Genomic DNA, 44,245 nt, shown 5'->3' with positions numbered 1-44,245 from the left:
ACCGACCCGCAACAGCAAGCCCACACCCTCGCTTACATCGCCGGGACTATCGCAACCACCGACCCCGACCGGGCCGAAGCCATCGCTCACGGCATTGCCGACCCTCAACAACAAACCCACGGCCTGGGCCAGATCGCGAGCGCTATCGCAACCACCGACCCCGACCGCGCCGAAAAGATCGCCCGGAGCATTGAGGACCCGCAGCCGCAAGCTCGCGCCCTAGCCGACATCGCGGACTCGATCGCGACCACCGACCCCATTCGGGCCGGTCAACTCCTCAACCAGGCCGAAACCATCACCCACAATCTCATCGATCCGTGGCAACAAGACAGGGCCCTCGCTCAGATCGCGAGCGCGATCGCAACCACAAACCCCGACTGCGCCGAAACGATCACCCACAGCATCACCAACCCCCAACAACAAGCCCACACCCTCGCCGACATCGCGGACTCGATCGCAACCACCGACCCCATTCGGGCTGGTCAACTCGTCAACCAAGCTGAAACCATCGCCCACGATCTCATCGATCCGTGGCAACAAGGCAACGCTTTCGGCCGGATCGCGAGCGCGATCGCAACCACCGACCCTGACCGCGCCGAAACCATTACCCACAGCATCACCCAACCGTGGCACCGAGCACACGCCCTCGCTGAGATCGCAGGTGCGATCGCAACCACCGACCCCCTGCGGGCCGGTCAACTCACCGACCAGGCCGAAAACATCACCCACAGCATCACCGACCCCTGGCAGCAAACCCATGCCTTCGCTTGGATTGCGGGTGCGATCGCAACCACCGACCCCCTGCGGGCCGGTCAACTCACCGACCAGGCCGAAAACATCACCCACAACCGCATCGCCATAGAGCAGCAACCCGAAGCTCTCACCCACATCGCTACCGCGATCGCAACCACCGACCCCGACCGGGCCGAAACCATCGCCCTCAATCTCACTGATCCGTGGCGGCGAGCCAACGCTTTCGCTCGGATCGCGAGCGCGATCGCAACCACCAGCGCCGATCGAGCCGAATCCATCGCTTGCAGCATCACCCAACCGTGGCACCAAGCGCAGGCCCTCGCTGAGATCGCAGGTGCGATCGCAACCACCGACCCTGACAGGGCCGTTCGACTCATCGACCAGGCTGAAAACATCACCCACCAGCTCACAGACCCGCAACAGCAAGCCCACGTCCTCACCGTGATCGCGAGGGCGATTGCACTCACCAATTCTGACCCCGCCCGAACCACGTGTGGACGAGGCAAACGCCTACTCGCCCTTGCTTGGCTGCGCTCCGGGTGGGTTCTACCCATATCGGCTTTGTCCACCGTCGACCGGCGTACTCTCGCGGCCCTCGCCGCTGCTGCCCAGGACGATGCTGTACGCGAGACTCGTGGCAATCGGTGGCCGCAGGACAGCATTGGCGGTCCTATCGCTCCGAACACCTTCGCCCACCCCAATGCGGTCACACAACGCAGCGATAGAACCGAAGATGCACCAACCCCCTAGACGCCGTTACCCTAATTGTCAAGTCCACTGCCAGCCAGTGTCGACCACAACGGACCATCCGACGCGGTGCGGGCCGCCGGACAAATCCCGGCGGCCCCTAATGCGTCCAGATAACCCAACCGCCCGCCTAGAGCGGTTAAGCCGCGTCGATCACCATCCACCCTAGAAGAAAAGCGCTGGCCGTCCCCGTTCCCATCCTCGGAGTGCCCTGGCCAGGGCTACCCGGACAAGGGACCGACGTACGGCCGACGCAACCGCCCACCAGTAGTTAGATAGAGTAACTACCCCAGATGACCAGGCGCTTCCCTGTTGCCCATGTTTTGTGTATCCTGCCGAGGGCACCAAAATAGTGGCTTTCAAACCTACGCCGTAAGGCGTAGGTTTTTCGTTTTCTACGTCGCTGAGCTGCGCGAATGCATCGCCAGCAGGCGCGTGTCGGATGAGATCCATCAGCTCTACGCCGTCTACGGCTGGTCGGTGGTCGCCCTCCTCGACGTATGTGGTGACCTCCGGGGTCGTTGCCTCACCTTCGGTGCCCGTCGCAGCAGTGACCAACCCGCCACCGAGCAGCGTCTTGAACGGTTCGGCCAGGTCAGCACGGACGTAGTCCTGTTCGATGTAGACCTTCTCGAAGAAGGCTTGGTTGAACAGTCGCCGGGTTTGGGGGCTGGCGGCGAGGTAGGCCGCGTAGCAGTTGCTAGCGTAGCTGAGTGCGGTTCGGAGGTTCTTCTCGACTACTTCCAGGTCGGCCCGGTCGCTGCCCCGGTGCGGCATGTCCTGGGTAGCGGGGTCCGCAAGAGACCACCGACCCGCTTTTCGCTACGTATAGGCGTTTATGGTCTCGAATTCTTCCTGGCAACCAGACAGCAATAGGAAATTCGGTGATGTATTACGTTCATCTTCAGGACGAATCGTACATCCGAAACTGGACGGTTGACTCAAACTAGGACGAGCAAAAATACCCGATGAGAGCATGCTTTGCCTTACTAACGACAACTCCCATGCCGGAAATTTGCGCATCACAACAGTGAATGTGATCGACGAGACGGAAAACGAACTTTCCATGATCAGCAATACCGATGTAGGCTCCCTCCTCGGTACACAGCAAACCCCAGGACCAGATGCCTGTGGGGCTCTGGTCCTGGGGTTTCGCGTCTACTTGGCGGTAGGGCGCTGAAACTACCAGGGAGACGCGCGGTTGTCAGTTACGACGGACACATCCGTGACCAGAGCTTTACCGCTGATACCACCGGGCCCCGACGGATGTCGCGGTCCATCAGTGGAAGGTGGCTCGTCATGAGTCAGGTTGGAACGATCGCTCACACGGGACCGGTGTGTCCGGAAAGCGGTATCTGGCAGATTGTCGGCACTCCGTCAACCACCGCGCCCATCGCCCAGGGCAACATCATGCCGCCGTATGACGGCAAGGGTGCCGGCTGGAAGTTGATCCAGCTCGCGTAGTTGACAGAAGCCTAACGGGGCCGCTGTCCGCAATCGGCGCCGTTCGGCTCATCCACACCAATCCGCTGGGTGCACGGTTCCCTGCCCGCCGGCTTGGGTTCGAAATCTCGCTTTGTTCCCCCTGGCGATCGCGAGACTCCACTCTCCATGATGATGCGGTCACCAGCTCTTCAACGCGACTGGAGCGCACGCCAAACATGGCCTGCGGGAACGTCGCGGTAGTTCACCCGCGAGTAGCCGCTTGCGCATGTTGCCAAGGGCTGCCGCGCAAAGCTCAGCAAGGCCAAATTCGCCGAATATGAGATAATGGACTCATTGGAGAAGCCCTCAGGTGTATATCAGACGAATCAATATAAAGAACTACCGAAGTATACAAGACTTGGATATCAGTCTTGACGACTATACGGCGTTGATAGGTCCCAATGGATCCGGCAAGTCCTCGGTGGTGTATGCGCTCGACTGGTTTTTCAAGGGCGGCGGTCTAGGCATTGCGGACGTATATCGGGATGGAAGCTCGCCCGAGCCGGAGCCGGTCGTGGAAGACGATCAGCGCTACATATCTGTCATGGTGACCTTCGATTCCCTTACCCCGGCCGACCGGCAACGGCTCGGAAGATACGGGTTGGGCGAGCAGGCGACATTTAGGCGTACCTGGACAGCGGTCGACGGCAAAGAGAAGATCGTCGGCAATGCCATGCAAGGACCAGGTTTCGCGGAGGCACGCGACGGAACGAGAGTGGGCGAGTACCGCCCCGCATACACCGCGTTGCGAGAAAAATTTCCAGAGCTTCCCGACCTCGGCAGTAAAGCAGCGAAGGCAGCCATACTCACCGCGCTTGAGGATTGGGAGGCAGATCTGTCGAATGCGGACAAACTAGAGCAGACTTCCGATGTCGATGCTTCTCATCTCTTCGGCGCTATTGGGACGGCAGTCATCAACCAATGCTGCCGCATGGTCTTTGTGCCGGCCGCGTTGAACATCGCGGGCGAAGTAGGAGCGATTGGAAAGAAGACCGCTCTCAACGAACTGGTCGGAGCGCTGATGGCTGCAGCCGGTGAAAAGGCCCATGCAGACTGGCGGGTGAAACATAGCGACGCGATCGACGAGTTGCAGAAGTCTGTTCGGGAAGGAGTCGCCAAGTCGACTGATGTCCAAGCAGCACGGATCAACGCGCGGCTTGACCAGTTCATTCCTGGAACGTCGATCAAGTTCACCCCCGATATTCCGGAATGGCAACCCAGGTCGACGGTGTCGGTGAGGACCGATGTGATCGTCAACGGCATCGCAAATGATGTTGCAAGGCAAGGCCATGGGACACAGCGTGCGATCATGATGACGATGTTGCAGGCGATGGTTCCAGACGCCACAAGCGCCGCAGACAGCCATGTCATCCAGGACGGCGAGGAAGTCGAAGATGCCGATGCTCGACTGGCCGCAGAGTTGGAACAACTTCCTTCGCTGATTATCTGCATCGAGGAGCCCGAAATTTACCAGCACCCAGTGAGAGCGCGAACGTTTGCTCGGGTGCTGACGAATCTGGCACAGGAACCGAATGTCCAGGTGATTGTTGCCACCCACAGCCCGTACTTCGTGCGCCCAGAGCAATTCTCGGCCTTGCGACGGTTCGGGATCGTCGGCAACCAATCGACAATTAAGAGCACTTCGATTGCTGAGATCGCGGCAGATATCGGCAAGAATGAAGAGAATGTCAATGTGGTGGTGGCCAAGCAGCTGCCTACCTCCTTCTCGGAGGGATTCTTCTCCGATCGAGTTGTACTCGTCGAGGGTGATACTGACAAGGTTGTGATCGAAGCTCTAGCAGAACGCTGCAGTATGCCACTTGACGCGGCTGGTGTATCGGTTCTGTGTATGGGAGGCAAGGGGAACCTTCGCGTGCCCAGTGCAATCTTGCAGGCGCTCGCGGTACCGATATATGTGGTTGTCGATGGAGACGCTTTGTGCTCGTTGCGTAGCGAAAAGCATCAGCCGGGATCGACGGGACAACTCGACGCGTTAGAAAGCAATCGGAAACAGACAGGGGAAGTCATTGGTTGGCTTCCTGGCGGTGTTGCGTCGGGTGCCAAGTTCGAGGGCGATTCGCTGTCGACGCCAGACTTTACACTTTGGCATGACGATATTGAGTCAGAGCTTGAGAAGTGGCCCGACTTCGTCGGTCAGCTGACAGCTGTCGGCGGCCAGCTGCGAACGAAAAAGATGGCTCACTATCGAGCTGCAGCCTATGCGGTAAACCTGGAAACTATGCCTGCGGCGCTAAAAACATGCTTAGAAAAGATAGCAGGATTTGCGTCGAAATACTGACGTATCCCAAAATCGTAGATAGGCAATGACCGATCGGGCATCGACTTCTGGAAGACATCGCATAGGGATTGCGACCGAGTAACCCCGGCTGAGCAGCAAGGGATCGCTACTGCTCAGCCGGGGCCTAGTCGATCAGCTATTCTTTTTCTTTAAGGTTCCTGCTGGGATTGTGCAGTATCGGGCTCCCTAGCAATTTCTATCGTCCGTCAGCCATAGGCATAAAGAAGTACAAGCAAATCAGGAATCGGAGGAAGAAAGCATCGGCGCCTAATCAGGAAGCTTCCGTTCCTGATCCCCCCGCTCCGCCACCGCCGGTCGCATCCTCACCCCCGCCCGCTTCAACGCCTTCGCTACCGTGCTCGCATCAACCCCCAGCTCCTTGCCGATCCGCGCCGTCGTCCACAACTCCTCGACGTACAACCTCGTCGCTCGTTCCACCAACCGCTCCGTCATCTTCACCATCGGTCGTTTCGCCACACCCGCTCGCCGTAGGTGAGCCTCGACCGTGTTCCGATGTAGTCCATACTCAGCAGCCAGCTCCATCATCGAAGCCCCGCGCTGACACTGCTCCACCAATAGCACAACCTCGTCTGGCTGCAACTTCCGGTTCGGCCGATACGCCACTTCATCGCCAGACTTCTCGCAAACTTTCGCCTCGGCGCCTTCGACTCCAACTTCCAGCTCCTCCCCCAACTCCCGAACCAACCGCGCCAACGGTGCGGGAAAACTTGAAAGGGATTCACGGAGGCGCACCAGAATCCACCTGGCGCGAGGAGGAACGACAAATGTCGAACCCGTCGACAGAGGTCCCCCCGTTGCCCGATCGCATGACCTGGGATGAGTTGAGCTCCCTACCCCCCGACCAGTCAGAACGCATCGAATTGATCAAAGGTCGCCCGGTGTGGGTTCGTACCGGTCCGCCGGAACACCAGCGCTTCGCCACTCGCCTGCGCAACGCACTGGAGACCGCGGCGCGACGCAGCATGAAAGCCCGTCCCGGTGAATGCTGGCAGGTGGATACCAAGACCAATGTTTTCCTGAGTCGCGCCAAGGATGATTTCCTCACCCCGGATTTCATGGTCTATCACTGCCCAGACGAGCCGTGGACGCCGATCTTCGCCGAGGACGTCATCATCGTCGGCGAAGTGCTCTCCCCGTCCAACCACATCGGCCAAATGCTGACGAAACAGGCGCGCTACGCCGAGGCCGAGATCGACGAGTACTGGGAGGTGCTGCTCGATCGCGAAGGCCGCCGGATCGACACCATCTTCACCTACGTGCTGGCGACTCCAACAAACCTTCCGTCCGGCGTGACCCCATTGCGCCCGCGGCAGTACGCACTGGTCAGTGAGTGGTCCCCGACCGTCCACCCCGAAATCGAGCTGAACCACCCCTTCCCACTCACCATCGGCTGGGCCGACCTCGAATACTGAGAACCTGGCGGTACTGCTTCCTGGACTTCACGGCAACGTCCGAGATCGCCGTATTTCCGGGGGATTGCCAGTGAACTCCCGCCCGGAACGCTAGAGGTCATCGGGTAGCAAGCGAAAAGCGGCGTGGCCCGTGAGCGGCGTGATCGCACGGAAGTCGCGGCGGTCGAGGGTCAAAATTTCCGTCGTTTCGTATCGTTCGGCCAAGGCGACGTTGGTCGCGTCGGTTAGATCCAAGCGCAGGGCGAGGTAGCGATTCTGTACTCGGCGCGCGATCCGCAGCAGATCCGCGGAAACCGTGGGCACTTCGATCCGGCCGGTGCGCTCTTGGCCCAAGAGCCAGTCATTGACCGCGTAGGCCGCCGGACGGTTCAGATTGCGGGTAGTGACATGTTCGACTTCGAGGAGGACGAGCGGAGAGACCACGGTAAGAGCCGCCTGTTGCAATGCTGCGCGCGCGTTGATGTGTTCGGGATCCGCGGAGTTGAAGGCGGCAACCAGTCCCGATGTATCACCGACGACGATCATTCCGCGTCGGGTTCGGCGACGGCGATACCCTGTCGCAAAGCGCTGTCGATCTCATCAGCCGTCACCGCATGGCCGTAATCGAGTACCGGAATGTCCCATTCCTCTTCCCAGCGACGAGTACGAATCGCCGCGAGGTGAAACGCTTCGCGAAAATACTCGGACTCCGGGCGGCCTTCGCGCGCCGCCGCCTGTTTCACCAGCTCGAGATCCTCCTCGTCGACCATCACGGTCGTCTTTTTCAAGGCCATATGGTTATGGTACCCGCACCATAACCTTGCGGCCAGGCCGAGCCGATGGCAGGCGTGAAGGGCGGGCGACACCGAAGTCCGGTTTCGGCGAAGCCCGCGCCACCGCCATCGACAACCGACGCCGGGCTTCCTCGATCCAGCCAAGAGGGCTTCTTCGGCAAATCGACACCGGCGACCTATAGACATCCCTCGACGAATATTCGGTGGCGGTGGACCGCCCCGGCACGGGATCATTGCTCACCTGCATCGCTCGGGTTCGAGACGAGAAGGGGGAGCATGAGTTCGGGGACGAGTGCGGTGAAGTTGGTGGTGCGGCTCTATGGTCGGGAGTTGGCCACGCGGAAGATGATGGCGGTGCCGGCGTTGCTGGCGCCGGCGTTGGGCAATGTGTGCAATCTGTATGTCGCGCCGTTGATCGTGGCGATGGTGGTCGGGAAGGTGGCAACGACCGGGGATGCGGGTTTCGGGGTGTTGGCTCCGTATGTGCTCGCGTTCGGTGGCAGCCTGTTGTTGGCGGAAGTGTTGTGGCGCATCGGGTTCCACTGCATGAACCGGGTGGACGCGTATGGGATCGAGCAGCTGTATGTGCTCGCGATGGATGAGTTGTTGGCGAAGGATGCGGCGTTCTTCCACAACAACTTCGCGGGGTCGCTGACGAAACGGTCGTTGAGTTTCGCGACGCGGTTCGAGCAGTTCGTGGACACCATCGCGTTCGAGGTCGTGGCGTCGCTGGTGCCGTTGGTGTTCGCTTCGGCGGTGTTGTGGCGCTACGACCCGTGGCTGGTCGTGGTGCTGGTGGGGATGATCGTGGTGACCGGCGTTGTCATCTTGCCGTTGATTCGGAAGCGGCAGGAACTCGTCGACGATCGGGAGGCCGCGGTCGCGCGGGTTTCCGGGCATGTGGCCGACAGTCTGGCGAATATGCAGGTGGTGCGGGCCTTCGCCGCGGAAGCGCAGGAGGCGGCCGAGCATCGGCGGCGGGTTGCCTCGTCGCGGCGGAAGTCGCTGCGCAGCTGGGATTACGCGAATCTGCGGATCGATACGTTGGTGGCGCCGCTGTTGGTGATCACGAATGTGTTGGGGTTGGTGGTCGCGCTCGGCCTCGCGGGCAGGGGTATCGGGGTGGAGGCCATCGTGGTGGTGTTCACCTATTACTTCAACGCCACCACGATCATGTTCCGGTTCAACCAGATCTACCGGCGGTTGGAGACGGTGCTGACCGAGGCCGCGCAGTTCACCGAACTGCTGTTGGACGAACCGACGGTGCTCGATATCGAGAAGCCGGAACCATTGCGGCCGAACGGTTTCGATGTGCGGTTCGAAGCAGTGGAGTTCACGCACGGTGGTGCGCGGCAACTGTTCCACGGGTTCGATCTGGAGGTGGCAGGCGGCGCGAAGGTCGGGCTGGTCGGGCGGTCCGGCGGCGGCAAGACGACCATCACGCAACTGCTGCTGCGGTTGATGGACATCCAGTCCGGCACGATCCGGATCGGCGGACAGGACATCTCCCGGCTGCGGCAGGCGGATCTGCGCAGTCTGATCGCCTACGTGCCGCAGGACCCGGCCATGTTCCATCGGACGCTCGGCGAGAACATCCGGTTCGCGCGGCCCGACGCCACCGACGAGGAAGTGCTGCGGGCCGCCGCGGCCGCGCACGTCACCGAATTCGTGGACGCGCTGCCGCAAGGCATGGACACGCTCATCGGTGAGCGCGGCGTGAAGCTGTCCGGCGGGCAGCGGCAGCGGGTCGCGCTGGCGCGGGCGATCCTGCGGGACGCGCCCATCCTGCTCCTGGACGAGGCGACCAGCGCGCTCGACTCCGAAAGTGAAGTGCTCGTGCAGCAGGCCCTGTGGGAGTTGATGGAGGGACGGACGGCGCTGGTCGTCGCGCATCGGCTCAGCACCGTGGCCGGGATGGACAAGCTGGTGGTACTGGATCACGGGCGGATAGTCGAGCAAGGAACCCACGAGGAACTGTTGGGCGCGCAGGGGCCATATTCGCAGCTGTGGCGGCATCAGTCGGGTGGATTCCTCGGGGAGGACATGGCCGTTCACTGACCACTCCTCGAATGTCGCCACCTGGCCGCAGCCGGATCCGGATGTTCGACAATCCTGGCGCATCGGGATGAGCTGGGAGCAGCGCCGACGACCTCGACCAGGGACTAGCGGGAACCGCTCACCGCCGCGATCTGGTCTTTATCGAGTGCCTGCATACCGCGACCATGACACAGCGGTACGACAGACTCGGCCCCCGCCGCGAATGGCGCACCACCACGGGGTCGTGGGCCGATTCGGTCCGGACGGGACCGCCGAGGCGCTGTGCGACGCGATAGCGACGGATCAGCAGGACAAGAATCATCCGTTCGACCGACACCCACGGCAATGGGTCCGGAGTTAGCGTCGACGGAGCCCTGTTCCGCGACCGGGAGGCTCCATGCGCGGTATTCGTTTCGGCTCTCCGATGATCGTTCTCGTGCTCGCTTGTGTGCTGCCGGGATGTGCTGGTTCGCAGGGAGACTCCGGGAATGGTGGGCCGCCGCCGGCCGGGCCGCCGATCAAGGAGCAGGTGGTGGCGTTGTCATCGAGCGCGGACACGGAAGTCGCGGTGTCCGAGGCGTGGACGGTGAAGGTCCCGTCAGCGCCGGGAGGTGCCACCTTCACCGTGCGGGCCGCGCCGGAACGGGACGAGAATCCGGCGCTGAGTCGCGCCGACCTCACGATGTCAACGGGTCAACCGTCGACGCCGTTGGAGTTCACGTACCGACTGTCGGAACCGGTGCCGAACGGTGTCGAGGTCTACTTCGTCGGCACACCCGGGGTCGCGGATACGGCCGAAGCGGCGACGGTGGTCGCGGCGCAACTCGACGGGGATAGGCGGATCGCTACCGCGCGGATTCCGCATCTCACCTGGTGGTAGGTGTTCGCCGCCGAGGCGAACCACTTCCTCACCTCCGCGGTCGGACTGCGGACCAATGCGCCGTCCTGCGACACCCAACCGCGGCCGGACTGGATCGAAGATCCCGTCTTCCTGGAGGGCAAGGATGCTCCGATGCTGGTCTGCACCGGAGCCGACCCCGCCGATCGGGACACCGCGGTGGTGAAGATCCGGAACAATCGCGGCGTGGCGATGATCGTCACCGCGCCGGTGACGCCGACATGGGCCCACCTGGATGCCTACTCCGGGTTGCCGAGCAACGTCATCTCCGAATTCCTCACCGCCACGACCGAATTCTTCGGCGTTCCCGCGCCGGAACGTCCCCGCACGTGGGTACTACCGCCGGGGGCCGGGGTGGATATCGGATTCACCGAACAATCGCTGACGGGGCAACCGGTCGCGAAGATCACGACGAAAGTGTCGACCTCGGCGGTCGCCTACGGGCTGATCTGGACCGCGCTCGCCGAACACTTCGACGACGTCACCGCACTCACCGCCATCGAGATGGGCATCATGGGCGTGTGTTTCGGTGAGGGCGCGAATGCCGCGGTGACCGCCTCGGACGCGACAGCGGTGGCGGCGGGTGTCGCGCGGATCGTGGGATGCGCCATTCAGAGCGCACCCGACATCCTGGGGGAGATCAGCGGACATATTTCCGAGCAAGCGTGGAGCGAATTACAGCGCACGCATGCGATCACGGACAAGCTCCGCTCGATCCGATTCCTGCTGCTTCGGGTCCTGGGAGTGGCGCAAGCGACCGTCGTCATCGGTGACACGCTGTCCACTCTCGCGCTCGGATCGGGCGCCTACGAGATCGCGCTGTTCACGAGAATCGGAGCCCAGAGCGGGCTTTCCTCGCTGTGCGGAAGAATCGATGAGCAGCGCAAGATCGAGCATCCGACGCTGGGCCAGGTCACGGTCGGGCTGAGTCGGCCGACTCGCGCGAGTTTGTCCGGCGAGGGATGCGTCGCGGTGGTCGACAAACGGGGATCGAAGCTGTTGGTCCAGAAAATCAGCGTCTACGGCGAAGAACTCGAGTTCGCCGAACCGGTGACGGATTCGACCAACAATGTCTTTCTCACCTACAACCCCGGACGCTACAACGGGGTACTCACTCTCGTTCCCACCGACCGCGGGTACGCGAACATCGGCTGGACCGACGAGGACGGACCGAACTATCAATCCACCACCCACGCCTACTATTACGCCGAACTCGTCCCGCCGGGTGGTGACGGCCGCTACGCCATCGAGCAGTCCAGCAACGACTGCCGACCCGACTGCGCGGGCGGAACGATCACCAAGAAAGTCTTGCGCTGGAACGGGGCGAGATACGAGTAGTCACACAACCTCGTTCTCCGGCAACCGAAGACGGCTACCGGAGAACGAGGACCGTTCAATTCCCGACGATCAGGGCAGGACCTGCGGGATGAGCTGCGGGGCGATCGCGCCGACGATCAGGCCGACAACAGCGCCGTTCAGCGCCGGGCCGAGAGCACACAGCGGGATGAGCACGATGCCGACGAGGGTCGCTGCGCAGATGACCGCACCCAGCGCACCACCGACGACAGCACCCGCCGCGGCGCCATTGGCCATCGGATCGTGGTTGGCCGCATTCGGATCCGTCGCGATGTCCTCGACATTCGCGATCGGCTGCGCGATCTCCGGAGCCACGACGGGCTCCTCCTGGACCTCGTCGATCTGCACGATGGAGGCCGACTGCGGCGCGATGATTCCGGCGTCGGCGGAAGCCGCGCCCGCGCCGGCGAAAGTCACCGCGGCCGCCAGCGGCAGAGCCACGACGAGTGCCTTACGACAGAAAGTACCGACAGTTCTACGCATGATTTTTCCTATCCTCCCGACCCCGCTGTGCGCGACCGAGTCCAGCGCACAGGATGTTTCCGAGTTGCGAATTGCAACGGAACAGTTCTATCCGATTTTTGCGGTCGAATCAAATCCTCAGCAACACAGCACTTATCGCCGATTGTGTTCAGATGCGAAGTGATCGTCCGCATTTCGAGGATTGCACGGCGCGATGAGGTGCACGTGACGAAACGCGTTCCTGCTCAGCACCTCTCCGAATTGACTGTCGGTGCGACAGCGCGATAGGAATGAGCGGCCAACGCGTCATCTTCTCACCCATCTGAGCACGGGTGACGAAGCAGCGGTGTCCGAGCTGATTTGCAGCGTGCGAATTCTGGCATGGGTTCGCGTGGGTTCCGGCGGGAATCGCGGAGGGCGAGAATACCTACCGCCAGGTAGGCGTGGACGATCGCCGATGTCGGTCCGGCACACGACGGGCAAAACCGCTGCGGCGCGCAGCATGACCGCCGGGCCGATGATTCCGCACATCGAGGCGCAGATCATCCGTGAACGAACACGGGCTCGCATCGCGGAATACCGCCGGGAGCAGGTCCCGAATCACCGCAAATTCCGCCGGCGATCCACACGGATCATCGAACAAAACGGCCCGGCTCCCCTCCGATGGTTGCCGGGCCGCTCGGTTCATTCACTCAGGGCGCGAGGGAATCTCCGCTGAGACTCGACGATCCGATGCTCAGCAGTTGCAGGATGTTCTGGACGAAGTCGCAGCCACCCGGCGCTCCGATGGGGTATTCGACACAGGCCGCGACCGGCGCGGCGGATTCGGTCGCGGCTTGCGCGGTAGCCAAGGGGGCCGACAGCAGTGCGGCGGCCAGTACCGCGGCGGCGAATGGTTTCTTCATCGAGTTCCTTCTGTCCGATTCCTTCGCGAACCTCCACTCCACCCCCGCGAGCGTTAGGGCTCAGGCTATTCAAGACATCGCCCCAGGTCACAGACCCCGATTTCGTGGCCACGGATGCGGGGGTCACCGACGGCGGATCGCCGACTCCCCCGCGACGTCACCGGAATTTCGCGCTTCGTACGCCGAATGGATCACAGGACGACAGATGCCCCTTATTCTATGGGCAGGCGAACTGAACGCCCGTCCAGTTCGGCCACCCGCGTTGGTCCGTCGCAGCACCAACGATCGACCGACCGACGGAGTTGTTCCATGCGAATTCCGCGTCTGCTCGCGCCCCTCGTCGGCGCCCTCGCCCTGACCAGCGTGCTCACCGTGGTCGTTCCCGCCGCCGCACGCGCCGACACCGACTCGCTCGCCGCGACGGCGGTCACGGACGCGCCGTGCGGCGGTGGCGCGCCGACCTTCGACGACATCGTCGGCGCGGCGGCCACGGCCTTGCGCACCGCCGTTCCGGCCGACCAAGCCGAGGTCTTCGACCAGCGAGTCGCGGAGTTCCGCGGCACGCTGGCGGCAGTCCGCGTGCATCGCGACGGGCTGCCGGTGCATCCGGACACCGTCAACGAGCGGACCGAATTCCTGGACGATCCGATCGTCACCTACCTCGTCAACGGCCTGGACGCCGTGCGGACCGGGCGGATCGACCACACGGTGTCGGTCTCCCGACTGACCGTCAACGACGCGATCGAGACGTTCATCCTCGCCACCCGGATCGTCAAGATCCCCGCGCAGTTGGCCGCCAGCCTGGTGCCGACGGTCGGGATCCTGCTCAAGCCACTGGTGGGCGCCGCCTTCAACGGGGTCAAGACATTGGCGCGCGGTGTGCAGGATCACCTCGCGGCGACCTGCGCCGCACCGAACGTGTACCCGAAGCTCGTGTTGGAAGAAGCGGTCACCGAGCAGGTGGCGCTGCCCGCGCAGATCACCGACCTCGCCAACTCGCTGACGCGAGCCGACGGCAATTGCACCCCGGTTGCCGAACTGACCATGTCGGCCGTGGTCGAGCGCACCCGCGCCTATCTGCTGGCGAACTCCGCGCTGCCGCTCGACCACCTCGCGCTGAACGGCGCGGCCGACTCCGTGCAGACGTTCCTGCGGGACAACCGCATCGCACAGATCGCGCTGATGCGGCGCACCGAAGAACTCGGGCCGCTGGTCGACGCCATCGATCACGGGCTGCTCACCTTCCTCACCAATTTCGGCTTCGACCTCTACGAAGGCAGGGCGCTGGACACCGTCGCCCTGGCCGACGTGCGGGTCGAGCACGTCTTCGACCTGGCGACCCTCAGCCTCGACCTGACCAGCGTGCTGCTCTCCGTCGGCAACGCCGCGCTCGGATGGACCGGGGTGGCGTCGTCGGTCACCACGCCGCTGGCCCTGGCGCAGACGCTCGCCTTCGCGCCGACGACCTACGGGACGCCGATTGTGAAGGGTGTCATGCAATCCATGTGCGCGGTCCAGTGATCGGACGCAGGGATCAGCTCACCTCGCAGCCCTGTCGAGATCGGCCCGCGTGAGACGACAGCCGGAGGTCGCCCTGAGTACTGCTGTCTCGAAAGTGCCGAAACGCAGGAGGTTTCCGTCCTCGCCGGTGAACGAGACGTCGTGATTGCCGAACGCGTCGGCAACCATCTCGACTCGGTCCATGCCGAAGTTCGCGGCGATGTCCGTAGCCGTCCGCAGCAGGCGGTTCCAGTGCGCATCGGCGATCGGGATGTCCGAGACGAAGGAGCGCGTGGTGACGAATCGGCCGGCGGTGTTCTCGTAGGGTCCGGGGCACGTTCCGCCGACGTCGCGGCTGCGTCGCCACTGCCATCGGACAGCGGCGTCGAGCGCGGTCGCGGTGCCGGCGATTTCCCGGATCGCCGTGAGGAGGCGCTGTTCCGTGGTTTCCAGGGAAGGCCGGGTGCGTAAGCGATCCCAAGCGCGGCGGGTTTCGTCGGGACTGTGGGTTTCGGGACCGTCGAACATAGTTCCCCCTGGTCGGTGCGGTGTCGGGTTCGGCAGTCGGGTCATCGGTGCAGGAGTTCCGCGGGGAGACCGCCGACGATGACGGCCATGTTGTAGCCGGACGTGCGGAGTTCGCCTTCGTAAGGGCCTGTTCCGCTGGGGCGGGGATATTCGCTGTGACCGGACGCGGCTTCGCGGGGTATGCCGTCGGCGGTGGTTCCGCCCGCCACGGAAAGTTGCTCGAGCCGGGTGGTGACAGGGTCGGGGCCGAAGGTTCGCAAGGTGTCGGCGAGGGTGATGGGATCGTCGGCGGCGCGCAGGACGTAGCCGTGGCCTTGGCGGAGACCGAGGTCGGGTTCGTCGGAGGCGTTGATGCCCGGGGAACCGTAGAAGACGGCGTCATCGACGGGTTGGCCGTGGGCGGGGTCTTGGAGAGCTCGGGCGAGGGTGTAGGAGCCGTAGGAATGGCCGAGGGCGGTCAGGTGCGGGTCCGGGCTGTTCGAGGCCACGTCGATGCCGTCCAGGAATCTGGCCAGGCGTGGCGCGCCCGCTTCCGCGCGGTCCGTGCGGGCGGCGTCGAGCCAACCGGCGGCGAAATCGTCGGGGCCGCCCTTGCTCACGGGCGGCTCGTAGCCCAGCCACGCTATCGTGGCGACCTTCTCGTCGCCGCGGCCGAGACGGTCCAGTTGGTATTCGGTCTCGGTCCGCAGTGCTTTGCCCTCCGCGACCATGCCGCCGAGCGAAGTGATCGTGGTGTCCTTGCCGGGGACGGTGACCGAGACGTGGTCGGCGTTGTCGGGGTCGCCGATGGCCAGGGCGGCCATGCCGCGTTCGCCGGATGTCATGTCCAACAACAGCAGTCGTACGCCGTGGTCGTTCTCGTCGCCGGGGACCATCGGGTTCTCGGCCACCAACTGTTCGATCTTGTCGAGGTCGGTCAGCTTCGATTCCACGAGTTCCAGTTCGGCGTCCTCGTCGGTGAACACGCCGCCGAACGGATGGTTCGCGAGATTCGTTCGGAGGGTGTCCCGGCGGTCGGCCAACCGACGTCGTTCGACCTCGATTCGATTCGTGTTCGCCTCGTGGCGGGCGAGGGACGGGATTCCGTCGCGATCGCCGATCCACTCGGGGTGCCGGGCGATCACCTCTCGCCGTTGCGATTCGGGCAGCGCTTCCCAATAGGCGCGCGCCGCGGCCGGGCTCGTATCGGTCGGCGGGGCAGGCGCGGTCAGGTGGCCGGGTTTTTCGGTATCGGCCGTGCCGTGGTCACGAGCCGCGCCTTCGGACACCTTGGAGAGAACCGCCGCGGCGTCGGACGCGATATCGACAGCCTGGGCGATCAGTGCTCGAGCGCGAGCCTGCGATTCGACGCGACGTTGCTCGCGTAGGGCGAGAACCTCGGGTGCGCGCGGCGTCGAGTCGACGGTGCCGTCGTCACGCAACTCGAAGCCGTCGGTCGCGGCGGTTGTTTCGATGTCGGCGAGTTGGGCTTTCAGGTGGGCCACGGTCACGCGCGTCTCCCCGGTCACGGTCCGTACCGCTTCCAGCACGGTGAGTTCATCGGTCAACTCGTTCGAGGTGACGGCGAACCGTTGCCGGGCGGCCTCCGCTGCTTGCCCGGCCCAGCCGGACAGCCCACCCGCCTCCGACACCTGCGCGCGTACGTCCTCGATCATTCGAATGCGCTGCGCCAGCGCTGTTTCCACCTGTTCCAGAGCTCCGACATCCCAGTGCCGGATAGTCCGCAGATCCACATGTCCCCCTAGGAGCGATCATCGGCACCGGTAGGCTATCGGCAAACTCGGACCAGGGGGACCAATGACCGATTTGACCGTCGATCCCGCGCGCCTGCGCGCCACCGCCGCACTGCTGGACCAGCTGTTCACGAGCACCTCCCGAGCGTTATCCGACCTGGACACCACGATCGACGGCAGCGGCGCGGGGTGGGCTGGGCCCGCCGAATCCGCGTTCGCCACCTTCACCGGCTACCTCGCAGCACGCCGGATCGCGTTACAGCGGCACCTCGCGACAGCTTCCGAGTCGCTCACCACCGCCGCCAACAGCTTCCACGAACTCGACACCGCGCACGCCGCCGCTTTGACGGATTTGTCCCTATAGATCCACAGGCCGAAAGTTATCCACAGCCCTATTGGTCCACTCGGGATGACTGTGCACGGATAAGCCGGACGCGGAAATCGACAGATCGCTCGGCTGCGATTTGTCGCTCGAACAATTTCTCGCCGAATTGCCGCTCCGAAAACGGGAGCAAGCACGCCGCGGCGGAACCCCGAATCGCGACTGAGGATATTTCGAGGCGATCCGCCGCTCGGCGAACCGATCCACACTCGTGCACAGGCGGGCGGGGTTAGGGTGGGGAGTCGGGACTCGATCGGGGGTTCGTATGGCGCATGATCCGCACGCGTTTCCCGTCGTGGTGAGCAATGCGTGTGCTGACGCGGCGGTGGAGTTGTTCGGGTTGGGGAGTCGGGGGGCGGCTCGGGAATGGGTGTTGGAGGTGATCGCCGACCGGGGGGAGGTGGTCGAGAGACTGCCGGAGGAGTTCGGGCGGCGGCGGAGTCCGTCCGGGTATTTCCTGGTGGCGGAGTCGTTGTTGGCGTTGCCGTTGGCGGCCGGCAAGGACCGGGACGGCGGGCCGGTGTGGGTGGCCACGCAGTGTCTGGGGGTGCCGCAGTCGGATGTGGTGGACCCGTTCGCACTGGTGGGGAACCAGTTGTTGGAGCAAGTGAGTTTCACCGTGCACGCGATCCAGCGTTTCCAGGAGCGCGGCGGCGGGGTGCCCGACGCGGTCGTCGCGCGGCGGCAGTTGGTGGATCTGCTGGTGCAGGACGTGTACGCGAGTCGGTCCGCGCCCCGGTGGTGGCGGTCGGCCTCACCCGCGCTGTTCTATTTGGTGGCGGGGAGCGGGGACGAGATCTGCCTGCCATGTCGCGGCGGTGACGGGGTGCGGCCGTTCACGGCGACGACGTTCATGCACCGGGCGGCGGACCTGTTCGCAGTACCCGAACAGGATCTGTGGTTGCGGTGCCGGGTCGATCCGGAGCGGTTTCCCTCCGGCGGATCGGCGGAGCGACGGTTGCTGCGACTGTTGGGGAAAGGGGCGCGGCTGTCCTGGCACAAGCCGAAATATGTGCCGTTCGAGGTGCGCGCGAAATGGTGGCTGCTGTTGTCGCCGGGATTGGCGGCGCCGGTGGCGTGGGAACCGGAAGATCCGGCGCGGCCGCTGGTGGTGCTGGGACTGTGCGATGACCGGGCCTGGTGGCGGCGGATTTTCGGGCGCTAGTCCGCCGCGGCGACCCTCGCGGCCCGGCAGTGGCTCGACGCCGCAACCCTCGCACCACCGCAGTACCTCGGCCCCTCGCGGCCCCGCAGTACCCCGTCCTCACAGCCGCGCAGTGCCCCGCCCCTCACGGCCCGGCGGTGGCGGCCGCCGGGCCGGTCTGGTTAGCCGCACAATGACCTCGGCGGTTCGCCCGTGAAGCGTGCCGGCGGAGCGTCCCGGCGGAGCGGACGTCGGTTCGCCCGGCAGAGCGTCCCGGCGGTGCGTCCCGGCGGTACGGATGACTGGTCGACCGGGCGCGTGCCACGGCCCGTGCCGTGCGATCCGCGCCGACCGGCGCGGTGCCATGCCGGTCCGAGGAGCCGGGCGATCCAGCGTCCGGGACAAAGAGGGCGAACGCCCGAAACGCGCTCAGTACCGGCGCGCCCCCGCGTAGGGCATGGAATCCAGGGGAGATTCGACCACCCCGGTCCCGTCGGTGGCCGCGTGGATGACCTTGCCGTCGCCGGCGTAGAGCGCGGAGTGGCCGCCGCCGTAGTAGGAGACGAGGTCGCCGGGCGCGAGATCGTCTCGGGCGACGGGGGTTCCGGCGGAGAGTTGTTCGTAGCTGGTGCGCGGGAGGTCGACTCCGGCTTGTTCGTAGGACCATTGGACCAGGCCCGAGCAGTCGAAGGAGTCGGGGCCGGTGGAGCCCGCGCCGTAGTGTGACCCGATCTTGCGGCGCGCGGCGTCGACGGCGAGTTCGCCGGAGCTCCGCGCGGGGGCCGCGGGGGTCGAGAACTGGGGTAGGCCGGGCAGATTCACCGTGATCGGCGGAATCAGGACGGCGGAGAAGTCCAGGGGCGCGGGGAACAGGAACGAGGAGGCGATGGGGGTGGCGAGGTGACCGGGTGGTGCGGCGCTGTCGGGGGCCTTCCCCGCCTCCGGCGCGACCGCTTCCAATTTCTCCACCGGACCGCTCGGCGGCGTCGTTTCCGGGGTGCCGCCGGGTTCGGGTCGATCGGATTCGGGCGGATTCTCGGGGTTCGCCACCAGGTCGTGATCAGCGGACTTCGAAGGATGTCCGAGAGCGATTTCCGGTCCGAACCGCATTTCTCCGAGTACGCCGCCCGGCGTGGGTATTCGTGGGAACGGTGCGACCAAATGGCCGGGGGCCGTCCGGTAGAGGGCGGGGGCGTGGATCGCGTCGGGAATCTCGAAAGCGCCGACGCCGGGTAGTTCGACGGTTTGCGCGCCTGCCGTGCCCGCCCCCAGCGTGAGGGCGGTGGCCGCGATGCCGATCGCCTGCACGATCGTGCGACGCGGCCCGCGGGATTGTCGGACGTCTTCGGGTACTGCCATTGTTCGGTCCTCCGATGCTCATATCGTCGGCCGAGGTCGGACACTCACTGTTCACCACGGCCTTCGAATGGATTCGAAAAACATCACGGTGCGTCCTGTGGATCCGAGGACCGATCTTTCGGCATATCACGGTCCGGACAAAGTCGAACACACCCGGAGGAGATAACGAACAAATAAAGAATCGTCGGAATATTCAGCGCGCGAGATGGGCGCGCAGGATGCGCGCGACTTCGTGGGGCCGCTCCACATTGGGGGAATGCCCCGCGCCGGTCACGATTTCGACGGTGGCGCCCGCGGCGCGGTAGCGGGCGACGGTGCGGTCGACGTCGTACATGCGATCGCGGTCGCCGTGAATCACCAGGCAGGGCTTGCCGAGTGCGCGGACCTGCGCGTCGAGCGGGTCGGCGGCCAACCGTTTCCGCCGCTGCGCCAGCACGATCCCGTACATGGCGGGGCTCATCGCGCGGTGGTCGCGCACGGGGGTCATCGGGTCGGCGAAGGCGTTGTCGACGGGGAATCCCGGTGCGACGCCGGTGCGCAACCCTTGCCGGACCGCGAAAGTCGGTGCGAGGCGGTGCAGTAGGCCGCCGAGGACGGGCAGTGCCATGATCTCGCCGCCGGGCGGGAGGGTGGCGTAGCTGTAGTCCGGTGCCTGACCGAGGATTCCGACCTCGCGCACGCGGTCGGTACGGCGCGCCAGGGCGAGGACGACGTCGGCGCCGAAGGAGTGGCCGAGAGCGAAGACCTCACGCGCGTTCAGGACGTCGAGGACGGAAACCAGGGCACGGGATTGGGATTCGGGATCGAGTCCGGTGTGACCGCCGGTGCGGCCGTGGCCGCGCAGGTCGACGCGCAGCACGCGGAAATCGGGGACGAGCAGTGCGGTGAGGTCGTCGAACCAGTGGATCGAGCCGCTGAAACCGTGCACGAACAGGAGCGCGGGCGCGTCGTCGGGCCCGTCGACGCGCACGTGCACGGGGCCGCCGTCGGCGTCGACCATCCGATCGACGGCCCCGTCACCGAGATCCGAACTCATCGCTCCATCATGCCGGTCAGCGCACCCGCGCGGGGCGGCGGTCCTCCTCGAAACGCAACTCCATGCTGACCGGGATGACCTCGACCTCGAGCGCTTCGCGCAGGCGCGCCACGGCGTGGGCGAGGATGCGGCGGCGCAGTTCGGCGACGTCGGCGGCGGGTTCCGCGGTGACGATCAGGTGCAGTTCCGGGGCGGAGCGTTCGCCGCCGAGCCAGGCCGTGGCCGAGCGGACGCCGTCGTAGGTCTCGATATCGGCGGCGACCGGGGCGGCGGCGGTCGCGGAGGCGAGCACGGTGGTGCCCGCGGATTCGGCCGGTCGGGTCCGCCAGGTGACCGGCCGTGGCAGCCGGAACAGTTGGGCCGCCAGCCAGCGCAGGCTGAGCAGTCCGAGGATCACCGCGCCGGCGAGGACCGCCCAGAACACCCAGGTCGGCGGGGCCGCGGTGCCCGGGACCAGCGGTGCGCCCGCGTCGATGTCGCGCAGTCTCCCGTAGTGGGCGGCCACCAGGAATCCGCCGGCCGCGAGCAGCAGGACGCCGAGCAGGCCGAGCAGGGTCCGGTTGAGCGCGGCGGGCCGGTTGACGCCGTTCACGATTCGCCTCCCAGTCGCGGTGCGCGCAGGCGGGCGCGGACGCGGCGCACGGGCGAGCCGATCTCTTGGACGCGCCGGTTCACCGCCGAGCACACCTGGTCGGCGACGCCGTCGGTGTCGCTGCGCCAGGCGTCGCCGCGCACGGTGACGACCTTGCGGCGCACCCCGACGCGGGGCGACTCGACGCCGTCGACGGTGCTCGCCGCGTTGCGCAGCGCGGTGCGCAGTCCGCCGCGCGAGACGCCGGCGCGCAAATCGTCACCGTCGGCCAGCGGCAGGACCGCGGGCCGCCCCGGCCACAGCGCCGCCACCAGCAGCGCCGCGCCCAGCACGGCGACGACGATGCCGACGATCAGCACGAGCGGATCGCTCCAGGTGCGCGCGTGCAGTTCCGTGGCGACGGTGTCGTAGGACAGATATTGCGAGGTGTCGAGCAGGCGCTGGGCGAGCGAGACGCCCACCGCCACACTGAGTCCCAGCAGCGCCAGGGCCACCAGAACCGCCGGGGTGACGCGGCGAGGTCGCCGGATCATCGCACTCTCCGTCCGTCGGTGTTCGCGGAACTCAATTCGGTGACCACGATGTCGACCGCGGCCACGGTGAGCCCGGTCAGTTCGCCGGTCCGCCGGACCAGGTGGGCGCGGCACGCCTCGGTCACCGCCGTGACCGGGCGCGGATAGGTCACGCCCAGGCGCACGGCCAACGAGGTTCGGTCGCCGCTGATCTCGGCGTCGGCGTCGACCGCGCCCGCCACACCGTCGACCTCGCGGGCCGCCTGTTCGGCGATGCGCCGCACCACCCGGGGCGCGAGGGTGGTGCGGCCGGGCAGCGCCGCCTCCGCGATCGCGGTCATCGACGGTCCCGGCGCTGCGCGGACCTGATCAGCCCGGCCAGATCGAGTTCACCGTCGAGCCAGCGGCCGATCAGCAGGCCGACCAGGCCGAACAGCAGCACGATCGTCAACGCGCCGAATCCGCCGAAGGCCGCGGCGAATCCGAGCGCGAGCCCGACCAGCAGACACAGCGTGGTCGCGCTCATCACTGCACCCGGCTGGGGCGCGCGGTGTCCTCGTCGTCGTCGCCGGGGATGAACACGTCGTTGACGTTGATGTTGACCTCGACGACGCTCAGGCCGGTCATCTGTTCGATCGCGTTGATGACATTGCGGCGCACCGCGCGCGCCAATTCGGCGATGGCGACGCCGTATTCGACGACGAGTTCGAGGTCGACGGCGGCCTGGGTCTCCCCCACCTCGACCGAGACGCCTTGGCCGATGCTGGCGGACGCGCCGGGGATGCGGTCGCGGATCGCGCCGAAGGCCCGTGCCGCGCCCGCGCCGAGGTCGTGCACGCCGCGCACTTCGCGGGCGGCGAGTCCGGCGACCTTCTGCACGACGATGTCGGCGATGGTCGTGGTGCCCTGTTCGCTGGTGAGCGCGCTGACTTTGGTGACACTCGTGGACGGACGTTCGGCGGCCGCGGCAGGGGTGTCGTTCTTGGTGTCGGTGGTGGTCGCGCTCATGGTTCCTCCTGATCGACTCGAATTCTGTTGTGGTGCTTATTCGGTAGGACACCGGTCGCGCCGATTCGGCACGGGGCGATCGGTGTGAGCTAGGTAACGTCCTTTCGGGGCTCGGGTCGTTCTCGGGCGTCCTCAGCGCGGCCCCCGTTCTCCGAATCATCAACGGGCGCGGTCAAATCGACCTCGACATCGGCCTGCGCGGCGTGATCGGCGGTGTCGACAGCTGTCGGCAGCGGTGCGGTGGAACCCGCTGCGACGGCGGCGGATTCCTCGGAGCGGAAGGCGCTCGCGTCGAGTTCGGTGACGATCAACCGCACCGGCGCCCGCGACCATTCGGTCTCGGCGAGCGCGGCACGCACCGCGGCGGCGGCCCGTTCGAGCAGCGGCGGCAGCGGCAGCGCGGTGGCCACCACGCGCACCTCGACCCGGGCCGCGGTCACGTCGACGGCGGCGCCGCGCGCGTCGGCCCGCCACCAGCGCGGAATGTCGGCCACGGGGGCAGCGGGACGCAGACCGGGTACCGAGTCGATCGCGTCGAGGATCGCGGCGGTCACCGCGCTCACGACCACTCCGGTTCGATGTCGGTCACCGCGACCGTCACCGCGGTCACCTGCTGACCGGTCTGTTCCGCCACCACCCGGGACACCTCCTGTTGCACGGCCGCGCCGACCGTCGCGACTCGACGTCCGGCGGTGAGGACGACGTCCACGTGGACGGACAGCGCTGCGCCGTCGCGCCGGACCCGCACGCCTTCGGCGGGGGCGGGCTCGGCGCCCGTCCAGCGCTGCTTACCCACCCGGACCAGGCTCGACACCAGTCCGCGCATTCCGGGTTCGAGTCGTGACACTCCCGGGGTGGCCAGCGCGGCGCGCGCGGCGACGGCGGCCAGCACCCGGTCCTCGACGACGATCTGCGCGGTCGCGTCGGTCATCGCGCACCGTCCGAATCGGGCAGGACGTCGGCGACCACGATGTCGAGCCTGCCCAGGACCAACCCGATGCGGGTGTCCAGCGCGGTGGCGACGCGTTCGCGGATCAGCGGCAGCGCCTGGTCGACGGTGGTGCGGCCGAGGGTGATCGCCACCGACATCTCCACCTCGACGCGGTGCGCGCCGTCGGCGACCCGGATGCGGCAGTGTCGCGCGCGCACGCCGGGCACGGTGTCCACGGCGTAGCGCAGGACGGCGGCCACCGCCTGTTCGCTGACCTCGACCGCGCCGGGGTGCGGGGTGGGCAGCGCGATTCCGCGACCGCGGCGGGCTTCGGCGCGGACGGCCGACATGATGCGACCGACCAGGTCGGGCGGGGTCGGTTCGGGTTCGGCGACCAGTTCGGCGGTGGCCGCGCGCAGGGCGAGCAGGCTCTCGCGCGCCGCCGCGCAGTGCGGGCAGGTCAGGTCGTGTTCGTCGCCGAAGCCGGCCCGTACGGCGTCGAGTCGGTCCCAGACCTGGTCGACCTCGCGCCCGCAGGGCAGTCGGTACTCCTGTTCCTCGGTCGTGCTGTTCATCGCCACGGCTTCATCACCTCCGCCAGTTGCGCTCGTGCCCGCGCGATGCGACCGCGCACGGCGGTGGTGTTCGCACCGACGATGTCCGCGATCTCCGCGTAGGACAGTCCGTCCAGTTCGCGCAGCAGCCAGCAGGCCCGCTGCTCGGGGGTCAGCGTCCCCAGCGCCTCGTTGAGCGCGCGCAGTTGTCCGCTGACCTGTGCCGCGTGCTCGGGTCGTGCGTCCGAGCGCGGCGATTCGGTGTCGTCGGGGTCGAGGTCGACGGCGGGTCGCCGCGCCCGGATGACGTTGAGGCACCGGTTGGTCGTCATGCGATACAGCCAGCTCACGAAGGCGCCGTCGGCTTCCAGTTGCGGAAGTCGCCGCCAGGCGTCGAGGTACACCTCCTGCACGACGTCCTCGGCGTCGGAGCGATTGGCCAGCATTTTGGTCGCGAGCCGGAACATCCGGCCCTGGGTCCGCACGACGAGCTGTTCGTAGGCCCGCACATCGCCGTCGCGCGCCCTGCTGACCAGGGTCGCGTCGTCGGTCACCGCGTCGATCGTGGTCACGCCACCTCCTGCACCACTCGTCCTCTGGGACACCGGGGCCGCGGATTCGTCACGTCCATTATGACGTGACGCTCGTCTCACCGTTTGCCGCGTGATTGCCGAGGCTCGGGCGGTGTCCTCTGTTCGTGCGCCGCAGGAATTGGGGGCACGACGTCAGGGATATTCCCGATGCGCCGGACGTCTCGTTCGTGCCACGATGTGCGGTCGACCCTGTTCGACCGAAAACGTTGGGGCGCAGTCGCATCGACCCGTCCGTACACGTCGTGCACCGACCGGTTCCCGGTTGTCACGGTTTCGTAACGACCACGAACGGGTATTCAGCGAGGTATGACAGTGACGGACAACCGACCAACCCGAATCGCCGGTGTCGAGGTGGGGACCGCCGTCCTGGCCACCATCGCCTGCGTCGCCTTCACGGTCGCGGTCGCGGTGCTCACCGCCTCCGCGGTGCTCACCCTGCTCGCGGGCGCGAGCCTGATGCTCGGCCTGGCCGTCGTGCTGGCCATCCTTCCCAGCGCGGAATGACCGCCCGACGGTCGCCGAATATCACAGCCGGCGGGGCGGTGGCGGCACGTAAGGTACGAGCATGGCGGACCCCGATATCTCCAAGCTCGTCCAGTCCGTCGTCGAGGAATACCTGATCGACGGCGAACGCAGGTACAACCGGGGCGAGGTGGCCCAGCGATCGGGCGTCTCCCCCAACGTCTCCCGCAAACTGTGGACGGCCCTGGGCTTTCCCGCCAATCCCGACGACGCCGTCGACTACACCGATTCCGACGTCGAGGCCGTGCGGTCCTTCCGCGGCCTCAACGTCGTCGCCGCCTCCGATATGCGCCAGCAGGCGTCCGCGGCCCGCGCGCTCGGCCTGAGCATGGCCCGCCTCGCGGAATGGCAGGCCGATCTGGTGTTCGCCGAGATCTCCGACCGGGTCGCCACCGCCGTGGCCGAGAACGACATCACCGACCCCGAGGAGATCGCCGCGCTGACCCTGGCGGCGGCCGAGGAGACCACCTCGGTGGTGGCGCGCATCCAGACCTATGTGTGGCGACGGCATCTGGCCGCGGCGATGTCGCGGTCCTTCGACGGCCACATCACCGAGGATTCGACCAGGGAACTGGCCGTCGGCTTCGCGGACATGGTCGGCTACACCCGGCTGACCAGGCATCTACACCCCGACGAACTGTCGATGCTGCTCGAGGCGTTCGAGTCGACCACCACCGCGGCGATCACCGACAACGGCGGTTGGGTGGTCAAGAACGTCGGCGACGAGGTCATGTTCGCGGCGGAGACGGCGGGCGACGCCGCGCGCATCGCGCTGGCCATCCAGGAGTCGACCATGATGGTCGGCGGCACCCCCGAGCTGCGGGTGGCCCTGGCCTACGGTCCCGTGCTGCAACGCCTCGGCGACCTCTACGGCTCGGTGGTCAACATCGCCTCCCGACTCACCGGTGTCGCGCGCCCCGGGACGATCCTGGTCGACGACGGCGCGGCCAAACAGTTGGCGGGCGACTCGGAATTCGATCTCCAGAACCTGCGCAGCGTCCGCGTGCGCGGGTTCAACCGACTGCGTCCGCACCTGCTGCGCCCGAAGGAGGACTGAGCGCGTGCCCGATCCGGAACGGGAGTGGCCGGGGCTGCGCGAACGGTTCCTGATCACCGCCGACGACGCGGTGCTGGCGCTGAACAAGCCGGTCGGCATCTCGGTGACCGGCGAGCGGCACGACACCGACATCGTCGACCTCGCGGCGGCGGCCGGGCAGACCCTGTATCCGGTGCACCGCATCGACAAGGTGACTTCGGGTCTGGTGTTGCTGGCCGTGGATCTCGCCGCGCACGGCGAGCTGACCAGGCAGTTCACCAAGCAGACGGCGCGCAAGACCTATCTCGCGATCGTGCACGGGTCCGCTCTGCCCGAGCGCGGGATGATCGACCTGCCGCTGAGCGTGGGCCGCAAGAACCGGGTGCGGATCGCGGCGCAGCGCGAGGCGATCCGCACGCGCGAGGACGCGGGCCGCACGCGGTGGTCTGTAGAGGACGCCGATCTGCTCGACACCAAGCGCTACCCCTCGGTGACCGAGTTCGCGACTCTGGCCCGCCTGGGCGAGTACACACTGCTGGCGCTGCGTCCGGTCTCGGGGCGACGTCATCAGATCCGGGTGCACCTGGCCTGGATCGGGCACGCGATCGTCGGCGATCCACTGTTCGACAAGTCGGGCGTCAGCGAGCGGACCCACCTGCACTCCTACCGACTGGTCCTGGCGGCGTCGTGGCGCACGCCCCCCGAACTCGACCTCACCGCCGAACCGGGCGCGGATTTCTGGGGGCCCTTCCCGGGGGCCGATCCGGGTGTCCTCACCGGTGTCGAAAAACTCCTCGATGTGACCTAGATCATTGATCGACTCGGTGCCGCGCGAAGGTGTCCGGATTCACGGCGACGCTCAATACCCAGGTCAACTAGCCTGAATCGGTGCCGACAGCACGACGGTGGCACACTCTGACGCAACGGAGCGATCCCCGGAGAAAGCGAACGCCGATGATCCTGGTGGCACAGGTCAGCGACACCCATCTCGATCTCGGCACCCGCAACGCGGAGCGCGTCACCCGGGTGATGGAGTTCCTCGGCGGTCTGACTCCGCGCCCACTGGCCGTCCTGCACACCGGCGACGTCACCGATTCCGGCAAGACCGAGCAGTACGCGCAGGCCCACGCGGCGCTGGCCACCGACCTGCCCCTGTACCTCACGCCGGGCAACCACGACGACCGCGCGCACTTCCGCACCACCTTCCTGGACGAATCGCCTTCCGACGCGCCGATCAACCAGGTGCACAAGGTCGGCGACCTGACTGTCGCGATGCTGGATTCCACCATTCCCGGCGAACCGGGCGGTGTGCTCACCGACGCCACCTTCGAGTGGTTGCGCGAGACCTTGGCGGAGGCCCCCGCCGACTCCCCCGTCCTGCTGGCCATGCACCATCCGCCCGCGCGCCTGTTCAGCCCGATCGTGGACGAGATCGCGCTGGCCGACCCGGATCACCTGGCGGACCTGGTCGCCGGTGACGAACGGATCATCGGCGTGCTGACCGGTCACGCGCACGCCGCCGCCGTCACCACCTTCGCGGGAAAACCGCTGCTGGTCGGCCCGAGTACGGCCTCGGTGCTCGGCGGGGAATGGGAACTGCGCCTGCCGGACCGGGTGATGGACTACGCGCCGGACCCGGCGGTCGCGCTGCACGTCATCGACAACGGCAGGCTGACAACGCATTTCCGGACCGTGCCGATGGGCGGACGGATCGACGTGCAGCCGGACTGAGCGACATCATCGGCGCGCCAGGTGTTCGCGCCGGAAGGCGGCGGGCGTCGCGCCGGTCCAGCGCTTGAAGGCGTAGATGAACGTGGAGGATTCGGCGTAGCCGAGTCGGATCGCCACATCGCTGACCGACAGCGGCGTGGCGGTCAGCATCTCCTCGGCCAGCGCGCAGCGCACCTCGTCCAGCAGGGCGCGGTAACTGGTGCCCGCCGCGTCCAGATGACGGCGCAGGGTGCGGGTGCTCATGTTCAGATCGCGGGCGACGGTGTCGATTCCGGCCGGAGCCGCGAACCCGTCCACGCCGCCCGGCACCAGCAGTTTGCGCACCTCGGCGGCGATGCCGGTGCGGGCGCGCCTGCGATCGACCAGGTCACGGCACTGGGTCAGGCACATCGCCCAGGTGTGCTCGTTGGCCTGCGGCAGCGGCTGATTCACCAGGGCGGGGTCGATGGCGAACAGGTTCTCCGGCATCGAGAATCGCGGCGTCACGCCGGTGACCTCGGCGATCCGGTCGGCGTAAGGCGGTTCCTCGAAATCGAATTCGGCTCTGCTGAGCGGCAGGTGGCGACCGATCAGATCGCTCATCACCCGATTCATCGCGGTGACGTCGCGTTCCACCAGGAACTGCCGGACGTCGGCGGGCACCGAGTCGACCTGGACCCTGGCGACGAATTCGCCCTCGGTCCATTCGGCGGTGGGCAGGCAGAAGGTGAAGCTGAGGTCCAGGAAGCGCAGTGCGAAGGTGATCGCCTCGATCAGGGTGGGGCTGGAGACGCAGGCGAAGCCGAAGATGCCGAAGGTGGTGATCCGGTAGCGCAGGCCGATCTCGACGCCGATGGCGGGACGGTCGCCGAGTTCGGCGACCAGGTTGCGGACGACGGCGAGTTCGGTGTGCGCGTCGATCTGGGCGTCGGGGTCGTGCAGCGTCGACTCGGCCAGGCCGGTACCCGCGAGCACGCGGGCCGCGGGCACGTCGCATTCGCCCGCGTAGGCCACCATCAGGGCCACGCTGGCGATGCCACGCGGGAAGTTCCAGTCGCGGATTCCCGGATCGATCACGCGCTTCATCCGACCAGTATGGCCGAAATTCTCGATCACGATTTCCGGAAGCCCCTACAGTGAAAGGAGGACGAACATGTGGGGAGAATCACATGACAGCACAGGGCGAGCGCGCGGCGGACACCTCGGTGATCATCATCGGCGCAGGATTCGGCGGCATCTGCGCCGCGATCGAACTGCTCCGCACAGGCATCCGCGACATCACCATCCTGGAACGGGCCACCGCACTGGGCGGCGTGTGGCGCGAGAACACCTACCCCGGCGCGGCCTGCGACGTGCCCTCCCCCCTTTACTCCTATTCCTTCGAACCCAAGCCGGACTGGCCGCAGCGCTACTCCCCGCAATCCGCCATCCACGGCTACCTCGACGGCGTCGCGCACCGCCACGGCGTCGACGAACACATCGTCTTCGGCGCGGAAGTCACCGAAGCCGTCTTCGAGGAGTCGAGCGGCCAGTGGGCGGTCCGCACCGCCGACGGTGTCGAACGCCGGGCCCGGGTCCTGATCCCCGCCGTCGGCCAACTCTCCCGGCCCGCCATGCCCGCCATCCCCGGCATCGACACCTTCGCGGGCGAGTCCTTCCACACCGCGCACTGGAACCACGAGGTCGACCTCACCGGCAAACGCGTGCTCTGCATCGGCACCGGAGCCAGCGCCGTCCAGTTCATCCCCGAAATCCAGCCGAAAGTCGCGCACCTGACGCTGTTCCAGCGCACCCCCGCCTGGGTCATCCCCAAATTCGACACCGACTACGGGCCGCTGCAACACCGCCTGTTCGCGCGCATCCCCGGCATGCTGCTGGTCGAACGCTTCGGCTGGTGGGCGCTGGCCGAATTCGTCTCCCTCGGACTGGTGGAACTGCCCGCGATCTCGCGCATCGTCTCCTGGATGGCGAGTCGCAACCTGCGCAAACACGTCGAAGACCCGGAACTGCGCGCCGCGCTGACCCCGGACTACCCCATCGGCTGCAAGCGGGCGCTGTTCTCCAGCGACTACTACCCCGCGCTGACCCAACCCAACGTGGAGGTGGTGACCACGCCGATCACCGCCGTCACCCCCACCGGGATCACCACCACCGACGGCGTCGACCACGACGCCGACGTCATCGTCTACGGCACCGGCTTCAAAGGCACCGAATTCCTGTGGCCGATGAAGATCACCGGGCGCGGCGGGCGCGAGATCGGCGAGGTGTGGGACGAGGGCGCGCACGCCTACTACGGCGTCACCGTGCCGGAATTCCCCAACATGTTCCTGGTCTACGGGCCCAACACCAACCTGTCCTCGGGCTCGATCATCTACATGATCGAATCCCAGACCCGCTACATCCGCGAGGCCGTGCGCCTGCTCGCCGAGAACCCCGGCCACACCCTCGAGGTACGCGCCGAGTCCGAGCGGGCGTTCAACGACGCCTTGCAGGAACGCCTGGTGCGCACGCCCTGGAACTTCTGCACCAGTTGGTACCGCACGGCCTCGGGCCGCATCACCAACAACTGGCCCGGAACGGTGTCCAGTTATCGCCGCAGGCTCAAGCGCGTCGAGCGCGCGGACTACCGGCTGACCCCGGTCGCGTGAGTCGCCGCGGCGCATCGGCGTCGGCAGGCCCCGAGGGCCGGCAGACTTGACCCGTGAGTGAACAGACCGCGACCGCCTTCGACGCGCGCGGCCCGCTGCGTCCCATCGAACTGGCGACCGGAGCGGTACTCGGCGGTGTCACGGTCGGGTTGATCACCGTCGGCTCGGTGATCCCGTTCGCCGCGGCGCTGCAACTGGTCGCGGCGGTCCCGATGGGCATGCTCGCCCACCGCTACCGGCCGCGCACCCTCGTCACGGCGACGGTGGCCGCCACCCTGGTGACTTTCGTCGCCGCCGGGGTCATGCCCGCGCTCGGCGTCGTCGGCACCGCGACCATCGGCGGCATCATCGGCGGCGTCAAACGCCGCGACCGCGGACTGTTCGCCGTCTTCCTGCTCTCGATCCCGGCCGGACTGCTGTGGGCGGGCTTCTCGGTCGGCTCGCTGCTGCTGTTCAGCCGCACCCGGGAACTGTTCTTCGACACCATCCGCAACACCGCCGCCGGGGTGCAGCGCATCGCCGCGCGCCAAGAGCAGTTGGAACCGCTCGGGCGCGCCGCCGCCGACGTCACCGCGTTCATCCTGCGCTGGTGGTGGGTGGTGGTCGGGGCCGGTGTGGCCTCCGGCGTCATCGTCAGCGCGCTGGTGTCCTGGTGGATCCTCGGCTCGGTGCTGGACCGGCTCGCCTGGCTGCCCAGCCGCGACCGACTCGACGCCCCGCCCGACAACCGGCCGGTCCACCCGCTGCCAGTCGCCCTGCGCGCGGCCGGATACCGCTACCCCGGCGCCGCCGCCGACGCGCTGCACGGCATCGACCTCACCGTCCACAAGGGGGAATTCGTCGCCGTCGTCGGACACAACGGGTCCGGCAAATCCACGCTGACCAGGCTGCTCGCCGGACTGCCGCCCACCTCGGGTGAGGTCACCCGCCCCGGATCGGCGGGGCTCGGACAGATCGGCGGCACCGCGCTCGTGCTGCAACGGCCGGAGAGTCAGACCCTCGGCGTGCTCGTCGCCGACGACGTGGTGTGGGGTCTGTCCGAGGAGTCCGCCGCCGAGGTCGACGTGGAAGCCCTGCTGCGCGAGGTCGGCCTGGACGGCATGGGCGATCGCGAGACGGCCACGCTGTCCGGCGGGCAACAGCAGCGCCTCGCCGTGGCCGCCGCGCTGGCCCGCCGCCCCGCGCTGCTCATCGCCGACGAGGCCACCTCGATGATCGACCCCGACGGCCGCCGCGACCTCGTCGCCCTGCTGGCCGACCTGCCGGTCCGGCACGAGATGGCGGTCGTGCTGGTCACCCACCACGAGGCCGACGCCGCCGCCGCGCACCGCGTCGTGCACCTCGCCGACGGTCGCGCCGTACCGCACCTGCCCGCGTGGCCGCGCCCCGCCCGCGACGGCCGCCGCCGCCCGATGGGGCAGACCGTGCTGGAACTGCGCGAGGTCCGCCACACCTACAACCGCGGCACGCCCTGGGAAGCGCCCGCCCTGCACGGCGTCGACCTGACCGTCCGGCGCGGCGAGGCACTGCTCGTCGTCGGCGGCAACGGGTCCGGGAAATCCACGCTGGCCTGGATCATCGCGGGTCTGATCCGGCCCAGTTCGGGCCGGTGCGACCTGGCGGGCAAATCGGTCGCCGGACAGTCCGGGCGGGTCGCGCTGGCCTTCCAGCACTCCCGGCTGCAATTGCAGAAGCAGACCGTGGGCGAGGAGATCGCCGACTGGGGCGGTCGCACCACCGGATCGGGCGCGGTCGGGCGGGCCATGGACGCCGTCGGCCTGGACCGCGCGCTCACCGCGCGTTCCATCGAATCGCTCAGCGGCGGACAGGCCAAACGCGTCGTGCTCGCGGCGATGGTCGCCAGCCGCCCGCAAGTGGTGGTCCTGGACGAACCGCTGGCCGGACTCGACCCCGAGGGCCGCGCCGACATCGTCGAACTGCTCGCGCGCCTGCGCGACGCCGGCCTCACACTGATCGTCATCTCCCACGACGTCGCCGACATGTCCGCGGTGTGCGACCGCACCGTGCACCTGGAATCCGGGCGCATCCTCGAATCCCAGCCCGCCGCCGACCACGCGCGGATACCCGACAGCCACCGCGCGGCGCCGGCCCCGTTGCCCGGTGACCCGGTGTGGCGCCTCGACAACGGAGGACACCGATGAGCACCGTCCTGCTGCGCCGTGTCCCCGTCGGCAGTCCCGTGCACGACCTGTGGGCGGGCACCAAGATGATCGCCGCCTTCCTGATCAGCCTGCTGCTGATGTTCTGGCCGAGTTGGACCGTGCTCGGCGTCATGGTCGTCTTCCTGGTGCTGATCGGCGTCGTGGCCCACCTGCCGCTCGGCACACTGCCGCGACTCCCCTGGTGGTTCTGGGGGCTGCTCGGCATCGGCGCGCTGATCAACGTGCCGGTCGGCGGGGCCGCGGTCCTGCGGTACGCGCAGGTCGTGGTGTTCGGTCTGGTCCTGGTCGTGGCCGCCTTCCTCATCGCCTGGACCACGCCGATGGGCGATATCGCGCCCGCGCTGGCCAAGATGGGCGGTCCGCTGCGCAGACTCAAGGTGCCCGTCGACGAATGGGCCGTGGTGGTGGCGCTGACGCTGCGCGGACTGCCGCTGCTGCTCGAGGAGATCCGGGTGCTGCGCGCCGCGCGCAAACTGCGGCCCAAGGACCGGATGAACGACCTCACCAACTACAGCCCGATCATCGACATCCTCACCGCCGCCATGGCCGTCGCCACCAGGCGCGCCTCCGAGCTCGGCGAAGCCATCACCGCGCGGGGCGGCACCGGCACGCTCACCGCGCACCCCAGCGCCCCCGGTCGTCGCGACGCCCTCGCGCTGGTCGTGGTGGTGCTGGTCGGCGCGGGCGCCGTCGGACTGGACCTGCTGATCTGAGCGGCGGTCCCCGGCCGGACAATGGAACCGTCCGGTGGGGTGTCGCGTCCTAGTCTTGTGGGCACGTGCGGGCCTGACGATGAGCGAACGGGGTGTGGGTATGGCCGACAGTGAACGGGAGGCGCGGCTCGCGCAGAACGCGGCGCTGCGCGCGGAAGTGGACGATCTGCTGGCCACCTTCGAGCGGCAGCGGCGCGATTTCGCCGAAGCGCAGGCGCGGGTCGCCGCGGCCACCGTCACCGCCTGGTCCGCGGACAGGTTGATCCGGGTCACCGCCAACAGCGCCGGCGTGCCCACCGAGGTGCATGTTGAGGCCGACGCGTTCAAACGCTCCACACCGGAGACGCTGGGCCGCTCGATCACCGAGGCCACCCGGGCCGCGGCGGCCCTCGCCGGAGAGGAAGCGCGGCGGGCCTTCAGCTCAGTCGAGAGCGTCGGGGTCGACATCCCCGACCTGCCCGACCTGGTGCCCGGCGCGCCCAGCATCAAAAATCTGGTGCGCTCGCTGATCCCCGAACCCGCGGAACCCGAAACCCCCATGGACGACGAGGCCGAGGACGAGTTCTTCCGCAACCGCAGCTATCTGGACGGTGGGCGATGAGCACCCTGAAGGTCGACCCCGACGCCCTGCGCTCCACCAAACCCGGCATCTCCGCGGCCGCGCGGAAAGTCCTCGACGCCATCGAGAACGCGAAATCGGTGATCGAGGCCGAAGGCGAATGCTGGGGGTCCGACGAGATCGGCCAGAACTTCGCCGAGAACTACACCGAGGGCGCCGAGGAGGGTGTCACCGCACTCGGGTATCTCAGCAAAGCCGTCGACGCGCTGGCGGGCGGGGTGGACGCGATCGCGTCCGCCTTCCAGGATCAGGACACGTTGAACGCCAAAGCCATGGACAAGGCGAAAGAGGCTGTGCAGTAAGGGGTCTGGGCGACCTCGGCTTGGTGCGACCATGACGACGATGCCACCCGGAATGGCGGGCCCTGGTCGAGCCGGCTTCGAGGATCAGCGGGGATGGCAACCCGGGGTCGTGGGGCGGGCGGCGAAACGGTCGGACAGGAAGTTCATCGCGCCGGTGACTTCGCCGAGGGCGGCCGGGTTGTGGCCGGGTAGCCAGGAGTGGCGGTAGGCGAGGTCCGCGCCCAAGGCGCAATAGCGGTCGACCAGGGTACGGAAATTCGCGTGGGGGATCACGTTGTCGGAGGTGCTGTGGAACAGGTACGTCGGCGCGGCAGGGGCGACACTCGACAGTTCCTGGGCGTCGAGGGCGGCGCGGAAGTCCGGGTGGTCCAGCACATTCGGCGCAACGGTGAAATCGTCCAGGCGCGCGCCCGCGTACTTCGGCAGCAGTTCCTCGCCGCAGGCGGTGGCGTCCTCGGTGAGCACGGCGCGGCCGCGGTCGTTCAACAGATCGAACGAGCCGGGGTTGTTGCGGACCACGGCGTGCAGCATGAGGACGGCGAGCCCGGCCTGCCCGGTGCCCTCGGCGGTGCGCGCGATACTCACCCAGTCGGCGGGCACACCGCCCGCGGCGACACCCGCGAAACGCACGTCCGGCGCGTAGGAAGGTTGGTGTTCGGCCGCCCAGAGCGTCGCGTACGCGCCGCCCGAATAGCCGTACGCGCCCACCGGACTCGCCGGTCCGAGTCCGCCCTGCCCCAGGCCGCGCGCCGCGCGAATCCCGTCCAGCACACCGCGACCGGCGTTGCGGCCGTCCAGGAAGCGGGCGTCGGGCCCGTCGTAGTCGCTGGTCACCACGGCCCACCCGCGCAGCAGCGCCGCGGCCATGAACGGCGAGTCGACCAGGGTGTTGAAGCCGCTCTCCCACCCGCCGCGCAACGCCCGCGAGGGGGCGCAGCGCGCGCCGAGACTGTCCACCGCGACTTGGTAGGACAGCAGCGGACGCGCGCCGGGCGTCGAGAGCGGCGGCACCATGACGGTGGCGACTCCCGCGACCGGGCGGTCCGCGGAATCGTCGGTGCGGTAGAGCACCTGCCACGCCGAGATCGGCAGCGGCAACCCGAACACCTGGATCGGCCGCACCCGCAGCACGGAACCAGGTGCGGCCTGGGCCAACCCGTCCGGCGGGAGATAGAACGAATCCGCTTCCACCGTCTCGACATCCGCCGCCGCGGGCGATGCGACGAAAATGCCGAGCACCGCGAAACACGCTGCCAGCAACACCGTAATCCGTCGCGCCGAACCACCGGAGATCGCCATCGCGCACCCTCCCATCCCTGGCGAGGCGTCGACCCCACCTCGACGATCCCCCGACGGTACGCCCGCGTACCGCCCCGTGGCTACGGGTCAGCGGACGGGCACCGCACTCGCCGGGGTTCGCCCTCTGTGCGGACATCGATTCGGCGGCTAGGGGTTACGCGCCGGCGACGACCATCTCGCCACGAACACCGGCCGCGACTTTCACGAGCGCGGCATCCCGGCTGCCGACTCGCGCACCTACTTCGCTTGCGTTACAACGCTTCCGCAGGTTTCCGCACGGGTTCGCAACGATGCCACTTCCTCCCGGCCCCGGGTGAGCGGGCCTCCGGGATGCAGCACCGGCGTTGCTCAGGCCGCCGGCGGCGGGTTCTGGCGGTCCGCGCCGGAGCCGAGGAGCCGGTCGCGCAGCTGGCCCGCCGGCAGCGGACCCAGGCAGCCCCGGCAAGCCTGGTCACGCAGCCAGCCCGCAAGAAGCGCCTCCAAGCGGCCCGCCTGCCCGGCGAGTCCGTCACGCCGTCAGCCCGCGAGCAGCGGCTTCAGGCGGTCGGCGCCGGATTCGGTGAGCCAGTCGGTGAAAGTGCGCAGGCCGGGGTGGATTTCGCGGAGGGCGGGGATGTCGGCGTGCCAGCCGTCGCCTTCGCGGGTGCGTCGCCAGACCGCGCCGATGTCGGGGCCGAGTTCGTCGGCTTGGGCTTCGGTGAGTTCCGAGTAGCGCAGGGGGTGGCCGGTGGCGGCGGCGATGGCGGCGGCGGCGTCGCCCATGGTGACCGCGTCGCCCGCCAATTCGAGGACGCGGCCGTGGAATCCGTCCGGGTCGGCGAACGCCAGCGCGGCGAAGACGGCGATATCGGCGACAGCGATCATCTGGGTCGGGCGGTCGGTCGGGAACAGGTGGCGGTGCACGCCGCCGGTCACGCCGTCGATCGGGAATCCGACGGACAAGTAGTTCTCCATGAAGCGCACCGGCCGCAGCAGCGTGTAACGCAGACCGCTGGCGACGACGTGCTCCTCGATGCGTTCCTTGCCCGCCGCACCGCGATGCGGGCCGGTGAAAGTGGCGACGCCGCTGAACACGAACTGCTCGACCTCCGCGCGGACCGCGGCCTCGACCAGCGCGATCCCGCGCCGCGCCTCGACTTCGACATCCCAGCCGCCGGGACCGTAGGTCGCGGGCGGCATGCCGAAGACGGCGCGCGCGCCCGCGGTGGCGGCGGCCAGCGAGTCGGGGTCGTCGAAGTCGCCCACCGCGAGTTCGGCTCCGAGCGCGGCGAGTTCGCGTGCGACGGGAGCGGCGGGATCGCGAACCAGAGCGCGAACGGCGACCCCCTCGGTGAGCAGGAGTCGAGCGGTCGCGCCGCCTTGGTTGCCGGTCACTCCGGTGACCAGGACCGGCGCTTGCGATACGGACATGGTGGTCTGCCTCTCGATAGAATCGGGTCGGTCGACCCGATTTCGGACGTTAGGAGTGCCCGTGCCCGAACGGAAGTCCGCCGCCGTAGCGCCGCGTGACGAAACCCGGGCCAACGCGCGCACCGACGCCCGCCGCAACCGCGCCTTGGTATTGACCGCCGCGCAGCGCGCCTTCGCCCAATCGGGCACTTCGGTGTCGTTGGCCGAGATCGCCCGCCGCGCGGGTGTCGGCGCGGGGACCGTGCACCGCCATTTCCCCACCAAGATCGCGCTGCTGGAGGCGGTTCTGGAACAGCGCGTCGACGGCCTGACCGCGACCGCGCTGCGTTTCCGCGGCGCACCCGACGCGGGCGCCGCGCTCCTCGAATTCTGCGCGCTGCTGGTCGTCCGCACACCGGGCAACAAGGCCCTGTGCGACCTGCTCGAAGCCGACGACGGTTGGCCGCGCCCCCTGGTCCGCGACGCGGGCGAACGCTTCGAACGCGCCCTGGCTGCGCTGCTGGTCGCCGGACAGCGCGAGGGCTCGATCCGGCCGGATCTCACCGTCCCCGACCTGCTCGCCCTGTTCGTGGGATGCGTTGCCATCCAACGCGCCACGGGTGGCGGGCAGACCTTGAGCCACCCGGCCCGAGTGGTGCTCGAGGCGCTGCGCGAGCCCCGCTCCGAGCAGATCGCCACCACGGCGAATCCCGCGCGGACCACCGCGAGCCTTGTTGGACAGCCCCTCCGCGACGCCGCTGACGGACAGGTCTTCGCCGCGGATCGCCGTAACGGAACTCGCCCGAGTGACGAAACCGGTCGCGCGGAACTCGCGGAACAACGCTGCCCGATCTGCGCCGCCGAACTGCGCCGCTCCCCCACCGGCCGACCGGCCCGCTACTGCTCACCGGCCTGCCGCCAGAAGGCCCACCGCCGCCGCCTCGCCGCCCCCGATCGGTTCACCTGACCGAGAACCCCTGCGTCGACCACCCCTACCCGGCAGCGCCCCCAGGCGACCCCCACCCCGACGGACCTCACATGACCGAGAAGCCGACGAGCTCGACCATCGACCGCATCAGCCACCCCGGGCGACCCAGGTCAACATCACCACCCCGTCCAAAGCCCCCGGCCACCCGGGCCGAGCGCCCGGCACGAGCAGTCCACCTATTCGGCCATCCGGCCGCCTGCCCCGCTCACCGATCAGCCGCGACAGTTCCACCGCTCGAGCGCGGCGCAATCACCGCCGACGGCACATTTCCGACGCTGTCGCTCAACCGCGTGCTCTCCGGGACTCCACCGGTCGGTGCCGGGCGACCGGATAGCCGCCCGCCGCGTGCTCGATCGCGGCATCCGCCACCCGACCGGGCAACGTCACCGCGATCGGGGCCTCACTTCTCGTCGATGGCCTTGCGGGCGGCGTCCTGGACCGAGTCGACCTTGTCGGCGTATTTGCCGTCGGTCTTCTGATCGACCAGGTCACCGGCCTTGTCGATGACCGGGTCGAGTTTGTCGGCGTTCTCGCGGGCCAGGGCCATCGCCTTGCCTGCCAGGTTCTTGAAGTCCACCGGTACTCCTGATTCTCGTGGGGGCACAGCGTTTCCACGATACCGAGCCCGCATCGAAGGGGTTCGGCTAACTACGCGCGATCAGTCGGTCTCGCCCAGCCAGGCCGGGTGCCACAGGCGGCCCGCCTCGGTCCAGTTCATGTAGCGGACGGTGCCCGCGATGCGCGGTGTCACCCACACGGCGTCGCGGCGTTCCTCGGTGGTGAGGTCGTTGACGAAGGGACTGGTGGCGCGTTCGCCGCGACGCAGTCGGCCGGCGAGTTCGCGCAGGTCGGTGTCGCCGAAGCCGGTGCCGACGCGGCCCACATAGTAGAGCCCGTCCTCGTGTTCGACGCCGACGAGCAGGGATTTGAATTCCCGTGCGGTGCTGCGTCGCCAACCGCCGACGACGACCCGCCGGGTCTGCCAGTTGCGTTGCTTGACCCAGGAGTGGCCGCGCTTGCCGGGCAGGTAGACCGAATCGCGGCGTTTGGCGATGACGCCTTCGAGTCCGTGGGCGATGCTGTGGTCGAGGGCGGCAGCGCCGGGGCCGGGCAGTTGGTCGGGCACCAGCAGCGAGGGCGCGGTGGCGGCCAGTGCTTCGAGGACGCGGCGGCGGTCAGCGAAGCGTTTGCGCAGCAGCGAGGTGCCGTCCAGGTACAGCAGGTCGAAGGCGACGAGCACCGCACGCGTCGGATCTGCTTGCAGCAGTGACAGATCGGCGACGCCGTGTTCGTCAAGGACGACGGCTTCCCCGTCCAGGACGACCCGGTGCCCCTCGAGTTCCGCGGCCACGGCGGCCACGCCCGGGTACCGGCCGGTGACGACGTTGCCCGCGCGACTGCGCAGCGTCGCCGTGCCCGAGTCGAATTCGGCGATGAGCCGGAATCCGTCCCATTTGGTCTCGAAACACCATTCGTCGTCGGGGAGGTCGGCGACCTCGCCCGAGGTGGCCAGCATCGGCGACAGACCGCGCGGGAACGGCGCGCCCCCGTCGCGACGCTCGGCTCCCGACTGGTCGCGCATCAGATGCATCAGCCACTGGTCGCCCTTGGTGCGGATCAGCGCGTAGCGGCCGGTGAGCCGGGTGCCCGAGAAGGTGACGATGACCTCGTCGTCGCGCCATTTCTCGGTCTCGTAGGTGCCGCTGTCCCAGATCGTCATCGCGCCGCCGCCGTATTCCCCTTTGGGGATCTCGCCGTGGAAGTCGAGGTATTCCAGCGGGTGGTCTTCGGTGTGCACGGCCAGGCGGTTCTGGTCGGAACTGGTCGGGGGGCCTTTGGGCACCGCCCAGGAGACCAGGACGCCGTCGCGTTCGAGTCGCACGTCCCAGTGCAAGCGCCGCGCGTGATGCTCCTGGACGACATACCGGTTCCCGGCGCCGGCCTCGGGCGCGGCGGCGGGCACCGGTTCGGGCGTGCGCGACGGGTCGCGCATCGAGCGGTAGCGGGTGAGCGCGTCGGCGGGAGCGACGCCGCCCGGCGCGGGCGGGTCGAGATCGGCCAGCAGGTCGCCGTCGTCGCGGACGCGGGCCAGCACCTCGTCGAAACGCAACTGCCGCAGGCTGTCGCCGTCCTCGATCTCGGCCCAGGTGCGGGGTGCGGCGGCGTTGGGTTCGGCGCGGCCGCGCATCGAATACGGGGCGATGGTGGTCTTGGCCGGATTGTTCTGACTCCAGTCCAGGAAGACCTTGCCCTTGCGCACCGCCTTGGCCATGGTCGCGGTCACCAGGTCGGGGTGCAGTTTCTCCAGATTGTCGGCGATCTGCTTTGCCACCGTCGAGGCCCCGCCCGGACTCAGCGGCTTCGCCAGCGGCACATAGAGGTGGATGCCTTTGCTGCCGCTGGTCACCGGGAAGGCGCGCAGGTCGATCTGCTCGATGATGTCGCGGACCAGCACGGCTACGCGGGCGCATTCGGCGAGGCCTGCGCCGGGGCCGGGGTCGAGATCGAAGACGATCCGGGTGGCCGCGCCGCGCTCGTCGCCGTCGAAACGCCACTGCGGCACGTGCACTTCCAACGCGGCCTGCTGGCCGAGCCAGGCGAGACCGGCCTCGGAGTCGATCACCGGGTAGACGACCCGGCGATCGGAGTGCTCGACGGTGTGGCGCTCGATCCAGGACGGGGCGTGGCCGGGCAGGTTCTTCTCGAAGAACGACGGTTCGTCGACGCCGTTGGGCCAGCGTTTACGGGTGACCGGACGCCCCGCGATGTGCGGGAGCATCGCGGAGGTGATCGCGGTGTAGTAGGCGATGACCTCGCCCTTGGTCGTCCCTGTCGCCGGGTAGAGCACCTTGTCGAGGTTGCTCAGGTCCACCTCGACCTCGGGGCCGCCGGGGCCGCCCGCGAAGCGTCGCCGCACCACCCGGCCCGCCGCGGGTCAGCGCGGTCCGTGCTGTTCGGGCGGGATCGCCTTCTTGGCGGCCTGCTTGCCCTTCTCGATCTTGTCGGAGTACTTGCCGCTGGTCTTCTGGTCGAGGAAGGCGCCTGCTTTGTCGATGCCTTGGTTGATCTTCGGCGCGTTCTTGGCCGCGGCGTCCTTGCCTTTGCCGATCAGGCCCTTGAGGTTGTCTGCCAGACTCATGCCGTCGTTCCTCTCGTTGTGCCGAATGGTGCGAGCCGACGAAGTGGTCTCACCCCACATCTTCCCACCACGCCGAGCGCGGCGGGAGTACCGCGGGATCGAGACGCTGGCCCGGCATCGGCACGGCGACGGCGGTGCCCGCCGCCCCGGCCGCCCGCACCATCCGGCGCACCGGTTCCGACCAGCGGTGGAACGCCAGGTTGAAGGTGGCCCAGTGGATCGGCACGAGCAGTCCGTGACCTGGGTCACCGACGCACAGATCGGCGTGCGCGCGCACCGATTCCTCGGGATTCATGTGCACGTCGGGCCAGTGCTCGTCGTAGGCGCCGATGGGCAGCAACGTCAGGTCGAACGGGCCGTGGGCCGCGCCCGCCTCGGCGAACGCCTTCGTGTAGCCGGTGTCGCCGCCGAAATACACGCGACGGGTCGGGCCGATCAGCGACCACGACGCCCACAGCGTGGTGTTGCGGATCAGACCGCGCCCGGAGAAATGCCTGGCCTCGGTGCAGGTCAGCACCAGGTCGACGCCGTCACGGTCGCGACCGAGCGCCGAGAGCGACACCGACTTGCCCCAGTCCAACTCCACGATCCGCTGCTCGGGCACACCCCAGTGCCGCAGATGCGCGCCGATGCCCAGCGGCACGAGGAACGGCGCGGACTGCGCGGCCACCAGACCCATCACCGTCGCGCGATCCAGGTGGTCGTAGTGGTCGTGGGAGATGATCACCGCGTCGATCGGCGGCAGATCGGTCAGCGCGACCGGCGTCGGATGCAGTCGGGCCGGGCCGACCAGCGCCGACGGCGAAACCCGTTCGCTCCACACGGGATCGGTGAGCACCCGGTAGCCGTCGACCTCGATCAGCGCGGTGGCGTGCCCGAACCAGGTGACGGCCAGCTCGGCGGCCCGCTCCGGCAGTTCCGGGGTGCGCAGCGGCACCGGGTTGCGCGGACGCCCCAGGTTGCGCCTGGTCAGGGCCGAGTACAGCAGACCGGGCACCGAACCCACGATCTGACTGCTCGGCTCGCTGTTGTGGAACTGCTTGTTGCGGTAGGTGGCCGTCCCGGTCACGCCCGGCTGGATCGCGGGCATCGCCGCGCCGATCGCCGAGGGAATGTCCCAGACGGCGCGCACCACCCATGTGAGCCCGACGGCTCCCGCGGCGACACCGAGGATCTTGCGCACATTCGTCATGGTGATCTGCCCGTCCTCACTCCCCCTCAACGACCGATGAATCTCGCCGAACGCTTCTCCTGCCTGGCCAGCCGCCCTTCTTTGGCGTCGTCGCTGGTCCAGGCCGCTTGCAGGGCCGCGCGCTGCTGCGCGGACTCGGGTTCGCGGGTCCCGTCGTCATTGAACACCAGCTTCATGTGACGCAACGACAACGGAGCGAGTTCGGCGATGGATTTCGCCCACGCCTGCGCGTCGGCCAAGGTGCCGACGCGGTTGGCGAAACCGAAGGTGTAGGCGTCGGCGGCCGAGATCGTCTCCGCGCCGAGCAGGATCGTACGGGCCGGGCCACCGCCGATCAGCGAGGCCAACCGGCGTACCGTCCAGCGGTCCACCGAGATGCCGAGCTTGGCCGCCGGGATCGCGATGTAGGCGTCGGGCGCGATCACCCGCAGGTCCGAGGCCATCGCCAACTGCACCCCCGCGCCCAGCGCGCCGCCGTTGATCGCCGAGATCACCGGGATGGGCAGCGACTCGACGGTGTGCAGCATGTCCATCAGCCCGTCGAGGAAATCGTCCGAGTACACCCCCGACAGGTCCGCGCCCGCGCTGAAGATGGGCCCCCGCCCGGTCAGCACGATCACCCGCGCGCCGTCGGCGACCGCGGCGAGCACCGCCTCGCGCACCAACCCCACCAGTTCGCCGTTGAGCGCGTTGCGACGTTCCTCGCGCTGGAGTTCGATGGTGACAACGTCACCGTCGCGGCCGACTCCGAGCATGCATCCTCCCCAACTCGCCGTGTCCTTCGGTCATCTTCACTGTGCCACAGCACAGCGCACACCCTCGTGAAGGCCGATAGCATCGGCGGCTGTGCCGACAGATTTCGACATCCTGGTGATCGGCGCCGGTCAAGCCGGTCTGTCGGCGGGGTATCACCTGCGCAGGTTGGGGCTGGTCCCCGAACGGGATTTCCTGATCGTCGACCACGCCCCCGGACCGGGTGGCGCCTGGCAGTTCCGCTGGCCTTCGCTGACGCTGAGCACGGTCAACCGGGTGCACGATCTGCCCGGAATGTCCTTCGCCGAGACCCTGCCGCCCGAGGCGGACGCCGTCCCCGCCGCGACCGCCGTCCCGCACTACTACGCGCTCTACGAGAAACGCTTCGACCTGCGGGTTCGCCGTCAGGTGTCGGTGACGGTGGTCTGTGACCGCACCGCCGACGGGCAGCGCTGCGACGGACGAGGCGAGATCCTCAGGGCGGAGATCCTCGATGCCGGGGCCGACCGCGCGGGCGCGGGCGGCGCGGCGACCGGCAACCTCGGAACCGGCAGCCCGGGGACCGGCAACGTGGGGACCACCAGCGTAGATGCCGACAGCACGAGCCCCCGCCACGCGGAGACCGGCGGAGCGAGCAGGCACGCGGCCGGGACCGCCGTCACGGAGATCCTCCGCGTGCGCGGGCTGATCAACGCCACCGGCACCTGGGAGCGGCCGTTCATCCCGCACTAT

At 67.8% G+C, this 44,245-nt stretch carries 48 protein-coding genes; 21 read left to right on the top strand and 27 right to left on the bottom strand.

Translation table 11 applies throughout. The features are described 5' to 3' along the window. Nucleotides 1–1,503: hypothetical protein (locus ON30_RS03885; RefSeq protein ID WP_040704245.1), on the top strand; the 1,503-nt coding region annotated here is incomplete at its 5' end. A gap of 162 nt (nt 1,504–1,665) precedes the next feature. On the opposite strand, the gene ON30_RS38770 is transcribed toward ON30_RS03885, so the two are convergent. After that, complete coding sequence (locus ON30_RS38770; protein WP_157183595.1) at nt 1,666–2,277, bottom strand: hypothetical protein; 612 nt, start codon at nt 2,275–2,277, stop codon at nt 1,666–1,668. Between the two features lie 522 nt (nt 2,278–2,799). On the opposite strand from ON30_RS38770, the gene ON30_RS39995 reads away from it, so the two are divergent. Together ON30_RS39995 and ON30_RS37115 are read left to right on the top strand one after the other, a co-directional pair. After that, a complete protein-coding gene (locus ON30_RS39995) occupies nt 2,800–2,964 on the top strand; it encodes a hypothetical protein (protein ID WP_169334868.1) in 165 nt (54 codons plus the stop codon). A gap of 331 nt (nt 2,965–3,295) precedes the next feature. Beyond that, complete coding sequence (locus tag ON30_RS37115) at nt 3,296–5,284, top strand: ATP-dependent nuclease (protein WP_083911119.1); 1,989 nt, start codon at nt 3,296–3,298, stop codon at nt 5,282–5,284. A gap of 267 nt (nt 5,285–5,551) precedes the next feature. Here the strand turns inward: ON30_RS37115 and ON30_RS38765 are convergent, their stop codons facing one another. Further along, nucleotides 5,552–5,989 carry a hypothetical protein gene (locus ON30_RS38765; protein WP_157183594.1) on the bottom strand — a complete coding sequence of 146 codons (438 nt, stop codon included), beginning with the start codon at nt 5,987–5,989 and terminating at the stop codon, nt 5,552–5,554. Nucleotides 5,990–6,099: 110 nt separating this feature from the next. Here ON30_RS38765 and ON30_RS03870 point away from each other — a divergent pair, with 110 nt between their 5' ends. Then, nucleotides 6,100–6,717, top strand: coding sequence for a Uma2 family endonuclease (locus ON30_RS03870; RefSeq protein ID WP_245553928.1), 618 nt, complete (start codon nt 6,100–6,102; stop codon nt 6,715–6,717). 90 nt (nt 6,718–6,807) lie between these two features. Here ON30_RS03870 and ON30_RS03865 read toward each other — a convergent pair whose 3' ends face one another. Beyond that, complete coding sequence (locus tag ON30_RS03865; RefSeq protein ID WP_040704239.1) at nt 6,808–7,242, bottom strand: type II toxin-antitoxin system VapC family toxin; 435 nt, start codon at nt 7,240–7,242, stop codon at nt 6,808–6,810. Beyond that, entirely contained in the window at nt 7,239–7,490 is a 252-nt protein-coding gene (locus tag ON30_RS03860) for a ribbon-helix-helix protein, CopG family (RefSeq protein WP_040704238.1), read from the bottom strand. Before ON30_RS03860 ends, ON30_RS03865 begins: the two co-directional genes overlap by 4 nt. Before the next feature lie 45 nt (nt 7,491–7,535). Between ON30_RS03860 and ON30_RS03855 the strand changes: the two genes are divergently transcribed. The 3 genes from ON30_RS03855 (at nt 7,536) to ON30_RS03845 (ending at nt 11,763) form a co-directional block, all read left to right on the top strand. Further along, nucleotides 7,536–9,548, top strand: a complete 2,013-nt coding sequence (locus ON30_RS03855; protein WP_245553927.1) for an ABC transporter ATP-binding protein — start codon at nt 7,536–7,538, stop codon at nt 9,546–9,548. Nucleotides 9,549–10,059: 511 nt separating this feature from the next. Further along, a complete protein-coding gene (locus tag ON30_RS03850) occupies nt 10,060–10,407 on the top strand; it encodes a hypothetical protein (RefSeq protein WP_157183593.1) in 348 nt (115 codons plus the stop codon). Continuing rightward, nucleotides 10,408–11,763, top strand: coding sequence for a hypothetical protein (locus tag ON30_RS03845; RefSeq protein ID WP_040704235.1), 1,356 nt, complete (start codon nt 10,408–10,410; stop codon nt 11,761–11,763). A gap of 69 nt (nt 11,764–11,832) precedes the next feature. Here ON30_RS03845 and ON30_RS03840 read toward each other — a convergent pair whose 3' ends face one another. Together ON30_RS03840 and ON30_RS03835 are read right to left on the bottom strand one after the other, a co-directional pair. Beyond that, the gene (locus tag ON30_RS03840) at nt 11,833–12,222 is read right to left on the bottom strand and encodes a hypothetical protein (protein WP_040704234.1); all 390 of its coding nucleotides are present in this window, start codon (nt 12,220–12,222) and stop codon (nt 11,833–11,835) included. A 713-nt stretch (nt 12,223–12,935) separates the two neighbouring features. After that, nucleotides 12,936–13,148: a hypothetical protein gene (locus ON30_RS03835; protein ID WP_040704231.1), complete on the bottom strand. Its 213-nt coding sequence runs from the start codon at nt 13,146–13,148 to the stop codon at nt 12,936–12,938. Between the two features lie 309 nt (nt 13,149–13,457). On the opposite strand from ON30_RS03835, the gene ON30_RS03830 reads away from it, so the two are divergent. Next, entirely contained in the window at nt 13,458–14,669 is a 1,212-nt protein-coding gene (locus ON30_RS03830; RefSeq protein WP_040704230.1) for a hypothetical protein, read from the top strand. A gap of 18 nt (nt 14,670–14,687) precedes the next feature. Here ON30_RS03830 and ON30_RS03825 read toward each other — a convergent pair whose 3' ends face one another. Further along, the gene (locus tag ON30_RS03825; protein ID WP_051028901.1) at nt 14,688–15,176 is read right to left on the bottom strand and encodes an LppA family lipoprotein; all 489 of its coding nucleotides are present in this window, start codon (nt 15,174–15,176) and stop codon (nt 14,688–14,690) included. 41 nt (nt 15,177–15,217) lie between these two features. Next, nucleotides 15,218–16,909 (bottom strand): alpha/beta hydrolase, encoded by a 1,692-nt coding sequence (locus ON30_RS03820; RefSeq protein WP_040704228.1) that lies wholly within the window; start codon nt 16,907–16,909, stop codon nt 15,218–15,220. Nucleotides 16,910–16,973: 64 nt separating this feature from the next. Between ON30_RS03820 and ON30_RS03815 the strand changes: the two genes are divergently transcribed. Next, nucleotides 16,974–17,273: a WXG100 family type VII secretion target gene (locus tag ON30_RS03815; RefSeq protein ID WP_040704227.1), complete on the top strand. Its 300-nt coding sequence runs from the start codon at nt 16,974–16,976 to the stop codon at nt 17,271–17,273. 283 nt (nt 17,274–17,556) lie between these two features. Then, the gene (locus tag ON30_RS03810; RefSeq protein ID WP_157183592.1) at nt 17,557–18,456 is read left to right on the top strand and encodes a hypothetical protein; all 900 of its coding nucleotides are present in this window, start codon (nt 17,557–17,559) and stop codon (nt 18,454–18,456) included. Nucleotides 18,457–18,864: 408 nt separating this feature from the next. Here the strand turns inward: ON30_RS03810 and ON30_RS42175 are convergent, their stop codons facing one another. The 11 genes from ON30_RS42175 to ON30_RS03755 form a co-directional block, all read right to left on the bottom strand. Then, nucleotides 18,865–19,404, bottom strand: coding sequence for a C40 family peptidase (locus tag ON30_RS42175; protein WP_373282486.1), 540 nt, complete (start codon nt 19,402–19,404; stop codon nt 18,865–18,867). A 583-nt stretch (nt 19,405–19,987) separates the two neighbouring features. After that, the gene (locus ON30_RS03800) at nt 19,988–20,830 is read right to left on the bottom strand and encodes an alpha/beta fold hydrolase (protein WP_063719817.1); all 843 of its coding nucleotides are present in this window, start codon (nt 20,828–20,830) and stop codon (nt 19,988–19,990) included. 16 nt (nt 20,831–20,846) lie between these two features. Then, nucleotides 20,847–21,422: an Asp23/Gls24 family envelope stress response protein gene (locus tag ON30_RS03795; protein ID WP_040704225.1), complete on the bottom strand. Its 576-nt coding sequence runs from the start codon at nt 21,420–21,422 to the stop codon at nt 20,847–20,849. Continuing rightward, nucleotides 21,419–21,955, bottom strand: a complete 537-nt coding sequence (locus tag ON30_RS03790) for a DUF6286 domain-containing protein (RefSeq protein ID WP_040704224.1) — start codon at nt 21,953–21,955, stop codon at nt 21,419–21,421. The genes ON30_RS03795 and ON30_RS03790 overlap by 4 nt, the downstream gene beginning before the upstream one ends. After that, nucleotides 21,952–22,275: an Asp23/Gls24 family envelope stress response protein gene (locus ON30_RS03785; RefSeq protein WP_040704223.1), complete on the bottom strand. Its 324-nt coding sequence runs from the start codon at nt 22,273–22,275 to the stop codon at nt 21,952–21,954. Before ON30_RS03785 ends, ON30_RS03790 begins: the two co-directional genes overlap by 4 nt. Further along, the gene (locus tag ON30_RS03780) at nt 22,272–22,460 is read right to left on the bottom strand and encodes a hypothetical protein (protein WP_040704222.1); all 189 of its coding nucleotides are present in this window, start codon (nt 22,458–22,460) and stop codon (nt 22,272–22,274) included. The genes ON30_RS03785 and ON30_RS03780 overlap by 4 nt, the downstream gene beginning before the upstream one ends. Next, complete coding sequence (locus tag ON30_RS03775) at nt 22,460–22,942, bottom strand: Asp23/Gls24 family envelope stress response protein (RefSeq protein ID WP_040704221.1); 483 nt, start codon at nt 22,940–22,942, stop codon at nt 22,460–22,462. Before ON30_RS03775 ends, ON30_RS03780 begins: the two co-directional genes overlap by 1 nt. 89 nt (nt 22,943–23,031) lie before the next feature. After that, nucleotides 23,032–23,505: a hypothetical protein gene (locus ON30_RS40545; protein ID WP_218006232.1), complete on the bottom strand. Its 474-nt coding sequence runs from the start codon at nt 23,503–23,505 to the stop codon at nt 23,032–23,034. Further along, a complete protein-coding gene (locus tag ON30_RS03765) occupies nt 23,502–23,873 on the bottom strand; it encodes an Asp23/Gls24 family envelope stress response protein (protein WP_040704219.1) in 372 nt (123 codons plus the stop codon). Before ON30_RS03765 ends, ON30_RS40545 begins: the two co-directional genes overlap by 4 nt. Further along, complete coding sequence (locus ON30_RS03760) at nt 23,870–24,448, bottom strand: anti-sigma factor (RefSeq protein ID WP_040704256.1); 579 nt, start codon at nt 24,446–24,448, stop codon at nt 23,870–23,872. Before ON30_RS03760 ends, ON30_RS03765 begins: the two co-directional genes overlap by 4 nt. Then, nucleotides 24,445–24,999, bottom strand: coding sequence for an RNA polymerase sigma factor (locus ON30_RS03755; RefSeq protein WP_040704218.1), 555 nt, complete (start codon nt 24,997–24,999; stop codon nt 24,445–24,447). Before ON30_RS03755 ends, ON30_RS03760 begins: the two co-directional genes overlap by 4 nt. Nucleotides 25,000–25,326: 327 nt before the next feature. On the opposite strand from ON30_RS03755, the gene ON30_RS03750 reads away from it, so the two are divergent. The 4 genes from ON30_RS03750 to ON30_RS03735 all read left to right on the top strand — a co-directional run bounded on the left by ON30_RS03750 (nt 25,327) and on the right by ON30_RS03735 (nt 28,309). Then, a complete protein-coding gene (locus ON30_RS03750; RefSeq protein WP_083911117.1) occupies nt 25,327–25,524 on the top strand; it encodes a hypothetical protein in 198 nt (65 codons plus the stop codon). Between the two features lie 61 nt (nt 25,525–25,585). Next, nucleotides 25,586–26,599 (top strand): adenylate/guanylate cyclase domain-containing protein, encoded by a 1,014-nt coding sequence (locus tag ON30_RS03745; RefSeq protein WP_040704212.1) that lies wholly within the window; start codon nt 25,586–25,588, stop codon nt 26,597–26,599. Between the two features lie 4 nt (nt 26,600–26,603). Beyond that, nucleotides 26,604–27,386, top strand: coding sequence for an RluA family pseudouridine synthase (locus ON30_RS03740; protein WP_051028900.1), 783 nt, complete (start codon nt 26,604–26,606; stop codon nt 27,384–27,386). Nucleotides 27,387–27,532: 146 nt separating this feature from the next. Continuing rightward, nucleotides 27,533–28,309 (top strand): metallophosphoesterase, encoded by a 777-nt coding sequence (locus ON30_RS03735; RefSeq protein WP_040704210.1) that lies wholly within the window; start codon nt 27,533–27,535, stop codon nt 28,307–28,309. 6 nt (nt 28,310–28,315) lie between these two features. Here the strand turns inward: ON30_RS03735 and ON30_RS03730 are convergent, their stop codons facing one another. Beyond that, nucleotides 28,316–29,374 (bottom strand): AraC family transcriptional regulator, encoded by a 1,059-nt coding sequence (locus ON30_RS03730; RefSeq protein WP_040704209.1) that lies wholly within the window; start codon nt 29,372–29,374, stop codon nt 28,316–28,318. Between the two features lie 83 nt (nt 29,375–29,457). On the opposite strand from ON30_RS03730, the gene ON30_RS03725 reads away from it, so the two are divergent. The 5 genes from ON30_RS03725 (at nt 29,458) to ON30_RS03705 (ending at nt 34,753) form a co-directional block, all read left to right on the top strand. Beyond that, nucleotides 29,458–30,936, top strand: coding sequence for a flavin-containing monooxygenase (locus ON30_RS03725; protein WP_040704208.1), 1,479 nt, complete (start codon nt 29,458–29,460; stop codon nt 30,934–30,936). Nucleotides 30,937–30,989: 53 nt separating this feature from the next. Continuing rightward, nucleotides 30,990–33,098, top strand: coding sequence for an ABC transporter ATP-binding protein (locus ON30_RS03720; RefSeq protein ID WP_063719815.1), 2,109 nt, complete (start codon nt 30,990–30,992; stop codon nt 33,096–33,098). Then, nucleotides 33,095–33,832 (top strand): CbiQ family ECF transporter T component, encoded by a 738-nt coding sequence (locus ON30_RS03715; protein WP_040704206.1) that lies wholly within the window; start codon nt 33,095–33,097, stop codon nt 33,830–33,832. The genes ON30_RS03720 and ON30_RS03715 overlap by 4 nt, the downstream gene beginning before the upstream one ends. A 100-nt stretch (nt 33,833–33,932) precedes the next feature. Continuing rightward, the gene (locus ON30_RS03710; RefSeq protein WP_040704205.1) at nt 33,933–34,433 is read left to right on the top strand and encodes a YbaB/EbfC family nucleoid-associated protein; all 501 of its coding nucleotides are present in this window, start codon (nt 33,933–33,935) and stop codon (nt 34,431–34,433) included. Further along, nucleotides 34,430–34,753 (top strand): hypothetical protein, encoded by a 324-nt coding sequence (locus tag ON30_RS03705; protein ID WP_040704204.1) that lies wholly within the window; start codon nt 34,430–34,432, stop codon nt 34,751–34,753. Before ON30_RS03710 ends, ON30_RS03705 begins: the two co-directional genes overlap by 4 nt. 84 nt (nt 34,754–34,837) lie before the next feature. On the opposite strand, the gene ON30_RS03700 is transcribed toward ON30_RS03705, so the two are convergent. Together ON30_RS03700 and ON30_RS03695 are read right to left on the bottom strand one after the other, a co-directional pair. Next, nucleotides 34,838–36,052 carry a lipase family protein gene (locus ON30_RS03700; protein ID WP_051028899.1) on the bottom strand — a complete coding sequence of 405 codons (1,215 nt, stop codon included), beginning with the start codon at nt 36,050–36,052 and terminating at the stop codon, nt 34,838–34,840. Between the two features lie 516 nt (nt 36,053–36,568). After that, nucleotides 36,569–37,462 (bottom strand): NmrA family NAD(P)-binding protein, encoded by an 894-nt coding sequence (locus ON30_RS03695; protein ID WP_083911115.1) that lies wholly within the window; start codon nt 37,460–37,462, stop codon nt 36,569–36,571. Between the two features lie 61 nt (nt 37,463–37,523). On the opposite strand from ON30_RS03695, the gene ON30_RS03690 reads away from it, so the two are divergent. Beyond that, nucleotides 37,524–38,408: a TetR/AcrR family transcriptional regulator gene (locus ON30_RS03690; protein ID WP_051028904.1), complete on the top strand. Its 885-nt coding sequence runs from the start codon at nt 37,524–37,526 to the stop codon at nt 38,406–38,408. A gap of 421 nt (nt 38,409–38,829) precedes the next feature. On the opposite strand, the gene ON30_RS37105 is transcribed toward ON30_RS03690, so the two are convergent. The 5 genes from ON30_RS37105 to ON30_RS03670 all read right to left on the bottom strand — a co-directional run bounded on the left by ON30_RS37105 (nt 38,830) and on the right by ON30_RS03670 (nt 43,515). Then, nucleotides 38,830–39,006: an antitoxin gene (locus ON30_RS37105; RefSeq protein WP_373282484.1), complete on the bottom strand. Its 177-nt coding sequence runs from the start codon at nt 39,004–39,006 to the stop codon at nt 38,830–38,832. Between the two features lie 81 nt (nt 39,007–39,087). Continuing rightward, nucleotides 39,088–41,346 carry an ATP-dependent DNA ligase gene (locus ON30_RS03685; RefSeq protein WP_051028903.1) on the bottom strand — a complete coding sequence of 753 codons (2,259 nt, stop codon included), beginning with the start codon at nt 41,344–41,346 and terminating at the stop codon, nt 39,088–39,090. A gap of 18 nt (nt 41,347–41,364) precedes the next feature. Next, nucleotides 41,365–41,568: an antitoxin gene (locus ON30_RS03680; RefSeq protein ID WP_040704203.1), complete on the bottom strand. Its 204-nt coding sequence runs from the start codon at nt 41,566–41,568 to the stop codon at nt 41,365–41,367. 49 nt (nt 41,569–41,617) lie between these two features. Beyond that, nucleotides 41,618–42,760, bottom strand: a complete 1,143-nt coding sequence (locus ON30_RS03675; RefSeq protein WP_040704201.1) for an MBL fold metallo-hydrolase — start codon at nt 42,758–42,760, stop codon at nt 41,618–41,620. Between the two features lie 26 nt (nt 42,761–42,786). Beyond that, on the bottom strand, nt 42,787–43,515 hold the full coding sequence (locus ON30_RS03670) for an enoyl-CoA hydratase (protein WP_040704200.1): 729 nt from the start codon (nt 43,513–43,515) through the stop codon (nt 42,787–42,789). A gap of 91 nt (nt 43,516–43,606) precedes the next feature. Between ON30_RS03670 and ON30_RS40835 the strand changes: the two genes are divergently transcribed. Further along, nucleotides 43,607–44,245 (top strand): NAD(P)-binding protein (locus tag ON30_RS40835; RefSeq protein WP_245553926.1); only part of this gene is annotated, 639 nt, incomplete at its 3' end.

Source organism: Nocardia takedensis NBRC 100417 (genome assembly GCF_000308695.1).
GTDB lineage: Bacteria > Actinomycetota > Actinomycetes > Mycobacteriales > Mycobacteriaceae > Nocardia > Nocardia takedensis.
The sequence above is the reverse complement of the archived record's forward strand: the minus strand, read 5'-3'. Positions and strand labels throughout refer to the sequence as shown.

Coding starts and splice junctions, on each gene's coding strand:
- ON30_RS39995 (WP_169334868.1), top strand. CDS start 2,800: ATGAGTCAGGTTGGAACGATCGCTCACACGGGACCGGTGTGTCCGGAA.
- ON30_RS03785 (WP_040704223.1), bottom strand. CDS start 22,275: ATGACCGCGATCGCGGAGGCGGCGCTGCCCGGCCGCACCACCCTCGCG.
- ON30_RS03670 (WP_040704200.1), bottom strand. CDS start 43,515: ATGCTCGGAGTCGGCCGCGACGGTGACGTTGTCACCATCGAACTCCAG.
- ON30_RS03780 (WP_040704222.1), bottom strand. CDS start 22,460: ATGAGCGCGACCACGCTGTGTCTGCTGGTCGGGCTCGCGCTCGGATTC.
- ON30_RS03730 (WP_040704209.1), bottom strand. CDS start 29,374: ATGAAGCGCGTGATCGATCCGGGAATCCGCGACTGGAACTTCCCGCGT.
- ON30_RS03835 (WP_040704231.1), bottom strand. CDS start 13,148: ATGAAGAAACCATTCGCCGCCGCGGTACTGGCCGCCGCACTGCTGTCG.
- ON30_RS03675 (WP_040704201.1), bottom strand. CDS start 42,760: ATGACGAATGTGCGCAAGATCCTCGGTGTCGCCGCGGGAGCCGTCGGG.
- ON30_RS03860 (WP_040704238.1), bottom strand. CDS start 7,490: ATGGCCTTGAAAAAGACGACCGTGATGGTCGACGAGGAGGATCTCGAG.
- ON30_RS03830 (WP_040704230.1), top strand. CDS start 13,458: ATGCGAATTCCGCGTCTGCTCGCGCCCCTCGTCGGCGCCCTCGCCCTG.
- ON30_RS38770 (WP_157183595.1), bottom strand. CDS start 2,277: ATGCCGCACCGGGGCAGCGACCGGGCCGACCTGGAAGTAGTCGAGAAG.
- ON30_RS03825 (WP_051028901.1), bottom strand. CDS start 15,176: ATGTTCGACGGTCCCGAAACCCACAGTCCCGACGAAACCCGCCGCGCT.
- ON30_RS03815 (WP_040704227.1), top strand. CDS start 16,974: ATGACCGATTTGACCGTCGATCCCGCGCGCCTGCGCGCCACCGCCGCA.
- ON30_RS03865 (WP_040704239.1), bottom strand. CDS start 7,242: ATGATCGTCGTCGGTGATACATCGGGACTGGTTGCCGCCTTCAACTCC.
- ON30_RS03765 (WP_040704219.1), bottom strand. CDS start 23,873: ATGACCGACGCGACCGCGCAGATCGTCGTCGAGGACCGGGTGCTGGCC.
- ON30_RS03750 (WP_083911117.1), top strand. CDS start 25,327: ATGACAGTGACGGACAACCGACCAACCCGAATCGCCGGTGTCGAGGTG.
- ON30_RS03760 (WP_040704256.1), bottom strand. CDS start 24,448: ATGAACAGCACGACCGAGGAACAGGAGTACCGACTGCCCTGCGGGCGC.
- ON30_RS03710 (WP_040704205.1), top strand. CDS start 33,933: ATGGCCGACAGTGAACGGGAGGCGCGGCTCGCGCAGAACGCGGCGCTG.
- ON30_RS03810 (WP_157183592.1), top strand. CDS start 17,557: ATGGCGCATGATCCGCACGCGTTTCCCGTCGTGGTGAGCAATGCGTGT.
- ON30_RS03745 (WP_040704212.1), top strand. CDS start 25,586: ATGGCGGACCCCGATATCTCCAAGCTCGTCCAGTCCGTCGTCGAGGAA.
- ON30_RS03705 (WP_040704204.1), top strand. CDS start 34,430: ATGAGCACCCTGAAGGTCGACCCCGACGCCCTGCGCTCCACCAAACCC.
- ON30_RS03790 (WP_040704224.1), bottom strand. CDS start 21,955: ATGATCCGGCGACCTCGCCGCGTCACCCCGGCGGTTCTGGTGGCCCTG.
- ON30_RS03680 (WP_040704203.1), bottom strand. CDS start 41,568: ATGAGTCTGGCAGACAACCTCAAGGGCCTGATCGGCAAAGGCAAGGAC.
- ON30_RS03735 (WP_040704210.1), top strand. CDS start 27,533: ATGATCCTGGTGGCACAGGTCAGCGACACCCATCTCGATCTCGGCACC.
- ON30_RS03800 (WP_063719817.1), bottom strand. CDS start 20,830: ATGAGTTCGGATCTCGGTGACGGGGCCGTCGATCGGATGGTCGACGCC.
- ON30_RS03725 (WP_040704208.1), top strand. CDS start 29,458: ATGACAGCACAGGGCGAGCGCGCGGCGGACACCTCGGTGATCATCATC.
- ON30_RS03700 (WP_051028899.1), bottom strand. CDS start 36,052: ATGGCGATCTCCGGTGGTTCGGCGCGACGGATTACGGTGTTGCTGGCA.
- ON30_RS03855 (WP_245553927.1), top strand. CDS start 7,536: ATGGCAGGCGTGAAGGGCGGGCGACACCGAAGTCCGGTTTCGGCGAAG.
- ON30_RS03695 (WP_083911115.1), bottom strand. CDS start 37,462: ATGTCCGTATCGCAAGCGCCGGTCCTGGTCACCGGAGTGACCGGCAAC.
- ON30_RS03775 (WP_040704221.1), bottom strand. CDS start 22,942: ATGAGCGCGACCACCACCGACACCAAGAACGACACCCCTGCCGCGGCC.
- ON30_RS03715 (WP_040704206.1), top strand. CDS start 33,095: ATGAGCACCGTCCTGCTGCGCCGTGTCCCCGTCGGCAGTCCCGTGCAC.